The sequence below is a fragment of the Nitratireductor thuwali genome (assembly GCF_036621415.1).
GTDB lineage: Bacteria > Pseudomonadota > Alphaproteobacteria > Rhizobiales > Rhizobiaceae > Chelativorans > Chelativorans thuwali.
The window spans coordinates 57,672-114,555 of the sequence record NZ_CP030943.1; the positions used below are offsets into that span (position 1 = coordinate 57,672).

At 62.2% G+C, this 56,884-nt stretch carries 52 protein-coding genes and 10 pseudogenes (2 of these 62 only partly in view); 28 read left to right on the forward strand and 34 right to left on the reverse strand.

Annotation, left to right across the window (positions count from 1 at the left end; translation table 11 throughout):
• Positions 1-1,018 carry the 5' portion of a thiolase family protein gene (locus NTH_RS22295; RefSeq protein WP_173194963.1) on the reverse strand. The gene continues 221 nt to the left of window position 1, outside the view, so the window shows 1,018 of its 1,239 coding nt (coding positions 1-1,018); the start codon lies at positions 1,016-1,018; its stop codon lies off the left edge, out of view.
• Positions 1,019-1,035: 17 nt separating this feature from the next.
• The gene (locus NTH_RS22300) at positions 1,036-1,824 is read right to left on the reverse strand and encodes an enoyl-CoA hydratase/isomerase family protein (RefSeq protein ID WP_338532368.1); all 789 of its coding nucleotides are present in this window, start codon (positions 1,822-1,824) and stop codon (positions 1,036-1,038) included.
• Between the two features lie 113 nt (positions 1,825-1,937).
• On the opposite strand from NTH_RS22300, the gene NTH_RS22305 reads away from it, so the two are divergent.
• Positions 1,938-3,041: a CaiB/BaiF CoA transferase family protein gene (locus NTH_RS22305; protein WP_338532369.1), complete on the forward strand. Its 1,104-nt coding sequence runs from the start codon at positions 1,938-1,940 to the stop codon at positions 3,039-3,041.
• 18 nt (positions 3,042-3,059) lie between these two features.
• Here NTH_RS22305 and NTH_RS22310 read toward each other — a convergent pair whose 3' ends face one another.
• From NTH_RS22310 to NTH_RS22350, 9 genes are all read right to left on the reverse strand, one after another.
• Positions 3,060-3,848, reverse strand: a complete 789-nt coding sequence (locus NTH_RS22310) for an SDR family NAD(P)-dependent oxidoreductase (protein ID WP_338532370.1) — start codon at positions 3,846-3,848, stop codon at positions 3,060-3,062.
• Positions 3,849-3,863: 15 nt separating this feature from the next.
• A complete protein-coding gene (locus NTH_RS22315) occupies positions 3,864-4,655 on the reverse strand; it encodes an ABC transporter ATP-binding protein (protein WP_338532371.1) in 792 nt (263 codons plus the stop codon).
• A gap of 62 nt (positions 4,656-4,717) precedes the next feature.
• Positions 4,718-5,956, reverse strand: coding sequence for an ABC transporter substrate-binding protein (locus tag NTH_RS22320; protein WP_338532372.1), 1,239 nt, complete (start codon positions 5,954-5,956; stop codon positions 4,718-4,720).
• A gap of 31 nt (positions 5,957-5,987) precedes the next feature.
• Complete coding sequence (locus tag NTH_RS22325; protein ID WP_338532373.1) at positions 5,988-7,040, reverse strand: branched-chain amino acid ABC transporter permease; 1,053 nt, start codon at positions 7,038-7,040, stop codon at positions 5,988-5,990.
• A 3-nt stretch (positions 7,041-7,043) separates the two neighbouring features.
• Positions 7,044-7,928 carry a branched-chain amino acid ABC transporter permease gene (locus tag NTH_RS22330; protein WP_338532374.1) on the reverse strand — a complete coding sequence of 295 codons (885 nt, stop codon included), beginning with the start codon at positions 7,926-7,928 and terminating at the stop codon, positions 7,044-7,046.
• Positions 7,929-7,944: 16 nt separating this feature from the next.
• Positions 7,945-9,942 carry an AMP-dependent synthetase/ligase gene (locus tag NTH_RS22335; RefSeq protein WP_338532375.1) on the reverse strand — a complete coding sequence of 666 codons (1,998 nt, stop codon included), beginning with the start codon at positions 9,940-9,942 and terminating at the stop codon, positions 7,945-7,947.
• Between the two features lie 4 nt (positions 9,943-9,946).
• Positions 9,947-10,729 carry an ABC transporter ATP-binding protein gene (locus tag NTH_RS22340; protein WP_338532407.1) on the reverse strand — a complete coding sequence of 261 codons (783 nt, stop codon included), beginning with the start codon at positions 10,727-10,729 and terminating at the stop codon, positions 9,947-9,949.
• 381 nt (positions 10,730-11,110) lie between these two features.
• Complete coding sequence (locus tag NTH_RS22345; protein WP_338532376.1) at positions 11,111-11,344, reverse strand: AMP-binding enzyme; 234 nt, start codon at positions 11,342-11,344, stop codon at positions 11,111-11,113.
• 165 nt (positions 11,345-11,509) lie between these two features.
• Positions 11,510-13,543, reverse strand: a complete 2,034-nt coding sequence (locus NTH_RS22350; RefSeq protein WP_338532377.1) for an NADPH-dependent 2,4-dienoyl-CoA reductase — start codon at positions 13,541-13,543, stop codon at positions 11,510-11,512.
• 93 nt (positions 13,544-13,636) lie between these two features.
• Between NTH_RS22350 and NTH_RS22355 the strand changes: the two genes are divergently transcribed.
• The 15 genes and pseudogenes from NTH_RS22355 to NTH_RS22425 all read left to right on the forward strand — a co-directional run.
• Positions 13,637-14,818, forward strand: coding sequence for an acyl-CoA dehydrogenase family protein (locus NTH_RS22355; protein WP_257810601.1), 1,182 nt, complete (start codon positions 13,637-13,639; stop codon positions 14,816-14,818).
• Positions 14,815-15,594, forward strand: coding sequence for an enoyl-CoA hydratase/isomerase family protein (locus NTH_RS22360; RefSeq protein ID WP_338532378.1), 780 nt, complete (start codon positions 14,815-14,817; stop codon positions 15,592-15,594). Before NTH_RS22355 ends, NTH_RS22360 begins: the two co-directional genes overlap by 4 nt.
• A 14-nt stretch (positions 15,595-15,608) precedes the next feature.
• Complete coding sequence (locus NTH_RS22365; protein ID WP_338532379.1) at positions 15,609-16,769, forward strand: acyl-CoA dehydrogenase family protein; 1,161 nt, start codon at positions 15,609-15,611, stop codon at positions 16,767-16,769.
• A gap of 24 nt (positions 16,770-16,793) precedes the next feature.
• Positions 16,794-18,185, forward strand: coding sequence for a phenylacetate--CoA ligase family protein (locus NTH_RS22370; RefSeq protein WP_338532380.1), 1,392 nt, complete (start codon positions 16,794-16,796; stop codon positions 18,183-18,185).
• Entirely contained in the window at positions 18,182-19,789 is a 1,608-nt protein-coding gene (locus NTH_RS22375) for an acyl-CoA carboxylase subunit beta (protein ID WP_338532381.1), read from the forward strand. Before NTH_RS22370 ends, NTH_RS22375 begins: the two co-directional genes overlap by 4 nt.
• A gap of 10 nt (positions 19,790-19,799) precedes the next feature.
• A complete protein-coding gene (locus tag NTH_RS22380; RefSeq protein WP_338532382.1) occupies positions 19,800-21,815 on the forward strand; it encodes a biotin carboxylase N-terminal domain-containing protein in 2,016 nt (671 codons plus the stop codon).
• Positions 21,812-22,771: a hydroxymethylglutaryl-CoA lyase gene (locus NTH_RS22385; protein WP_338532383.1), complete on the forward strand. Its 960-nt coding sequence runs from the start codon at positions 21,812-21,814 to the stop codon at positions 22,769-22,771. The genes NTH_RS22380 and NTH_RS22385 overlap by 4 nt, the downstream gene beginning before the upstream one ends.
• A 10-nt stretch (positions 22,772-22,781) precedes the next feature.
• A complete protein-coding gene (locus NTH_RS22390; protein ID WP_338532384.1) occupies positions 22,782-23,696 on the forward strand; it encodes an SDR family NAD(P)-dependent oxidoreductase in 915 nt (304 codons plus the stop codon).
• Complete coding sequence (locus NTH_RS22395) at positions 23,696-24,499, forward strand: citryl-CoA lyase (RefSeq protein ID WP_338532385.1); 804 nt, start codon at positions 23,696-23,698, stop codon at positions 24,497-24,499. Before NTH_RS22390 ends, NTH_RS22395 begins: the two co-directional genes overlap by 1 nt.
• 3 nt (positions 24,500-24,502) lie before the next feature.
• The gene (locus NTH_RS22400) at positions 24,503-25,666 is read left to right on the forward strand and encodes an acyl-CoA dehydrogenase family protein (protein ID WP_338532386.1); all 1,164 of its coding nucleotides are present in this window, start codon (positions 24,503-24,505) and stop codon (positions 25,664-25,666) included.
• A 346-nt stretch (positions 25,667-26,012) separates the two neighbouring features.
• On the forward strand, positions 26,013-26,549 hold the full coding sequence (locus NTH_RS22405; protein WP_338532387.1) for a hypothetical protein: 537 nt from the start codon (positions 26,013-26,015) through the stop codon (positions 26,547-26,549).
• 38 nt (positions 26,550-26,587) lie between these two features.
• Positions 26,588-27,973 (forward strand): MmgE/PrpD family protein, encoded by a 1,386-nt coding sequence (locus tag NTH_RS22410; RefSeq protein WP_338532388.1) that lies wholly within the window; start codon positions 26,588-26,590, stop codon positions 27,971-27,973.
• Positions 27,974-28,172: 199 nt separating this feature from the next.
• Positions 28,173-29,008: pseudogene (istB, locus tag NTH_RS22415) on the forward strand (IS21-like element helper ATPase IstB).
• A gap of 79 nt (positions 29,009-29,087) precedes the next feature.
• Positions 29,088-29,290: pseudogene (locus tag NTH_RS22420) on the forward strand (IS110 family transposase); the annotation flags it as partial.
• 279 nt (positions 29,291-29,569) lie between these two features.
• Positions 29,570-29,908: pseudogene (locus NTH_RS22425) on the forward strand (hypothetical protein); the annotation flags it as partial.
• 26 nt (positions 29,909-29,934) lie between these two features.
• On the opposite strand, the gene NTH_RS23180 reads toward NTH_RS22425, so the two are convergent.
• From NTH_RS23180 to NTH_RS22495, 16 genes and pseudogenes are all read right to left on the reverse strand, one after another.
• Complete coding sequence (locus NTH_RS23180) at positions 29,935-30,315, reverse strand: Zn-ribbon domain-containing OB-fold protein (RefSeq protein WP_422392464.1); 381 nt, start codon at positions 30,313-30,315, stop codon at positions 29,935-29,937.
• Positions 30,312-31,406: a thiolase family protein gene (locus NTH_RS22430; protein WP_338532389.1), complete on the reverse strand. Its 1,095-nt coding sequence runs from the start codon at positions 31,404-31,406 to the stop codon at positions 30,312-30,314. Before NTH_RS22430 ends, NTH_RS23180 begins: the two co-directional genes overlap by 4 nt.
• Before the next feature lie 86 nt (positions 31,407-31,492).
• Positions 31,493-33,076 (reverse strand): class I adenylate-forming enzyme family protein, encoded by a 1,584-nt coding sequence (locus tag NTH_RS22435; protein ID WP_338532390.1) that lies wholly within the window; start codon positions 33,074-33,076, stop codon positions 31,493-31,495.
• 14 nt (positions 33,077-33,090) lie between these two features.
• The gene (locus NTH_RS22440; RefSeq protein ID WP_338532391.1) at positions 33,091-33,612 is read right to left on the reverse strand and encodes an aromatic-ring-hydroxylating dioxygenase subunit beta; all 522 of its coding nucleotides are present in this window, start codon (positions 33,610-33,612) and stop codon (positions 33,091-33,093) included.
• The gene (locus NTH_RS22445) at positions 33,609-34,859 is read right to left on the reverse strand and encodes an aromatic ring-hydroxylating oxygenase subunit alpha (protein WP_338532392.1); all 1,251 of its coding nucleotides are present in this window, start codon (positions 34,857-34,859) and stop codon (positions 33,609-33,611) included. Before NTH_RS22445 ends, NTH_RS22440 begins: the two co-directional genes overlap by 4 nt.
• Positions 34,860-34,923: 64 nt before the next feature.
• Positions 34,924-35,613 (reverse strand): annotated as a pseudogene (locus NTH_RS22450) (alpha/beta fold hydrolase); the annotation flags it as partial.
• Between the two features lie 172 nt (positions 35,614-35,785).
• Entirely contained in the window at positions 35,786-36,757 is a 972-nt protein-coding gene (locus NTH_RS22455; RefSeq protein ID WP_338532394.1) for a PDR/VanB family oxidoreductase, read from the reverse strand.
• Complete coding sequence (locus tag NTH_RS22460; protein ID WP_338532395.1) at positions 36,754-37,221, reverse strand: MarR family winged helix-turn-helix transcriptional regulator; 468 nt, start codon at positions 37,219-37,221, stop codon at positions 36,754-36,756. Before NTH_RS22460 ends, NTH_RS22455 begins: the two co-directional genes overlap by 4 nt.
• A 267-nt stretch (positions 37,222-37,488) precedes the next feature.
• Complete coding sequence (locus tag NTH_RS22465) at positions 37,489-38,661, reverse strand: C4-dicarboxylate TRAP transporter substrate-binding protein (protein WP_338532396.1); 1,173 nt, start codon at positions 38,659-38,661, stop codon at positions 37,489-37,491.
• Complete coding sequence (locus NTH_RS22470) at positions 38,658-39,965, reverse strand: TRAP transporter large permease (protein WP_338532397.1); 1,308 nt, start codon at positions 39,963-39,965, stop codon at positions 38,658-38,660. The genes NTH_RS22465 and NTH_RS22470 overlap by 4 nt, the downstream gene beginning before the upstream one ends.
• Positions 39,958-40,494, reverse strand: coding sequence for a TRAP transporter small permease (locus NTH_RS22475; protein WP_338532398.1), 537 nt, complete (start codon positions 40,492-40,494; stop codon positions 39,958-39,960). Before NTH_RS22475 ends, NTH_RS22470 begins: the two co-directional genes overlap by 8 nt.
• A 34-nt stretch (positions 40,495-40,528) precedes the next feature.
• Positions 40,529-41,127, reverse strand: a pseudogene (locus tag NTH_RS23185) (VOC family protein).
• 150 nt (positions 41,128-41,277) lie between these two features.
• Positions 41,278-41,508: pseudogene (locus NTH_RS23190) on the reverse strand (VOC family protein); the annotation flags it as partial.
• Positions 41,509-42,081: 573 nt separating this feature from the next.
• The gene (locus NTH_RS22485) at positions 42,082-42,354 is read right to left on the reverse strand and encodes a hypothetical protein (RefSeq protein ID WP_338532412.1); all 273 of its coding nucleotides are present in this window, start codon (positions 42,352-42,354) and stop codon (positions 42,082-42,084) included.
• 73 nt (positions 42,355-42,427) lie between these two features.
• Positions 42,428-42,628 (reverse strand): annotated as a pseudogene (locus NTH_RS22490) (hypothetical protein); the annotation flags it as partial.
• A 6-nt stretch (positions 42,629-42,634) separates the two neighbouring features.
• A complete protein-coding gene (locus tag NTH_RS22495) occupies positions 42,635-43,216 on the reverse strand; it encodes a hypothetical protein (RefSeq protein WP_338532399.1) in 582 nt (193 codons plus the stop codon).
• A 327-nt stretch (positions 43,217-43,543) separates the two neighbouring features.
• Here NTH_RS22495 and NTH_RS22500 point away from each other — a divergent pair.
• Both NTH_RS22500 and NTH_RS22505 read left to right on the forward strand, forming a co-directional pair.
• Positions 43,544-43,819, forward strand: a pseudogene (locus NTH_RS22500) (IS21 family transposase); the annotation flags it as partial.
• Positions 43,820-43,947: 128 nt separating this feature from the next.
• On the forward strand, positions 43,948-44,163 hold the full coding sequence (locus NTH_RS22505) for a hypothetical protein (RefSeq protein WP_338532400.1): 216 nt from the start codon (positions 43,948-43,950) through the stop codon (positions 44,161-44,163).
• 78 nt (positions 44,164-44,241) lie between these two features.
• On the opposite strand, the gene NTH_RS22510 is transcribed toward NTH_RS22505, so the two are convergent.
• Complete coding sequence (locus tag NTH_RS22510) at positions 44,242-44,367, reverse strand: hypothetical protein (protein WP_422392465.1); 126 nt, start codon at positions 44,365-44,367, stop codon at positions 44,242-44,244.
• A gap of 199 nt (positions 44,368-44,566) precedes the next feature.
• Positions 44,567-45,088 carry a homoprotocatechuate degradation operon regulator HpaR gene (gene hpaR, locus NTH_RS22515; RefSeq protein ID WP_338532401.1) on the reverse strand — a complete coding sequence of 174 codons (522 nt, stop codon included), beginning with the start codon at positions 45,086-45,088 and terminating at the stop codon, positions 44,567-44,569.
• A 137-nt stretch (positions 45,089-45,225) separates the two neighbouring features.
• On the opposite strand from hpaR, the pseudogene NTH_RS22520 reads away from it, so the two are divergent.
• The 6 genes and pseudogenes from NTH_RS22520 (at position 45,226) to NTH_RS22545 (ending at position 50,449) form a co-directional block, all read left to right on the forward strand.
• A pseudogene (locus NTH_RS22520) lies at positions 45,226-45,575 on the forward strand (5-carboxymethyl-2-hydroxymuconate isomerase).
• On the forward strand, positions 45,572-47,080 hold the full coding sequence (gene hpaE / locus NTH_RS22525; protein WP_338532402.1) for a 5-carboxymethyl-2-hydroxymuconate semialdehyde dehydrogenase: 1,509 nt from the start codon (positions 45,572-45,574) through the stop codon (positions 47,078-47,080). The pseudogene NTH_RS22520 and the gene hpaE overlap by 4 nt, the downstream one beginning before the upstream one ends.
• Before the next feature lie 20 nt (positions 47,081-47,100).
• A complete protein-coding gene (gene hpaD / locus NTH_RS22530; protein WP_338532403.1) occupies positions 47,101-48,081 on the forward strand; it encodes a 3,4-dihydroxyphenylacetate 2,3-dioxygenase in 981 nt (326 codons plus the stop codon).
• Positions 48,078-48,890, forward strand: a complete 813-nt coding sequence (locus NTH_RS22535; RefSeq protein WP_338532404.1) for a fumarylacetoacetate hydrolase family protein — start codon at positions 48,078-48,080, stop codon at positions 48,888-48,890. Before hpaD ends, NTH_RS22535 begins: the two co-directional genes overlap by 4 nt.
• A complete protein-coding gene (gene hpaH / locus NTH_RS22540) occupies positions 48,880-49,680 on the forward strand; it encodes a 2-oxo-hept-4-ene-1,7-dioate hydratase (RefSeq protein ID WP_338532240.1) in 801 nt (266 codons plus the stop codon). Before NTH_RS22535 ends, hpaH begins: the two co-directional genes overlap by 11 nt.
• Positions 49,681-49,689: 9 nt before the next feature.
• A pseudogene (locus tag NTH_RS22545) lies at positions 49,690-50,449 on the forward strand (aldolase/citrate lyase family protein).
• A gap of 274 nt (positions 50,450-50,723) precedes the next feature.
• Here NTH_RS22545 and scpB read toward each other — a convergent pair.
• Together scpB and NTH_RS22555 are read right to left on the reverse strand one after the other, a co-directional pair.
• Positions 50,724-51,431 carry an SMC-Scp complex subunit ScpB gene (scpB, locus tag NTH_RS22550; RefSeq protein WP_338532241.1) on the reverse strand — a complete coding sequence of 236 codons (708 nt, stop codon included), beginning with the start codon at positions 51,429-51,431 and terminating at the stop codon, positions 50,724-50,726.
• A gap of 3 nt (positions 51,432-51,434) precedes the next feature.
• Complete coding sequence (locus tag NTH_RS22555) at positions 51,435-52,454, reverse strand: DUF1403 family protein (RefSeq protein ID WP_422392461.1); 1,020 nt, start codon at positions 52,452-52,454, stop codon at positions 51,435-51,437.
• Positions 52,455-52,578: 124 nt separating this feature from the next.
• On the opposite strand from NTH_RS22555, the gene NTH_RS22560 reads away from it, so the two are divergent.
• From NTH_RS22560 to NTH_RS22570, 3 genes are read left to right on the forward strand one after another with little or no spacing between them, the layout of a single operon-like run.
• Entirely contained in the window at positions 52,579-52,881 is a 303-nt protein-coding gene (locus NTH_RS22560; RefSeq protein WP_338532243.1) for a type II toxin-antitoxin system VapB family antitoxin, read from the forward strand.
• A 13-nt stretch (positions 52,882-52,894) separates the two neighbouring features.
• Positions 52,895-53,281 (forward strand): type II toxin-antitoxin system VapC family toxin, encoded by a 387-nt coding sequence (locus NTH_RS22565; protein ID WP_338532244.1) that lies wholly within the window; start codon positions 52,895-52,897, stop codon positions 53,279-53,281.
• A 1-nt stretch (position 53,282) separates the two neighbouring features.
• Positions 53,283-54,422 carry a site-specific integrase gene (locus tag NTH_RS22570; RefSeq protein ID WP_338532245.1) on the forward strand — a complete coding sequence of 380 codons (1,140 nt, stop codon included), beginning with the start codon at positions 53,283-53,285 and terminating at the stop codon, positions 54,420-54,422.
• Between the two features lie 33 nt (positions 54,423-54,455).
• On the opposite strand, the gene NTH_RS22575 is transcribed toward NTH_RS22570, so the two are convergent.
• The 3 genes from NTH_RS22575 to NTH_RS22585 are packed head-to-tail and all read right to left on the reverse strand — an operon-like array spanning position 54,456 to position 56,672.
• Positions 54,456-55,025, reverse strand: coding sequence for an RES family NAD+ phosphorylase (locus NTH_RS22575; RefSeq protein WP_338532246.1), 570 nt, complete (start codon positions 55,023-55,025; stop codon positions 54,456-54,458).
• A 9-nt stretch (positions 55,026-55,034) separates the two neighbouring features.
• Positions 55,035-55,373 (reverse strand): hypothetical protein, encoded by a 339-nt coding sequence (locus NTH_RS22580; RefSeq protein ID WP_338532247.1) that lies wholly within the window; start codon positions 55,371-55,373, stop codon positions 55,035-55,037.
• Between the two features lie 6 nt (positions 55,374-55,379).
• The gene (locus NTH_RS22585) at positions 55,380-56,672 is read right to left on the reverse strand and encodes a hypothetical protein (protein WP_338532248.1); all 1,293 of its coding nucleotides are present in this window, start codon (positions 56,670-56,672) and stop codon (positions 55,380-55,382) included.
• 201 nt (positions 56,673-56,873) lie between these two features.
• Between NTH_RS22585 and NTH_RS22590 the strand changes: the two genes are divergently transcribed.
• Positions 56,874-56,884, forward strand: the 5' end (the start) of a protein-coding gene (locus NTH_RS22590) for a recombinase family protein (RefSeq protein ID WP_338532249.1). The gene runs 913 nt beyond the window's last position; 11 of the gene's 924 nt are visible here — the first part of the coding sequence; the start codon lies at positions 56,874-56,876; the stop codon falls past the right edge of the window.

Below are 56,884 nucleotides of genomic sequence, written 5' to 3' on the forward strand. Positions count from 1 at the left end.
TCTTCGTCTCGCCGCGCAGGCTGGCCGGGCCGCCCTCTCCGAATTCGACAAACCCGAGGTTCTCGATCTGGATAACTTCGCCCACGGCGGTTGCGTCATGCACCTCGGCAACGGACATGTCCTCCGGGCCAAGTCCGGCCTGTTCATAGGCCTGAAGCGCGGCAAGGCGGGTCAGGTGGTTCTTGAAGTCCTCGGGCGGACGGTCGGTGCCGGACCGCAGGATCGCCGCCTTGACCTTGATCGCACGCGCTGGATCGAGACCCAGCCGCTTGAGTCCCTCGCCGGTGCACAGCAGGGCTGCCGCCGCGCCATCGGAGATCGGGGCGCACATCGGCAGGGTCAGCGGGTAGGAAATGGGCGGCGCGGCCAGAACCTGTTCAATGCTCATGGAATCACGGTACTGGGCCAGCGGGTTATGCGCGGAATGCGCATGGTTCTTTGCGGCGACGGCGGCGAATTGTTCCTGCGTTGTGCCGAAGGTCTTCATGTGCAGCCGCGCGAAGCCGGCATAGACATCCATGAACACGCTGTAAGGCTTGGGCGATTTCGAGCCTTCGGGTTCCTCGACCCCAGCGCCCAGATCGGCCAGGCGCTGCGCGACCTCTTCGCCGTTGCTAACATCCCAGCCGCTGTCGAAGGCCGAGAACATCAGCGCCCGGTCGTCGGAATACATCTTCTCGGCGCCGACCGCGAGGCAGCAATCGCCATTGGCCGCCTTGAGGAAGTCGATCGCCAGCTTGAACGCGGTCGAGGCGCTGGCACAGGCATTCTCGACGTTGACGACCGGGATACCCTGGATACCCATCTCGCGTAGCGCGATCTCGCCGCGGATCATGTGCTGGCGTTCCATGTGGCCTTGGACGGCGTTGGAGAAGAAGGCGCCCTCGATCCGGTTGGCCGCGAGCCCGGCATCTTCGAGCGCCGCATTGACGGCTTCGCACGTCATGTCCTTGACCGACTTGTCGCGGAACTTTCCGAACGGCGTCATCCCGACGCCAACCACGTAAATATCCTGCATCGTACTTCCCTCCGGGCTCAGTAGCCCCTGAATTGCGGTTTGCGTTTCTCGGCAAAGGCCGCGAGCCCTTCCCGGATGTCCCACGAGCGCATGTGCGCACGCAGGTTCAGCATTTCCTCGGCCAGGGCGGCGGGCTCGTCCACGTTCATCGCCCGGTTCGCCACGGCCTTCATCCGCCGCAGCACGGCGGGGCTCTTCTCGGCAAGTTTGTCAGTGAAGGCCTGCACCGTGTCGCGTAGCTCGTCATCGGGCACGACCTTGTTCACAAGCCCCCAGTCCATCATCTCGCGGGCCGAGACGTGTTCGCCCGAGAACAAGAGGTACTTGGCGCGGTTGAGCCCGATCCGGCGCGGCAGAATGGCGGCGCCGCCGGCTCCGGGGAAGACGCCGAAGTTGGAATGGGCGTCGCCGAGCTTCGCGCTTTCGGCTGCGAACACCAGATCGCAGGCCATCACCATTTCCAGGCCGCCCGCCAGGGTCAGGCCGTTAACCGCGGCGATCACCGGCTTGGGGCCGCTGCGGATGAGTCCGAAAGCGTGATCCACGCGATCGAGCAGATCCGGCTCGCCCGGCTTCAACTCGGCCTCGCTCACCTCCTTGAGATCGGCTCCGGCGCAGAAGACGCGGCCCGAACCGGTGAGCGCCACCGCGCGCACCTCGTCATCGGTCATCGCCTGGACAAGCGCCCCGGCCATCTCGTCGAGCATCTGCATCGACATCGCGTTCATCTGCTCGCTGCGCCGAAAGGTGATCCACTGGGTTTGCCCAACGCGTTTGACCGACACGGTCTTTCGATCTTCAGTCAACATAACCTCCTGAAGACATTGCAAAAAATGGTGATTTTTGGGGTTGATCTCCGGCGCCGCGCGCGGTGGAATGAGGGGCCCGCACGCGGGCGGAACAAGGATGGGAGGCGGCGATGAGCAACGCACCGCTCGAAGGGCTGAGGATCCTGAGTCTGGCCGAGCAGTTTCCGGGGCCCTATGCCACGATGCTGCTGTCGGACATGGGCGCCGAGGTGATCATGGTGGAGCGGCCGGGCATGGGCGACCCGGCGCGGCAGTTCACGCCGCTGTTCAAGGCGCTGAACCGGGGCAAGAAGAGCGTGGCCCTGGACCTTAAGGTACCCCAAGAGCTGGGGCGGTTCCGCGGATTGGCCGCGGAGACAGACGTTATCGTTGAGGGGTTTCGCCCCGGCAAGCTCGCCGCTCTCGGGGCAGGGTTCGAGGAGATGCGCAAGGTCAATCCGCGCCTCGTCTACGTGTCGATCTCGGGATACGGGCAGGACGGGCCCTATCGCGACCGGGCCGGCCATGATCTGAGCTACGAGGGCGTGGGCGGGCTTCTGGCCGGGCAGGCCAACGCGGGCCTGCCAGGCGAAGTGCCGCGAGTTCCCCTGGCCGATATAGGCGCGGCACTGTTCGCGGCCATCGCGGTCCTCTCGGCCACGATCTCGGCCCGGCGGACGGGGCGGGGGCGCTACGTGGACGTTTCGATGTCGGATGCCGTGGTTTCGATGCTCACCGCCTTCCTGGTACCCGAGGCCAACGGCACTCCCCTGGGCAACTTCATCGCCGAGCCGGCCTATGGCGTCTTCACCTGCGGCGACGGCAAGCTCATAACGCTTTCGATCGCGCATGAGGATTGGTTCTGGCGCCCCTTCTGCGAGGTGATCGGCAGGCCGAAGCTCGCCGGCCTGAAGGGCCGCGACCGCGCAGCACGAAAAGACGCGCTGCGCGAGGATATCGCCGCAGTGATCGTCACCCGGGCGCGCGACGCGTGGGGCCTCCTGTTCGACAAGGCCGGCGTGCCCTGGGGCCCGGTCAACAGCCTGACCGAGACCCTCGCCGATCCGCATGTTCGCGCCCGCGGACTGCTGCGGACCCTGGCGCTGCCGGACGGGGGGAGCGAGACACATCTGGTTCAGCCTCTGAAGTTCGACGGGTTCGGGAGCAGCCCAAGTAGCCCGGCTCCCGAGCTTGGGGCCGATACCGACGGCGTTCTGGGGCGGGGCCGCGGATAGTGGCCCGCCTTCCCTGGGTCAGACCGCAAACGAGTATCCCCCGTTGACCGGATAGGTCTGGCCGGTGATCCAGCTCGCCGCGTCCGAGCAGAGGAAGAGGATCAGGCCCGCCGGATCCTCCGGTTCACCGAGGCGACGGATCAGGTATTGCGAAAGGACCTTTTTCTCAGCGGCCTCGTCGGGGATCAGATCGGTCACCGCGGGGGTCCGTGTGCCGCCGAGGGCAACGCAGTTGGCGGTGATCCCGAAGCGGCCGCCGGCTTTGGCGATGGCGCGCATGAAGCCCGCAGCGCCGGCCTTGGCACCGGAATAGACAGCCAGGTGCGGCTCGCCGACGCGGCCGGCGTCCGAGATCACGGTGACAATCCGACCGTAACCGCCCTTGATCATGCCGGGCATGGCGTGGCGGGTGCAGTTGAGCACGCCGTCTAAGTTGGTGGCCAACCAGCGTCGCCACTCGTCGGGACCGGATTCCCAGAAAGGAACCAAATCGTCGAGGCGCGAGGTCGGGCCTGCATTGCCGGCGTTGTTCACCAGGATGTCGACCCCGCCCAGCGCCTCACGCACCCTGGCGAACGCGCCGCCGACGGCCTCGAAATCGGAGACGTCGAAGGCCAGGGGCAGCGCCTTCGCACCGAGCGCCGCTACCTCGGATGCCACCGCTTCGGCGCGGTCGGCGTGGAAATCGTTGATCACAACGGCGCTGGCGCCGTACTGCGCCAGATAGAGGGCGACCTGGCGCCCCACGCCTTGTCCACCGCCGGTCACCAGCGCTGTCCGTCCCTTGAGGTCGAGAATGTGTTTCATGCCTCCCCCTGTTCATCATCCGAGCCAGCGCTTGCGCCGGCGGTAGTGCTTGACGTCGCGATAGCTCTTGCGTTCGCCTGAGGCGGTCACGCCGAGGTAGAATTCCTTCACGTCCTCGTTCTGGGCCAGCTTGTCGGCGCGCCCGTCGAGAACCACCCGGCCGTTCTCCAGCACATAGGCGTAGTCGGCCAGTCCCAGCCCCGCGGCGCTGTTCTGCTCAACCAAAAAGAAGGTCGTGCCCTCCTCCTTCAGCCGGCTCAGCACCTCGTAGACGTCGTGGATCATCAGCGGAGCGAGGCCGAGCGAAGGCTCATCGATGGCGATGATCTTAGGCCGGGCCATCATCGCGCGGCCGATCAGAAGGAGCTGCTGTTCGCCGCCCGACATGAAGCCCGCCGTGCGGGACTTCAGGTTAGCGAGGCGCGGCATCAGCGTGTAGACGTGATCGAGCCGTCGCTTCAGCTCGGCCCGGTCAGGCACCATGTGTCCCCCGACAATCAGGTTCTGCTCCGCTGTCATGTGGCGCAGCACGCGGCGGCCTTCCATCACGTGGATGAGGCCGCGCCGCACAACCTCCGAAGCTTCCAGGTTATGGATCGGAGTGCCCTCGAGGGTGATCGCTCCGGCCGACACCTTTCCGTCTTCGGATTTCAGCGTGCCCGAGATTGCCTTGAGGATCGTGCTCTTGCCGGCGCCGTTGCCGCCAAGGAGCGCGACGCACTGCCCTTCCCGAAGGCTGAGGGAAACGCCCTTCAGCGCAAGGATGACATCGGAATAGGTAACCTCTACATTGTGAAGTTCCAGCATCGGCCGCCTGCCCCGTTCTTAGGATAAGGCCGGGCACCACGAGCGGCGGTGCCAGGCAGGTCTCACCACTTCTCGACGTTGGGGATGGCGGCCCCGGTGGCCTCGACCACGATTTTGCCGTCGCGCACGCTGCCGACGTTGACCTGAAGTCCCTTCAGGGGGAAGGGCGCCTCAGGCGTGAAGGACAGCGTGGGAAGGAAACCGTGGGTTTCTTCTGTAGTGATCGGTTCTGCGAAAAGCGCCTCGCGCACCTTCTCGCCGGTCAGGCCCTCGGGACCGTTGGCTTCTATCGCATGTTCGATCACCGTAACGGCAAAAAGCCCTTGGGAGATGCCCATGGCAGTCACTACGTTCCACGGTGCCTTCAGGCCGTAACTGTCGGACAGGGTCTGGTAGAACTGGCGGGGCGGCGTATCCTCGTCGGCCGCGATGGCCATGCCGTAGGCTTCGTAGTCGCCTTCAAGCTGTTCGAGGCCGCCCAGGGCTTTGCCCGAGGCGGGAAGGCCATTGTGCGAACTCATCATGATCGGCACATCGGCGCCATTGGCCTGCAGGCCGCGCTTCGCGGCAACCACGATCGAGGTGTTGGTCTGGATGATCAGGGCGTCGGCGCCCGAGCGTGCCACGCGGCGCATCTGCGCCGTCAGATCGGTCGGCTGCACTTCCGTGTAGATCACCTCAACCAGTTCGATCTCGTCGGGGTGCTCTTCGGCGTATTTCTCCAGGCCCTTGGCCATGTCCACATAGGCCGGCGAGGCCTCCGAGGCCATAATCGCTGCCTTGATAGGGCCATCACCGCCCCGCTTCTGGCGCAGCCAGTACAGGAAGCCCGCGCTCTCGTGTGAGTAGGTGGGACGGGGATTGAAAATCCAGGAGTCCGGTTTCCACGCATAGCCGTACGCGGCGGTGGCCATGAACATCGGGATCTTGTCCTCGGGCAGGCGCTCGGACAGTGCTGCGACGTCGGGGCCGCCGAGGCCGATTACCGCGATGGGCTCGAGTTCGGACTTTATGCCGGGCCACAGGCTTGCCACCTGGGCGGCGTCATAGCGGGTCTCGTAGTTCTTGTAGTTCAGCGTCACACCCAGTTGCGCGCCGCGGGTGGCGTTCCACCAGTCGATCACCTTCTCGCGCCCCGCCGCGAGGATCGGCATGATGTCGGCATAAGGCCCCGAGAAGTCCGACAGGAGAGCCACGTTGTAGCGAGTTTCCTCCTGCGCCTTCAGCGGCAGTGCCGAGGCCAGCGCCATTGCGCCCGCCGCAAGAAGAGCGCGGCGCATCGATTTCAAGGACATTGTCATTTTCTTCCTCCCAGTTGAGGGCCGGCCCTGGTCAATAGGGGAACGGCCAGATGCGGTAAGACGATTTCAGGATGGTCCAGCGATGCATCAGTCCCTTGGGCTCGAGGATCATGAAGAGGGCGATGACTCCTCCCAGGATCACGTTCATTCCCGCGAAGACGATGTCGCCCCCGAGGAAGGTGACGCTCTCTGCAATATTCGGCCCAACGGTTGCGATGATCTCCTGAATCACGCGGATCACGAAGACGCCGATGAGCGCACCGACGATAGAGCCCATGCCGCCAACGATGATCATCGCTATGAAGAACACCGAGTTGAACAGGGTGAACTGATCCACGCCGACGAAGCGAATCAGGTAGGCCCAGAGCCCGCCGCCCACCCCGGCGTAGAATGCGCCGATCAGGAAGGCGTTGGCCTTGGTGGCGGCGACATTGATGCCCATGATGCCGGCGGCCACGTCGTCGTCGCGGACCGCCACGAAGGCACGCCCGAAGCGCGAGCGGACGATTCCGAAGGCGCCGGCCACCATGATCGCGGCAACGAACAGCATAAGGTAGTACTGCGCGCCTTCGCTCACGATCCGCAATCCGAAAAGCGTGGCCGGCGGCACGGTCACCCCGTTCGATCCCCCCAGCCAGGACGAGGGCAAATTGAGTACCGCGAAATGGAAGATGAATTGCGCCGCGATGGTGGTGAGCGCCAAGTAGAAGCCCTTGATCCGCGCCGCCGTCAGCCCGAAGAGGAATCCGAAGACAGCCGCTGCGAAACCGGCGATGGGGATTGTCAGAAGGAAGCTTAGCCCGGTCTTCTCGGCCAGGATCGCAGCCGTATAGGCGCCAACCCCCATGAAGGCCGCCTGGCCGAGGTTGATCTGACCGGCATAGCCGGTGCAGATCTGAAGCCCAACGGCGACCACCGCGCTGATGTACATGATGTTGAGGATGGCGACGATCCGCGGCCCCACCAGATAGGGCGCCGCCAGCAGCACCGCGATGAATAGGATGAGCGAGAGCGCTTGCCAGCGGGTGCGGACCAGCCGCCGGTCGGCGCGGTAGCTGGTGGCGAAGATGCCGGAAGGATCCATCGCTCAGACCCTCTCGATGGTGCGCCAGCCGAACAGTCCGGTTGGCCGGACCAGCAGGATGCCCAGCATAATGAGGTAGGGCACGACAGTACCGAGCGCACCGCCGACCAGCGGATCGAGATAGTTGGTGGCCAAGCTTTGTGCCACGCCCACGATCACGCCGGCAAGGATTAGTCCGCCGATGGATTCGAGCCCGGCAAACAGCGCAACAGGAAGCGCGGCGAAGCCAATTTCAGAGGCGAGAAAGGTAAGCGACTTGCCGCTCAGGAAGATCATCGCACCCACCGTGGAGAGAACCGCGCCCAGGACCCAGGCGAAGGCGATCGAGCCCTTGACCGAGATCCCCATAGACGATGCCACCACATGATCCTCGGCCACCGCCGTCATGCGCAGCCCGGCGCGGGTCCGATTGAAAAACCAGGAGAGCCCGACCGCCGCGACAATGGTGATGAGACCGCCGATCAGGAGGTTCATCGGAATCAGCATCTCTCCCAGGAACAACGGCTTCAGAGGGAAGATAACCGGGAAGGGCCGCACCGCGGGTCCGAAAAGCAGTAGCACAATCCCACGCAGCAATATCAGCAGCCCCACGGTGACCATGACCATGGAGAATACACTTTCTCCGATCAGTTTGGTCAGGAAGATCCGCTCGATCAGGTAGCCTGCCAGCGCCGAAAGCAGCAGTGAGAGAGTGATCGCCAGCCAGAGGTCGAGACCCAGCTCGAAAGTCGTGTACCACACGATGAAACCGCCCAGGATCACCAGTTCGCCCTGGGCGAAGTTGAACACTTTGCTGGCGCGATAGATCACCACGAACCCCATCGCGACCAAAGCATAGAGCAGCCCGATCAGGGCGCCAGTGATGATGTCGTTGATAACGTAGATCATCGTTTCGTGAACTCCTTCACGCGGCGTGTTGCTTCCGGGCGGTGTGCGGAGCGTCCTCAACATCGGTGACGGCGACGTGGACTCTTAGAACGCCCCGGCGGCCGTCTTGATAGGTGACAGCGATTTCCAGATCGACACTGTCATCCCCGCCGTAGATCGCCTCCACTAGATCGGCGTAGCGCTCCTCCAGAAAGGCTCGGCGCAGCTTGCGGCTGCGGGTCAATTCGCCCTCGTCGGGGTCGAGCTCCTTGGGGAAGTTCGCGAAACGCCGGACCCGCGATCCTTCCGGCAGAAGCATGTTGATGCGCTCCACCTCCGCCCTGATCAGTTCGAGGATCTCGGGTTTCTGCGACAGGTCGGTATAGGTTGAGAAGCTGAGCTGGTTCTCCTCAACCCAGCGGCTCAGCACCTCCAAATCGATATTGATCAACGCCGCCACAAAGGGGCGCGTCTGGTCTCCAAGGATCATCAGATCCTTGATGAAGGGGCTGTAGCGCAGACGAGTCTCGATGAACTGCGGCGGATAGCTGTGACCGTTGCAGAGATGCCGCATGTCCTTTACCCGATCGAGGAACACGAGCTCTCCATCATCGGTCATCGAGACGGCGTCGCCGGTCGCATACCAGCCGTCCCTGGTCTGGGCCTCAGCGGTCTTGTCGGGCTTGCGGAAATAGCCGCCGAACCCCGAGCCACCCCGCACATGAAGCTCGCCGTCCTCGGCGATGCGAAATTCGAGCGGATCGCCATAGACAGGATTGACCTGCATCCAGCGCCCGCTGGTCTCCAACTGGTAGCTTTCGCCCATGTGCGCTGTGAGAAGTCCGACTTCCGTTGCCCCGTACACGTTGCGCAGCTTCACGCCCATGGCGTGGAACATGCGGAAGACGTCGGGCGCCATGAGCGCCCCCCCGGACATGGCGTTCCTGGCCTTTCCCAGGCCCAGGTTGTCGCGCAGGTGCGAAAGCACGAGGGCCTCGGCCAGCGGCAGCTGCAGGCGCGCTGCAAGCGAAGGCCGACGCCCTTCAAGCCGCTCGACATAGACGTCGCGGCCCACCCTCATGGCCCAGTTATAGAACGCCCGCCGAATTGGCCCCGCGCTAAGCATCCGCGCCTGTACAATCGAGGCAAGGTTCTCCCACTGACGCGGGCTGAAGACCAGCGCATCGACGGCCAGCTCACGGATGTTATCGAGTATCTCCTCCGGCCCCTCGGGGAAGTTCACCACCATCGGCGCGAGTAGCCCGATCGACAGCCCGAAGATCTGCTCGGTTACCCAAGCCGGGGAAATATAGGTGAGGTACTCGGTGCCCGGCGCGATTTCGACTGCGCCCAACACCCGGGCGGAGTTGTCGAAAAGATAGCGCTGCGAGATCATAACGCCTTTCGGCTTGCTGGTCGTGCCCGAGGTATAGGACAGAACCGCGATGTCGCCGGGTCTACCGCGCGCGACACGAGCTTCGAATAACTTCGGGTCCTGGTCGTGACGGCGGGCTCCGGCATCGCTCACCGTGCGATACGAGCGCAAGAGCGGGTGCGCATAGGTCCACAGCCCGGCATCGTCCCAGTAGACGATGGCGATGATGCCCTCGAGGTCCCCGGCGATCTCGAGGCACTTGTCCACCTGCTCCTGGTCCTGCACAAGGAAGATCCGCGTCTCCGAATCCCGCGCCAGATAGTGAATCTCGGCGGAGGATTGATCGGGGTAGACCGAGATCACCTTCCCGCCCAACGATTGGGCGGCGTACTCGGCCCAGAAATGTTCGGGTTCGTTCTCGCCGATTACCATCATTGAGTCGCCCGAGCCGAATCCCAGATCGTCAAGGCCAAGCGCCAAGGCGCGGACCCGCTGGAGCACGTCGGCCCAGGTGAACTCGCGCCAGATGCCGAGGCGCTTGTGCCGCTGGGCCAAGGCAGCCGGCGTGGCCTTGGCTCGCGCCAGCAACACCTGCGGCAGCGTTTGGCTTTGCGTCACCGCAGGATCGCTGAAGACCTTCGCTGCTCTTGTGCGCTCCACTGTTCTACCCCAGATAGGCTTTGATCACGGCCGGATCCCTCTGTATTTCAGCCGGCGTCCCTTCAGCGATCACCCGGCCGAAGTCCAGCACTACGATCCGGTCGGCCAGGTCCATCACGACGCCCATGTCGTGTTCCACAAGCACCACCGGGATCTTCCGGGCCTCGCGCACGTCGAGGATGAAGCGCGCGAGATCTTCTTTCTCCTCGGAGTTCATTCCGGCCATCGGCTCGTCCAAAAGCAGGATGGAGGGCTCTTGCGCCAAGGCGCGGCCCAGATCGACGCGCTTGCGCAACCCGTAGCCCAGCGTGCCCACCTGCCGGTTTCGGATCGCCTCGATCTCAAGAAAGTCCACGATTTCCTCAACAGCCTCGCGATGTTCGGTTTCCTCGCGCATCACCGGCCCGTAGTGGAAAAAGGCCTGGACTACATTCGAACGCATAAGGGTGTGGCGGCCAATCAGGATGTTCTCGACCACGGTCAGCCCCCCGAAGAGGTGCGTTCCCTGAAAGGTGCGTGCCAAGCCTCGGCGGGCGATCTGGTCCACGCGGAGGCCGGTCACGTCCTGCCCGATGAGTTCGACGCACCCCTGCTGGGGGCGGTAAAAACCGGCGGTGACGTTCAGAAACGATGTCTTTCCTGCACCATTGGGGCCGATGATCGCCAAAAGCTCGTCCTCGCGCACCTCGATCGAGACGTCATCCAGCGCTGTCACTCCGCCGAACCGAAGGGTGGCGCTGCGGACGGCAAGCGGCGGTGCCTGTCGCTCTTTTCGCGCGGCGGTCATGAGCACGCGATGCCGTCCCGCATTCCTGGCGGCGGGCGCAGGGAACGTGAGCCGTCACACCGGACACAGGTCCGTTCGCTACCGATCAACGATCTTCCTCCCGTCGACCCTGTCGTTTGTGCAGGGCTTCAGCAAACCCGATTGAACAATCTAACAGACGTTAGAATTCGAATCAACTGCCCTCTCTTTGCTGTCGTCCGACCTGTGGACTTGCCTTCTTTGCGCTTGGATAGGTGAACGGCTGGGGCAAAGACGGCATTCGGAGGATACGCATATGCGCTGAAGCGCAGGACCGATTAGCTGGCTGCCACGATAACCGGTACGCTGATGGCGCGGTTCGGACGGACGGGTGTCAGAGGATAGGCGCAGTCGAGGCAGGCCTCAGTTGGCCCCGCGCTCGATCCAGGTCTCCAGGACGTGGCGCTGGATCTTGCCGCTGGTCGAGCGCGGGAAGTCTTCGAAAGCGATGAAGCGGATCTCGCGCGGCCGCTTATAGCCGGCCAGTTGATCGCGGCAAAGCCGCATCAGCTCGTCGGCATCGGGGCCGTCGACGTGCCGTGCCACGAAGGCCACCGGGCGTTCGCGCCAGAAGCACCGCAGCGAGACGGTCCACACGGCCCAGAAGGGTGCCGTAGCTGTGTCTTATCTCTCCGTTCTCGAGCGCAAGCGCATCTTGTTGCTCGCGCGCTCTCGTGCGAAACATCGAATAGACATCTGCCCGCCCGGCGCGGGCCACCTCCGGCAGCATGATGCTCCTCCCTGGCAATCGTTCCTGGTTGTTCACAAAGACTGGGCGAGGCGCACTCCTTCATCGATCGCACGCAGCGCATCGAGTTCAGCCGCCTCGGCCGCACCGCCGATCATCGTGGCGGAAATGCCGCGGGCCGCAAGCGCCTCGACCAGCGTCCGTACGGGTTCCTGTCCCGTACAGAGAACGATCGTATCGGCGGCGATAACTTTTGTCTCGCCGTTCGAAAGGACGTGGAGCCCCCCATCGTCGATACGCTGGTAGACCACGCCCGCTAAGGTCTCGACTCCGTGTTTGCGTAACGCGTTGCGCAGGATCCAGCCGGTCGAAATGCCAAGCCCCTGTCCCACCTTGCTCGTCTTGCGCTGCAGCATCACCACTTTGCGCTTTGCAGGCACCGCGGCCAGTGGATCGCCCGCCAGCGCGCCGGCGTTCCTGAATTGTCCGTCCACACCCCACGTGTCGAAAAAGGCCGCGTTCTCGTTGGCCTCAGCCGGATGGGTGACAAGGAATTCGGCCACGTCATGGCCGATCCCGCCGGCGCCCATGATGGCCACGGTCTGTCCCGCCTCCCGTGCGCCGCAGAGGATCTCGGCATAGGTGGCGACCTTGGGATGATCTATGCCCGGAATGTCCGGAATGCGAGGGGTCACTCCTGAGGCGATCACCACATGGTCGAACCCGGCAAGATCGTCGGCAGTGGCGCGACAGCCCAGCCGCAGGGTGACGCCGTGCCTGTCCATCTGAGCGGTGTAATAACGCAGCGTTTCGTCGAACTCGTGCTTGCCCGGGGCCGCACGTGCCAGGTTGAGCTGCCCGCCCAGCCGGTTCTCTGCCTCGAAAAGAGTGACCGCGTGCCCAAGCCGCGCGGCCTCGGCCGCCGTGGCCATACCCGCCGCCCCGCCGCCGACGATCGCCACCTTCTTCGGGGTCTCGCTCGGCGTGTCACGGAATTCCATCTCGCGGCCGGCGCGCGGATTGACAAGGCAGCTTGCCGGACGGTCCGAGAAGATGAAATCCAGACATGCCTGATTGCAGGCGATGCAGGTGTTGATCTCATGGGCCCGACCCTCGCGCACCTTCTTCACGAAATGAGGGTCGGCGAGGAAGGGCCGCGCCATCGAGACCATGTCGGCATCTCCCGAGGCCAGGATGTCCTCGGCGACCTCGGGGGTATTGATTCGGTTCGAGGCCACCACCGGGATCGACACCGCCGCCTTCACGTTGGCCGCCGCCTTCCGCCAGGCGCCACGCGGCACTGGGTAGGCGATCGTTGGCACGCGCGCCTCGTGCCAGCCGATTCCGGTGTTCAGAATGTCGGCGCCGGCGGCCTCGATCTTGCGGGCGAGCGCGGCGATCTCTTCGGCGGGCGCGCCGCCCTCGACAAGATCGGCCGCCGAAATACGGTAGATGACCAGCAAATCCGGTCCGCAGCGGTCGCGCACCGCGCGCACGATTTCGACCGCGAAGCGGTGCCGGTTGTCGGCGCTGCCACCCCACTTGTCCTCGCGTTTGTTGGTGTGGGTCACGGTGAATTCATTAATGAGATAGCCTTCGGAGCCCATTATTTCGACGCCATCGAAACCGGCAGATTGCGCGTTGAGCGCTGCCTGGGCGAAATCTTCAATGGTGTGCAGAATATCCTGTTCGCTCATCTCCCGCGGGGAATAGGGGTTTATCGGCGCCCGAATCGGCGAAGGTGCCACGCAACCTTCAAACTTGGCATAACGCCCCGCGTGGCAGATCTGCGCGCAAATCAGGCTGCCTTCCTGATGGACTGCATCGCAAATCGGCTTGAGGCTCAGCGCCTGCTGCGGATCGTCGAGCCGCGGACCTTCCGGATCGAACATGCCTTCGGCGTTGGGCGAAAAACCGCCAGTCACGATGACTGCCGCTTCGCCGTGCGCGCGTTCACGATAGAACGCGACCTGTCTTTCGATACCGTTGGCTTCGGTTTCAAGCCGCGTGTGCATCGAGCCCATAATGACCCGGTTTCGCAGATCGTGGACGCCTGCCCGGATCGGGGACAGCAATTTCTCGAAGGTTCTTCCGCGCCTGTCGGACATATCCACGTTACCTCCCATTGCATCTTGCCAAGCATTCTAACGTTTGTTAGGTTTTTTGGGAAGTGAGATTCACAGGCTCGGGAGGGCTATCACGTGCAGTTTCAACCGACAGATGACCAGCAGGCCTTTAGAGAGACAGCACAGCGTTTCGCACGTGAAAAGCTGGCCGAGAGTTATCAGAAGCGGGCAACCGAGCACGTGATGGATCGCGGGCTAATCAAGGAGATGGGGGCGCTTGGGCTGATCGGCGCCGATCTGCCCGAGGAGTTCGGTGGGTTGGGCGAGAGCTCCGTCACGGCCGGATTGATCGTCGAGGAAATCGCGCGGGCCGATTTCAATGTCAGCTACATCCAGCTTCTGGGGTCGCTGATGGGCGGCATGGTCGCGAAACACGCCTTGCCCGACATCGCCAAGGAATGGGTGCCCCGCGTCACGGCGGGTGAGGCGGTGATAGGGTTGGGATTGACCGAGCCGCGCGGCGGATCGGACGCGGCGAACCTGCAACTCAGGGCCGCCAAATCCGGCAACGGCTGGCGGCTGAACGGCGAGAAAACGTCGATGAGCTTTGCCGCGCAGGCCGACGCGGCGGTGGTCTTTGCCCGTACCGGCGATCCCGAGGGCGGATCGCGGGGCGTCAGCGCGTTCCTTGTGGACCTGAATGAAAAGGGCATCAACCGCACGCATTTCGACGACATTGGCACCAAGCCCGTGGGGCGCGGTTCGGTCTTCTTTGACGACGTCTTCGTCCCCTCCCAATGCCTGATGGCCGAGCAGGACCGTGCCTTCGGCACGATCATGGCTGGCTTCGACTATTCCCGAGCGCTGATCGGGTTGGAATGTCTGGGCGCGGCGCAGGCCTCGGTGGACGAGACCTGGACTTATGTGCAGGAACGCGAAGCCTTCGGTGCGCCGCTGGCGCAGTATCAGGGGGTCAGCTTCCCGCTGGCCGAGGCCGAAACGCAGCTCACCATGATGCGACAGCTTTGCTACTACACGCTCGATCTGCGCGACCGTGGCCTGCCGCACACCAAGGAGGCGGCGATGTGCAAGTGGTACGTGCCGAAAACCGCGTGCGAGATCATCCATCAGTGCCTGATCCTGCATGGCCACTACGGCTATACCACCGACCTGCCTCATCATCAGCGCTACAACGATGTTCTGGGCCTGCAGATCGGCGACGGTACCGCGCAAATCCAGAAGCTCGTCATCGCGCGCGAGAAGGTCGGCCGCATGGCGCTGCAATACGACAGGAAGGCCAAGGGAGGCGCGAAATGAGCGTTCCCGTCAATGTCAGCGCCGAGGGCAGCGTCGGCATTATCGAGCTCGCCCGCCCCGACAAGTTCAACTGCCTGTCGCTGGAGATCCACGAGTGTATCTCCAGGGCCCGCGAAAGCTTTGAGGCCGACCGCGACATCCGCTCGATCCTGATCTGCGCACAGGGAAAGCACTTCTGCACCGGCGCCGACCTGACCGAGGTGAAAGGCAAGATGAGCGATGCGCAGGCGCTGGACCACTTCATCGCCTTTGGGATGGAAGGGCTTCGCAGGCTGGAACAGGGCCGTCTCCCCGTGGTCGTCGCGGTGCAGGGCCTTTGCCTGGCCGGCGGGCTCGAGCTGATGCTGTCCTGCGATGTCTGTTTCGCCGCGGAAAGCGCTCAGTTCGGCGACCAGCACGCGCAATTCGGGCTGATCCCCGGCTGGGGCGGCAGCCAGCGGCTGACCCGGCTGATGGGCCTGCGCCGGGCGCTCGATCTGATGTTCTCGGCCCGCTGGCTGAAGGCGGACGAGGCGAAGCAGGCCGGACTGGTGAATTACGTCGTGCCGGACCAAGAGCTGCGCCAGGCGGCGTTGAACTACTGCGTGACGATCGCCACCCGCTCACGGCCCGGCATCGCCGAGATGAAGCGCCTGGCGCGCGAAGGCGCCGACATGGGCCTCGACCAGCAGATGCGGCTGGAGCGCGACGCTGCCGTGCGCGCGCTACGAAGCGAGGACGTGGCCGAAGGGCTGGACGCATTCGAAAACCGGCGCGCGCCGGCCTTCAAAGCCTGACAAGAGGTGCGGGAATGGACTTCACGCTCAACGATGAGCAGCGCCAGATCTACGACTACGGCGCCCAGCTCGCGCAGAAATTCGACAACGCCTACTGGCTGGATCACGCCCGCCGGCACGCCTTTCCCAAAGAGATGTTCCAGCAGATCGCCGAGGACGGCTTTCTCGGCATCATGGTACCCGAGGAATATGGCGGCGCAGGTCTCGGCATGACCGAGATGGCGCTCTTCATGGAGGGCACGGCGAACCACGGCATCCCGCTCCTGATGATGGTGGTCGGCCCCACCATGTCGCTGTCGCATATCGCCAGCCACGGGACCGAGTTCCACCGCAGGGAACTCCTGCCGGCCGCGTGCCGGGGCGAGATCCAGTTCTGCTTCGCGATCACCGAACCGGGCGCCGGGTCCAACACGATCAAGGCCACGACGCTTGCCAGGCGCAAGGGCAACCGTTTTGCGCTAACGGGGGAAAAGACCTTCATCACCGGCGCCGACGTCTCCGACTACTGCCTCGTGGTGGCGCGCACCAAGCCTCACACCGAGGTCTCCCGCAAGACCGACGGCTTCACGCTGTTCGCCGTGGACCTGAAGAAGAAGGGCGTAGAAATGCAGCGGGTGAAGGTCTCGATCCCACTGCCGGAAGAACAATGGACGTTGTTCTTCGACGAGGTGGATCTCGGTCCCGAGGATATCGTGGGCGAGGTGGACGACGGCTTTTCGATCCTGTTCGATTCGCTCAATCCCGAACGCATCATCCTGGCGGCGCTTTGCTGCGGCATTGGCCGGTTCGCCTTACGGAAGGCAGTGGCCTATGCTTGCGAGCGCAACGTCTTTGGTCAGCCGATCGGCGCGCACCAGGGCGTGCAGCATCCGCTGGCCAAGGCCCACACGGCCGTGGAAATGGCGAGCCTGATGACCCGCCGTGCGGCCTGGGAATTCGACAACAAGTTTCCCGCCGGTGCCTCGTCGAACATGGCGAAATATGCCGCCGCCGAGGCCGGGATCGAAGCCGTGGACGCTGCCCTTCAGGCCCATGGCGGGTCGGGTTTCACGGAAGATACCGGGCTGTACGAGCTTTATCCGTTGGTGCGCCTGCTACGCACCGCGCCGGTGAACCGTGAACTGTGCCTCAGCTTTATTGGCGAGAAGGTTATGGGTCTGCCGCGGTCGTATTGATCGCGAAAGCCCAGGGAGGAAAGCATGCAACACGGAATGCGCTTCCGGCGGGCCGATGCCGGCGCGAAGGCCAACGACCGGTTCTGGCACGAGATCGAGGGCATGCCGCTCGACGAGGTGCGCCGCATCCAGGAGGAGCGGCTGGTCGAGCAGATGGCCTATCTCAAGGCCAACTCGCCCTTCTACCAAGACAAGTTCGCTGCGGCCGGCATCGATTTCGATGAGATCCGCACCATTGAGGATCTGCAGAGGCTGCCCTTCACCTACAAGACTGAGATACGAGAAAGCCTGTCGGCCGAGCCGCCTTTCGGCTGCCACCGCGCCGCGCCCATGGAAGACATCATCCAGATGCAGGCGTCCTCGGGGACGACCGGCAGCCCCTCCTACGTGGCGCTGACAGAATCCGATGCCGAGATGTGGCATGAGATGACGGCGCGCTGCTTCTTCGCCAACGGCGTGCGGCCCGGCGACATGGTGCTGCACGCCTTCTCGCTCGCCAAGGGCTTTGTGGGCGGCATCCCGGTGATGCAAGGCCTGCAATATATGGGCGCCATCGACGTGCCGGTGGGAGCCGACGGCGGCGCCGACCGGCTCCTGCGCGCCTGCGCCGACACGCGCCCGCGCTGCGTCGTCGGGGCGCCGAATTTCGTGATCCACCTGGCCGAAAAGGCCGAAGAGGTGCTGGGCGTTCCAGCGAGCAGACTGGGCGTGGAACGAGTCGTCGTCGGCGGGGAGCCGGGCGGCGGCATTCCGGCGATCCGCGCCAAGATCGAAAAACTGTGGGGCGCCAAGTGCACCGAGATGCTGGGCGGTACCGACCTGGGCGTGACCTACTGGGCCGAGTGTGACCAGCAGTCGGGCATGCACATGGTCAACATGGACTACGTTTTGACCGAACTGCTCGACCCCGAGACCGGCAAGATCATCCCTTGGGCGGAGGGCGCCAGTGGTGAGATGATCTACACCGCCCTCGGCCGCCGGGCGAGCCCGCTGGTGCGCTTCCGCTCTGGCGATTTCATCGAGGTCTTGGGCACGACCTGCGCCTGCGGCCGGACGGGTCCCAAGATCCGCTGCACAGGGCGCACCGACGACATGCTGATCGTGCGCGGGGCCAACGTGTTTCCCTCGGCGATCAACAGCATCGTCAACGAGATGGTGCCGCAAACGAACGGCGTGATGCGTGTTGTGGCCGATTTCGAGGGCCACACCACGCAGGAACCACTGAAGATCATCGTCGAACGCGGTCCCGACCGCGACCGAGACGGTGACGCGAACCTGAAGAAGAAGATCGAGCAGCGCCTGCGCGACGCCCTGGTGTTCCGGGCCGATGTCCGGATCGTCGATGCCGACACCTTCGAAAAGCCGGGCGCGGCCAAAGTGGCCTTCGTGTTGAGAAAGTACCCCGATCTGCCATGACGAAGCTGAAATCCCTGGTCGACTCCGGGTCGGAAGACTTCCGGGCCAATGACACGCATTACCGCGCCAAATTGGCCGAGCTGCACGCGCTGCGGCTCAGCCAACGCGTCGGCGGGCCGGAAAGCGCACGGGCGCGCCACGTGAAGAAGGGCAAGTTCCTGCCGCGCGAGCGCGTCGAGCGGCTGATCGACCCGGGCACGCCGTTCCTCGAGCTCGGCGAACTCGCCGGGCTCGACAAGTACGACGGCGTGCCGCCCGGCGCGGGCATCATCACTGGCATCGGCGTGATTGAGGGCCGCCACTGCATGATCATCGCCAACGACGCCACGGTGAAGGGCGGCACCTATTTCGGCATGACCTGCCGTAAGCACGTGCGCGCCCAGCGGATCGCCTGGGCCAATCGCCTGCCGGTCGTCACACTGGTCGATTCCGGCGGCGCGTTTTTGCCTGACCAGGAGAACATCTTTCCCGACGAGGGCCAGTTCGGCTCGATATTTCACAACCAGGTCGGGATGTCGGGCGACGGCGTGCCGCAGATCGCCGTGGTCATGGGCCCCTGCACCGCCGGCGGCGCCTATATCCCGGCGCTTTGCGACGAGGTGGTCATCGTGCGCGGCCAGGGCTTCATGTATCTCGGCGGGCCGGAACTCACCTTCGCCGCCACTGGGGAGAAGGTCGACAACGAGACCCTCGGCGGCGGCAAGATGCACTGCTCGGTCTCGGGCGTGACCGACCATCTCGCCGAGGACGACGCCCACGCGCTCGCCATTACGCGAGAGATCGTCAAGCACCTGGGCGAGAAGCTCTCCCCGCGCAAGACGCCGGCGTCGCCGCGCGACCCGGCCTACGCGGTAGAAGAGATCTACGGCATCGTCAGCCGGGACCCCAAAGTACCCACCGAAAACCGCGAGATCGTGGCGCGGCTGGTCGACGGCAGCGAGTTTCATGAGTTCAAGCCGCTCTACGGCGACACTTTGATGACAGGCTGGGGCCGCATTCACGGGCATGAGGTGGGGATTCTCGCCAATACCGGCGTGTTGTTCGTCGAAGCGGCGCTGAAGGCCACGCATTTCATCAATCTCTGCGTGCAGCGCGACATCCCGCTGCTGTTCCTGGCCGATGTCAACGGCTTCATGGTGGGCCGCGAGGTCGAGCAGATGGGAATCGCCAAAGCGGGCGCCAAGATGATCACCGCCATGTCCTCGGCGCGGGTGCCGAAGTTCACCATCATCACCGGCGGTTCGTACGGAGCCGGATACCTGGCCATGCTGGGCCGCCCCTTTCAGCCTGACGCAATGTTTGCCTGGCCAACCGGCCGCGCGGCCATCATGGGGCCGGAACAGGCCGCGAGCGTCCTGGCCCAGGTGCGCGCCCAGATTAACGAGCGCGAGGGCAAGACTTGGACGAAGGAGGAGGAAGAGGCCTTCAAGGCGCCCATCCGCAAGGAATACGAGGATTTCCAGGACGCCTACAACTTCGCCTCGAACCTCTGGGTCGACAGCGTGATTGAGCCCTGCGAGACCCGTGACGTCATGGCGCTGCTGCTCGACATCGCCTCACGGCGACCAAAGGTCGAAACCCATTTCGGCGTGTTCAGGATGTGAGGCGGCCACAGTGAAGATCAAGACGCTTCTCATTGCCAATCGCGGCGAAATCGCCTGCCGGATCGCCCGCACGGCGCGGACACGGGGCATCCGGCCTGTCGCCGTACATTCCGAAGCCGACGTCAACGCGCTCCACGTGCGCGAGATCGGCCACTCGATCTGCATCGGCGGCGGCCCGGCCTCCGAAAGCTATCTGCGTATCGACGCCGTGCTGGCAGCGGCGAAGGCTGCCGGGGCTGACGCTGTCCATCCCGGCTACGGCTTCCTCGCCGAGAACCCCGAATTCGCCCGCGCGGTCGAGGCCGCCGGTCTGATCTTCATAGGACCAACGCCGGAAACCCTGGAACGATTCGGCGACAAGGCCAGTGCTAAGGAAGCGGCCATCGCGGCCGGCCTGCCGGTGATTTCGGGCGCTGCGGGTGCCCTGTCCGATATCGATCAAATCGCCGCCGAAGTGCGCCGGATGGGGCTGCCCGTGCTGCTCAAGGCCGTGGGCGGCGGCGGCGGACGTGGACAGCGGTTGGTGGCGGACGAAAAGAGCCTGATGGCCGACATCGAGGGGGCGCTGCGCGAAGCGAAGTCCACCTTCGGCTCGGAAGGTCTCCTGCTGGAACGGTTCCTGCCCGAGGCCCGCCATGTGGAGGTGCAGATCGCTGGCGATGGCAAGGGCCACGTCGTGCATCTTTTCGAGCGCGACTGCACACTGCAGCGCCGGCATCAGAAGGTGATCGAGGAGGCGCCCGCCTGGGGCCTGCCCCGCGCGCTTCTCGACGAGATCGCCCAGAACGCCGTGCGGCTGGGCGAGACGCTCGACTACCGCGGGCTCGGCACGGTGGAGTTCCTGGTGGCGGGAAAGGATTACTTCTTCCTGGAGGTGAACCCCCGTATCCAGGTGGAACATCCTGTAACCGAGGCGATCACCGGGCTCGACCTGGTGGCGCTGCAACTGCATATTGCCGAGGGTGCGGGTCTTGGCTTGAAGCAAGGCGATCTGACGATTGGCGGTCACGCCATCGAGGCACGGCTCTATGCCGAGGACCCGGCGATGCAGTTCGCTCCTTCCACCGGCACGCTGACCACGCTGAGCCTGCCCGACGGTCTGCGCATCGACAGCGGCGTCGAGGCAGGCGATACCGTGACCCCCTACTACGATCCGATGATCGCCAAGCTGATCATCCACGCGCCCGACCGCGAGACGGCTCTGGCCCGGCTTGCGCAAGCGCTGGATCATGTCGCGGTGGAAGGCGTCGAGACCAATCGCGCCTTCCTCGCCGCGCTCGCCCGCGACGCCGAATTCGAAAAAATGAACGTCCATACCCGCTGGATCGACGAGCGGCTGGACGATCTGACTGCGGCGGCGAAAGTGCCGGGCATCCGGCTCTGGAACGCCATGGCAGCCGTACTCTTCGTCACCCGCGGGCGATCAGACGGCGCCGCCGAACCGTGGTCGAACCGCGACCTCTTCACCAACTGGCGGCTCGGCCTTGACGGCGACGCGATAGAGGCGGGCCAGCGCGTGATGCTGACCGACTCAGGGGGAAGTATCGAGGAGCTCTGCGTCGGCCCGGTCCGCTCCGGCGACACCTACACGGTCTACGGCGGAGATGGTGCCGCCCTCACTTTCTCCTGCCGTGAGATCGCGCCGGGCCGGTGGCGCGTGGCGCAGGGCGAGACGGTACACATGGCAACGGCGCGCCTTCATGCCGGAGTTATCGAGATCGACGCCGCGCCGGGGCGGCTTGTCTTCCGTCCGGCACCACCTTTGGCCTTGGCTGGTGGCGATAGCACTGGCGATCGGACCGTGGTCTCGCCGCTAACCGGAATGATCGTCGACGTCAAAGTCGTCGACGGGGAGGCGATAGCGGAAGGCGATGTCGTAGCGGTCCTGGAGTCAATGAAGCTTGAAATCTCCATCAAGGCATCTGCTTCCGGCATAGCCGCAAATATCGCGATCTCCAGAGGCATGATGGTGGATCGCGGTCAGATGATCGTCCAGATCATACCACCCGAAAAGGAACAGGCATGAGCGATTTTCCCAAGTTCGTAGAGTTTCGTGAAGAAGGCCCGCGCGAGGGCTTTCAGATCGAGAGCAAGACCTACCCGATCGAACAGCGGATCGAACTGATCGACATGCTCAGCGATACCGGGCTGAAGCGCATCCAGGTGGGTAGCTTCGTCAGCCCCAGATACGTGCCGCAGATGGCCGACACGGGCGAGCTGTTTCAGCGCATCAAGCGCAAGCCCGGTGTGAAATACACCTCGCTCTGGCTGAACGAGAAGGGGTTCCGCAAGGCGTTGACCGCGCATGAAGTCGATATCGACCCGCGTCTTTTGTTCTATCCGTCTGAGGCTTTCGCACAGGCAAACAACAACTGCTCCTCAGCGGAGATGCGCGAGCGGCAGCGCGAGTGGGTGCGGCTCTACAAGGAAGCGGGCTACACCGTTGATGCGGCCTATGTGATGACCGCTTTCGGCTGCAATCTCGAAGGTCCCATCCCGCAGGAGCGGGTGCTGGAGAACTTCCGTTTCGTCCTACGCCTTTGCGAGGAAGAGCAGATCCCCGTACCGATTCTCGTGATCGCCGACACGATGGGCTGGGGCAACCCAGAGGCGGTCAAGCGCATGGTCGGCGCCCTGCGCGAGCTTGCGCCCGGGGCGCGCATCGGAATGCATCTGCACGACACGCGCGGGCTGGGCATCGCCAACATCCATGCGGCGTTGTCGATGGGGGTGGACATGTTCGAAAGCTCGGTCGCCGGCCTTGGCGGCTGCCCCTTCGCCGGCCACGGCAACGCCCGCGCCGCAGGCAATGTCTGCACCGAAGACGCGGTTTTTCTGTGCCACGAGCTGGGCATTGAGACGGGCATCGACCTGGACAAACTGATCGCCGCCGCAGTCAAGGCCGAAGAGATCATCGGCGCGCCCCTGATGGGCCGGGTGATGCATTCCGGCGGACTCGACAAGTTTCGTAAGGCGAAATGAGGGGATTGATATGGGAAAAACGCTGGACGGAAAGGTCGTGCTGGTCACTGGCGCGGGCGGCGGGATCGGCCGCGAAATCGCGCTGATGGCGGCAGCCGAGGGAGCGGCGATCGTGGTCAACGATTTGGGCGCGACGCTGAAGGGTACTGGCCACACTCTCACTGCTGCGCAAACGGTGGTGGACGAGATCAAGGCCGCCGGTGGCGACGCCATCGCCGATGGCGGCAGCGTAACCGACCCGGACGCGGCCCGGGCCATGGTCGAGGCCGCCGTGAAGGAATTCGGCCGCATCGACGCAGTCGTGAACAATGCCGGCATCCTGCGCGACGGCTTCTTTCATAAGATGAGATACGAGGATTTCGATGCGGTTGTGAAAGTACACCTCTACGGCGCCTTCAATACCTCCCGCGCCGCGACTGATTATTTCCGCGAGCAGCAAAGCGGCGCGCTGGTGCATATGACCTCGACCTCGGGCCTGATCGGCAATTATGCGCAGGCGAACTACTCTGCCGCCAAGCTGGGGATCGCTGCGTTCTCGAACTCGCTCGCGCTCGACCTCAAGCGTTGGAACGTGAGGTCGAATTGCATCGCGCCCTTCGCCTGGAGCAGGATGATTTCGTCGATCAAGACCGAAACGCCTGAACAGGAGGCGCGGGTCGAAAAGATCAAGAAGATGACGCCTGCCAAGGTCGCGCCGATGGCTTGCTATCTGATGAGCGATCAGGCCGCAGAGATCTCGGGCCAGATCTTTGCCGTCCGCATGAACGAGATCTTCCTGATGAGCCAGCCGCGGCCCGTGCGTTCGGTGCATTCCGGCGACGGCTGGACCGCCGAAAGTATCGCCGAGCATGCCATTCCCGCGCTCAAGTCGCATTTCACGCCGCTCGAAGTGTCGGCGGAGGTCTTTTCCTGGGATCCGATTTGATGAGCAAGCGCAAACAAAAAATTGCCTCGAACATCGCCTGGAGCACACCCGACAAGATCTGCGTGCGCGGACTCGACCTGCCCAACGAGATCCTGGGCCACATGAACCTCGGCGATCTGGCGTTTCTGCAATTGACGGGCCGCAAGGCCACGCCCGAAGAAAGCCGCGTGTTCAACGCCATCGTCATCACGCTGGTCGAACATGGTATCACGCCGTCCGCCCTGACCGCGCGCATGACCTATATGGGCGCGCCGGAATCGCTTCAGGCCGCAGTCGCGGCGGGGCTCTGCGGGTTGGGCACGGTGTTCGTCGGCTCGATGGAAGGCGCCTCAAAGATGCTGTACGAAGCGCTGCCGCAGGACAAGCTGGGCATCGGCGCAGATCTGGATGCTGTCGCCGCTGAAACGGTTGAAGAATTCCGCGCCCGCAGGGCGATCGTTCCCGGGCTGGGCCATCCGGTGCACAAGCCGGTCGATCCCCGCGCGCCGCGGCTTTTCCAGATCGCGGCCGAGAACGGCAAGTCCGGCGAGTATGTCGCGCTGATCCAGAAAATTCAGGCCGTGGCCGAAGATAAGTCACGCAAGATGCTGCCGATCAACGCCACCGGCGCAATCGGCGCTATCTGCTGCGAGTTCGGCTTCCCATGGAAGATCGTGCGTGGCTTCGGGGTGATGGCACGCGCGATCGGGCTGGTGGGCCATATCCTCGAGGAGAGCGAAGATCCGATTTCCTACGAAATATGGCAGCGCGCTGAAGAGGAGATCCTGGAAACCAGCGGCCCTGACGTGCACAGGGCGAGGTGACGGATGCAGACCTCCGCCCCCGGAACCCATGACGATCTGCGCGCGGCGCTGCGCGCGCTCTGCGCGCAATTCCCACCCGAATATCACCGCCAGCATGGTGCGGATGAGACCTACCCCGAAAAGTTCGTTGAGGCGCTGACCCGCTCGGGCTGGCTTGCCGCGATGATCCCCGAGGACTATGGCGGCTCGGGACTGGGGCTGACCGAGGCCTCAATCATCATGGAGGAGATCAACCGCGCGGGCGGCAACGCCGGCCATTGCCACGGTCAGATGTACAACATGGGCACGCTCCTGCGGCACGGATCGGAGGAGCAGAAGCGGAAATACCTGCCCGGCATTGCCAGCGGCGAACTGCGTCTGCAATCAATGGCCGTAACCGAACCCACCACCGGCACCGATACCACGAAGCTCAAGACCACCGCGGTCAAGAAGGGCGACAGATACGTGGTGAACGGTCAGAAGGTCTGGATCAGCCGAATCCGGCATTCCGACCTGATGATCTTGCTGGCGCGCACGACGCCGATCAACGAGGTCAGGCGCAAGGCGCAGGGCCTGTCGATCTTCATGGTCGATCTGAAGAAGGCCATAGGCAATGGCATGAGAGTGAGCCCGATCGCCAACATGCCGGGGCACGAAACCTACGAGGTTTTCTTCGATGAGCTCAAGATCCCAGAAGAGAACCTGATCGGTGAGGAAGGGCGCGGCTTTTATCATATCCTGGATGGCTTGAATGCCGAGCGCACCCTGATCGCTGCGGAATGTATCGGCGACGGCTACTGGTTCATTGATAAAGCCCGCGCCTACGCCGGAGAGCGGATCGTATTCGACCGGCCCATCGGCCAGAACCAGGGAGTGCAGTTCCCGATCGCCAGAGCTTACGTCAACCTCGAGGCAGCCAATCTGATGCGCTTCGAGGCATGCCGCCGCTTCGATTCCGGCAGCGATTGCGGGGCGCAGGCCAATATGGCCAAGCTGCTTGCCGCCGATGCGTCCTGGGAGGCGGCTAACGCATGCATCCAGACCCATGGCGGGTTCGGATTTGCCCGGGAGTACGATGTTGAACGCAAGTTTCGCGAAACCCGTCTGTACCAGGTGGCACCGATCTCGACCAACCTGATCCTGTCCTATGTTGCGGAGCACATCCTCGGCATGCCGAGGTCGTTTTGAGGCGCCTCGTGCTGACGCGACAATCCGGAACGGGAGGAGCGCGGATGACAATCCAAGTCGACATCGATCATCTGCGAGGCTGGATCGGCACTGAGGAGAGCGCTTCGGAACCATTAGCGACGTACTGCTGGCACGGTACCGCGCGACCTTGGGCCGGTGGCTCGCGCCCGCCGAGGCAGGGCACGCACCACTGGGCCTCCACTGGTGCCTCACACTGCCTACGGCCGATCTCGAGACGCTTGGAGCGGACGGACACCCGGCCCGGGGCGAGTTTATGCCTCCTGTGCCTTTGCCTTCGCGCATGTGGGCCGGTGGCGAGTTGCGGCATCTGAGGCCGCTGCCTACGGTGGGAACCGTCAAGCGCCGGTCAGTCATCGCCGATGTGACCCAGAAACAAGGGCGCAGTGGCCCGCTGGTGTTGGTTGCGGTCAAGCACAACTACCTCGCTGACGGCGAAATCGCGATTGTCGAGACCCAGAACATCGTCTATCGGGCAAGCACGGTGCCCAGGCCCGCACCTGCTGTTCCGCCCGAGGCGGCAAAGCGCGTGCAGGAGGTCCTGACGCCCGATCCCGTTTTACTGTTCCGCTATTCAGCGATCACATTCAACGGCCATCGTATCCACTACGACCATCCGTATGCCTGCGAGATCGAGGGCTATCCAGACCTGGTGGTTCATGGGCCGCTGCAGGCTACATTACTTGTCAATCTGGCCGCGAAGGCATGTGGCGGCATACCGGCGGTTTTCAGCTATCGGGGCTTGGCGCCATGCTATAGCGGCAAGATGTTGATGCTGTGCCAACAGGGGACGCCGACCAAAGGCACGGTGTGGTGCGAGACAGCCGACGGACTAAGAACAATGCAAGGCACTTATCAGACCTGATCGCTTCAACGGAACGATCGAACTCACGGGAGAAGATGTTGAGCGGAACGGAGACGAGCCGGAAGCGTTCTGGCGAACATGGCACTGCCAAACTGGCTGAATTCGCGTCAGCGCTGTCCATACGGGATATTCCCGAACATGTCGTCGAACGGTGCGTAGATCTCTTTGTCGATTGGGCCGGATCGGCGCTTTCAGGCGCACGCCATCGCGCGATCCTTGCGGTTGACGATTTCGCCAAGGAAATGGGCCCCAACCATGGCCGGTCAGAAGTGCTCATCTCGGGCCGCACGACCTCACCGCTATTCGCCGCGATGGTGAACGCTGCCGCTTCGCACGTCTCTGAGCAGGACGATGTGCACAATGGTTCAGTGTTCCATCCGGGGGCGGTGGTGTTTCCCGCCGTACTGGCGGTCGCCCAAAATATCGGCGCGAGTGGCCGCGAATTCCTGACGGCATGCGTCGCCGGCTATGAGACAGGCATTCGCGCCGGCGAATATCTGGGCCTTCCGCACTACAAGGTCTTTCACACAACTGGAACTGCGGGCACTCTCGCTGCGGCTGCTGCGGCGGGCCGGCTGCTCGGGTTGAGTTCGGAGCAGATGCTCAACGCTTTCGGCTTGGCCGGAACCCAGGCTGCTGGAGTATGGGAGTTTCTCCGAGACGCCGCCGATTCCAAGCAGCTCCACACCGGGAAGGCCGCAGCCAACGGGCTGACCGCAGCAAGTCTCGCAGCAAGGGGGTTTACCGGCGCACGTCGCATCCTGGAGGGCGAACAAGGCATGGGCGCAGGAATGTCACAGAACTGCGACACGACAAAAATCACCGCCGGCCTCGGCGTGAGATGGGCGCTCGCCGAGACCTCATTCAAGTTTCATGCCTCATGCCGCCACACGCACCCTGCCGCCGACGCGTTGCTCAAAATTGTGCAGGAGCACGACTTGCGCGCCGAAGATATCGAGCATGTCACCGCTCATGTTCACCAGGCGGCAATCGACGTGCTGGGGTCGGTCGTGCGGCCTGCCACAGTGCATCAGGCGAAATTTTCGATGCCTGCTACGCTCGGGCTCATTGCCGTGCATCGGCGCGCCGGGTTGGATGAATTCGATACGGCCCTGGAGGATGAAGCGGTACGAGAGTTCATGCGACGGGTCGATATGGTCTTCGACCCGGAAGTGGAGCAGAACTACCCGGCAACCTGGATGGGGAAAGTATCGGTGACGACAAAAGGCGGAACGGTTTTGACAGACCGTATCGAAGAACCGAAAGGAGATCCTGGTAATACCTTGACGCGCGGCGAAATTGAAAAGAAAGTGCGCAGTCTGGCAGAGTATGGTGGCGCCCTCGATCGCGATGGGTGGACGCGCGTCTCCCGCAGACTTTGGTCGATTGCTTCACTCGAGGAGATCGGATCGCTGCTTCGCTGATTGACTGTGTTTCGGCGTGGAATAAGGACCCCGTTTCAGGGGTGATCGGCATCCAAAAGGGACCCCTGTGACGGCAGGTGTCTCACACTGCCTCCGGTTTGATCGGAGGCATTTGTTTTGGATGTTGGTCGTGGAGACGATTGCGAAGATGCGCCGGCTGTCGCTGGTTCAGGGGACGTCTGGCGGAAGGGAGCCGGCCATGACGGAGGTTCTGGACCGCATCCGAGGCGCGTTGGTCGGGCTGAAGATGCCGCGTGCACTCGAGGCGCTCGATCACACGATGCAGCAGCTCGAGAAGGGAGAGATCACCGGCATCGAGGCTATCGATGCCCTGCTCGCCGAGGAATACGCGACCCGGGAAACCCGCCGGATTGACGTAGCGCTGCTGACGGCAAAGCTTCTGCCGGCCAAAACACTGGAAAGCTTCGACTTCAGCTTCCAGCCATCGCTTGACCGCGAGAGGATAGCGGCGCTCGCACAGCTCGACTTCATCCGCCGCGCCGAGGTTGTTCACTTCCTGGGGCCACCTGGAACTGGAAAAAGCCACCTCGCGACCGCGCTGGCGTCGCGGCGGTCAAAGCCGGCCGGCAGGTCTACCGAGCCACCTTGGCGGATCTGATCGGCGGGCTTGCGAAGGCCGAACGACAAGGCCAGCTCGCGGAGAAAATCCGCTTCCACTCTCGCGCCTCGCTGCTGATCGTCGACGAGATCGGCTACCTGCCCATCACCCAGGGCGGCGCCAACCTGTTCTTCCAACTCGTCAATGCGCGATACGAGAAGGGCGCTATGATCCTTACATCCAACCGCGGCTTTGCCGAGTGGGGAGAGGTCTTCGGCGATCCCGTCGTCGCCACCGCGCTTCTGGACCGCCTCCTGCACCATGCCGTCGTCATCCAGATCGAGGGGGCAAGCTACCGGATTCGCAGCCACGCGGACCTGATCCCCGAACATGTCCGCGCGAACGCACCAATCACGCCACCACCGCCTCCGAAACGTCGCGAACGGCCGCCCAGGAACGGAGCTGCCAATCCATAAAACCGGCTGATTACCGGACCCGGTCGAGTGGGGAATTTTACTTCGGCACTTCTGGGGAAAATTGAGGCGGGTTTGACACTATATCCGCCGCCTTCTTGTAGTTGGTGCCCACGCGGTGCTGCGCTTCAGCCGCAAAGCGAGGGCGGCTCCAACAATGTGGCGACCGGATTGCTGGCCAAGAAGCCCTACACGGTCGTTGCCGTTGCCTTGGCCAACAAGATGGCACGAATAGTCTGGGCGCTGATGACGACCGGAAAGGAATTTGAAGCCCACGCTGGCTGACAGCGGCGGACTCGCATCCGAGATGGTGAGGTGCTGATGGTGTGATGACGAACGGTCGATCCGGGATCGGATTAATCCGTGGTGAGACATGTGCAAAAGCACGTCAAGCTGAGAGGAACCCGATCTGCGGACTTCATCAGGGCCAGCGGCATGAAGAGGCCGCACTCAAAGGCCGGATACATGCCTGCACCCGACCAGCCAGTCATCAACTTCAGAAAGCCCTTGCCACGCGGAGGCCGTCCATACATGTCTCACCAACCGGGTCCACCTCTCAGCCGCTACATCAGCAACAACGCCGATCTCATCCCGATTTACGCCGAACGGCACCGCTATGGTGAGGTGATTTGGACCGCGTTCGTCGAGTCTACCGTCAACCAGGTGATCGCCAAGCGTCTCGCCAAGAAACAGCAGATGCAATGGACGCCGCGCGGCGTTCATCTGCTCATGCAACTGCGAACCCGCGTCCTCGACGGCACGCTCGACAGCGACTTCAAGCGCTGGCGCGAGGAACGGCGACCAGCAAACCAAGCCTACCCAGCTTTCGGTCCGCCGGCTACTAACGCCCCACACAACTTGGTACTCCCGCCGATCGGCCCCTTGACCCAATTCCGACCATAGCTCCTGTAGCAGGCGAAGATTCAGTGTCAGGAACTGGGTATGAAGACCAACCGCCCGTCGTCATCGAAATTTGCCTGTAGTACCAACTCGGTTCGCAATTCACAACCGGCCTCCTGAAGAACCGTGGAAACTAGCCGCGGTCCTTCTTCCAGTTCGACCATGGCAACCACGTAAGGGGCCGGATGGGCCGGTGAATAGCTGATGCGATACTCCGTGAACGTATGCAGGCGCGCTCGCCCGCTCGCCTCGATCCATTCGAGGGCCGAAGCCGGATGCCGCTGGCAGAGCCTTTGCGTGTACGGCAGAATCTCGTGACAGTCCCGGCACCTCGCTAGGTGTAGTTCACGTTTCCCCTGGAAGGTCTGAAACGTCTCGACAAAGGAGGAATGGCGGCGACCGACTTTCATAGCACCTCGTGCGGGCTGGCCAGCATCGCCGCGTGATAGTCCAGTCGCCCCCCGGTCCCCGTAACGAGGATCAGGTTGTTGCGAGACGATTGAGCGTCGCCTCCCTGTCCGCGCGCCTGGATCACTGCCTCGGATACCGGTGTCATGCCTTGCAGATAAAAACCCGAAAGATGTCCGCCGCCTGTGTTCATCGGCAGACTGCCGCCGGGGGAGGTATGTCCCTCGGCAATGAAATGCGTCGCCGCTCCCGGTTCGCACAGCCCGTATTCTTCCAGAGCGATAACACCGACATAGGAAAACGCGTCATAGGCCTGCACCATCTCGATCCGTTCCGGGCCGATGCCGGAGGCGCGCCAGAGATTGCGCGCCGAAAGTCCGCCGGACTGCAGTTCGGGCTCGCGACCGGCAAGGTTTCCGCCGCCGGTATGACCCTGGGCAAATGCGTGAAGATAGACGGGCATCGTACGAAGTTCCTTCGCCCGTTCGCATGAGGTGATGATGACGGCGATCGCCCCGTTTACCGGATAGGCACAATCCAGCACCCGGAACGGTTTGGCCACGAACTTCGATTCGATAAAGTCTGACATTTCGATGGCATCGCGAAGCATGGCCCGAGGGGTGAGCTGGGCCCATCTTCGGCATGCGATCGCATAGTGTCCCAACGCGTGGTCCGCCAAGTTGTAGTGTTGAACATAGCGTTGAGCCGCCATAGCATAGGGTCCGGCGGCGCCATACATGCCGTAGCCGTCCTCCCAGTGGTCTAGGCCCGACAAGGGCATGACTCGGTTGTAGGACGCGCTTCCTTTCTCCTTGCCGGGGCGGAGGGGGACGTCCGCAAAGACGCAAGCCACAATGCTCGCCATCCCATAACGGATATGCAGGCTTGCATGCTGGATCGAGGCCACTACAGAGGCTCCTTCGACCTGCAGATTACCCAACAGGTTCAATTCGGTCAGCCCGAGATCCTCGCGCAACCTAAGCGGTACCGTGTTGAGCGGCGCGGAGGGGCTGGACGCCAGCATCAACCCATCGATATCAGCTAGATCCAGTTCGCAGTCCTGTGCGGCGGCAACCACGGCGTCGATGGCCAAGTCTCGGGGTGTCCCGATATCCGTCCTCGCCATTTCGCTGTAACCCAGCCCGGCAATGGCCGCAAACGGGCTAGGGCGAAAGCCCCTCATGACTCCACAGTTCTGCCCTGCCACCACGGCAGGGCCCTAGTCTGTTCGCGCACAAACTGGCGAATTGCCCGTTTGTCCACTTTCTCCGTGGACGTGCGGGGAAAGCTGTCGAGTCGCAGTACGTGCTTGGGCAGTTCCATCCGGCTGAGATGAATCTCGCCGAACGCCCTCAGGTCTTCCACGGTCGGCAGGGGCCGGCCGTTATGCGGTGCGACGACGGCAACCACAGCCTCTCCCCAATCCGGATGAGGAGCGCCCACTACGCAGATCTCGGCCACGTCGGGGTGCTGCTCGAGGACGGATTCCACGCTCGACGGATAGACGTTGACGGCGCCGGTGATGATCATGAAATTCTTGCGGTCGATAAGATACAGATATCCTGCCTCGTCGAAACGACCGATATCGTGAGTTCTCAGCCAGCCGTCGACAAGAACCTGCTTCGTCAGTTCGGGCAGGTTGCGATAGCCCAGCATCGTCGTTTCGCCGCGAACCCAAACTTCACCTATTTCACCGTTGGGCACTGGTTCAGTATCGCCATCGCGGATTGAGATTTCATACATTCCGCCCGGACGCCCGACGGATCGGAGCAAGTCCGGATTGTTTGCCAGAGCGTAGTCATGATCCTTCGGCGTCAGGTGGCTCAGCCAGCCGCCTTCGGTCAGCCCGTAGGTCTGCAGGAAACGGACATTAAGCGCATCCATGGCGCGTTTCAGAAGACTGACCGTGATCGGTGCCGAGCCATAGGCCAGGAGACGCAGTGATGACAACACCTCCTCGCGACCCTCGCAAGCGTCCAGAACCCGGCGGATCATTGTCGGGACCATGAGGGCGGCTGTGACCTTATGGCGGCTAACCTCGTCGATGAAACTGTCAACTTTGAAGGATCCGTCCATCATGACGGTGGTCATGCCGTTGACTAGCCCGATCATGCCGAGGACACAGGCCATCCACGACGAAGCAATCGCCGGATACCAGACATCGTCAGTCGTCAGGCCTCGCGAGACGGCTCCCTGATAAATCATCAGAGCGACACTTCGGTGACTGTGGATGACGCCTTTGGGGGCGCCCGAACTGCCGGATGTGTAGCTGATCACCAGGGGTTCCTCGGGAAGCAGATCCTGCGGCTCCAGCGGCACCGATCCGGCAATCAGCCGGTCATAATCCTCTTCAAGTCCGTGGCCTTCACCAAAGCCGATCAGCGTGCAGTCGTCGAGAAGCCCGCCAATCTCCAGCGCGTCCCGCAGAACGTCGACAAAACCCGCCTGAACAAGCACGACCTTTGCATCGCAATCCTCCAGAATATGGGCGATTTCCGCAGCGGCGTACCGCCAGTTGATCGACACTCGTACAAACCCCGCCTTCATGCAGGCGAAGTAGTGTTCGAAAACCTCCACTGAATCCTTTCCGAGGATGACGACGCTGTCACCTTTGGTGATACCGTGGGAGAACAAACCCGCGGCGAGACGACCGGAGCGGTCGTTCATCTCGGCCCAGGCGCGGGACACCGAACCGCAGTGATATGCCGTCTTGCCAGCGTAGTTCCGACTGATCCGCGCCAGCATTGTAGCGGGGAGTATCATTTCTTCTCCAGCTCTTAGATCAGGAAGGCGAGCGTCGGCAGGGGATCGCTGGCATTGGTCAGTTCCACCCGCTTGTAGAACATACCAAAAGAATCACCACGGCGCCGCAGCCTGTACTCGTAACGGCCGGCCCAGATCGTCATTTCCCGCGTTGCCTGGATGCGATACTCGAACAGCGCAAAATTGCATTCGATGCTGAATTCGTTCTCGCTCAATGCCTTGAACTCGAAATTCGACAACTGACGGCGCATGGGCGAGGCCGGCTGCTGAGCCAACCGCAAGCCAGTTTTCAATTGCGCAATTCTGTTCTTCAGACGGATCCGGTTGTCGGCAATGACCGACACTGTCGTGTCGGGATTCGGAGCTTCGGTGTCACCGGCCGGGACCCAATAGAACATGTCTGATTCCAATAAGCCGTCCCATTCATCGTAACGGGCTTCATCAGCGTATCTCGCCTCAAGACTGAGAAAGTCCACCAGACTTTGCCGATCGACCGAACTCACTTCCGTAGGGCTGTTACCTTCATTCCCGTTCATGCCTGCATCACCTCACGATAGTGTGACCAGAAACCCCGGTTGGTGGTTTCATCGCTGATATGTCCCCAAATGGTCCCGTCCTCGCGCTTTTCCTCGCGCTTGCGCCCGCGGCTGAGGTCCATCCAGCCGCCGCGCCCGCCGGTAGCGACCTGCTGACGCTCGGATATGATCGCGTCATCAGCCAAGAGGAAGGATGCCGGTCCCATCGCCGCCTGAGACTGGCGCAGGATGCGGGCGTTCAGTTTGTCGGAAACGCCGTCCAGCAACATCGGGGTATGCCACAGCACGCATTCGTCAACGCTGACCGGCTCAAAGATGGCGATATTCATTTCGCCTAGGAAAAGATTGGGAAACACCGTCGAATGCGGCGGTCCGTCGACAAGTTTTCTCATGGCTTCTTCCTCGCCATACGCCTCCTTCATGGATTCCACGTAGTCGGGAACCTTTTCCTTCGTGGTGCCCAGCCATTGAAGCGGTTCTTCGTATGAAGGCGCATGTTCGAGCGCGACATGCCCGTTACCCCAGTCAACGGTCTTGGACTTGCGTTCGTCCTCGCTCTCGGAAAGCATCTTGTATTGAGAATCCGGGGCAAAAACCCGCAGGAACGAAGCGTGGGTGAATGGTGCGTGATATCCGTCGGTGGAGTTTTCCGGAAGCATCTTCCAGTTGCAGCGGAAACGCTGCTTCAGCCACCCTGCCGAGAGCTTAATCTTGCCGGTCGGCGAAAGCGAAACGGACCGGTCGATCAGATCCTTGGCCTTGCCGAGATGGTCGTCCAAGGGGCCGGCATCGGGGTTGAAGGTAATGAACACGAAACCGCGATGTCCGGCCTGCATCGCCGGTTTCTGCAACCCCAGACAGGAAGAATCCTTGTGCGAACCGCCGGGAAGCGGCACACCGACGAGATCCCCCTCATGGCTGAAGGTCCAGCCGTGATACTCACACGAGAAGCTGCGGCTCGATCCGCTGTGCTGATGGCACAGCATGTTGCCGCGATGCGCGCACCTGTTGGAAACCACACTGATGTTTCCCTCGCGCGTGCGCACCATGATCACTGGCTCGCGGCCGATCATGCGCGTAATATAGTTGTTCGGTTTCGGAACCTCCGATTCATGTCCGACGAACACCCAGCCGTCGTAGAACAATTTCTTCATCTCGGCATCGAACAGTTCCCGATCGGTATAAATTGTCGAGTGCACAGAATCGTCGCCGAAGCGGTTGCGGATATTCTTCCTTTCACCGTCCATAGCTCTTGTTCCTTTGCTGTCTAGTGTTAGAGGTCGTTCCTGATGACCTTGTGAATGCGGATCGTCACGCCTGTCCATTTTGGTAAAAATCCGCGACCAACTGATTGAATCGGGCTTCCTTGTCACGATGACTCCAGTGGCCGCATTGACCGAAAATGTGCAGCTCCGAGCCCGGAATGAGCGACGAGATGTGCAAGCTCGTCTCTTTGGGAACCACCCTATCCTCGCGTCCGTGGATCAGAAGCACGTCGTTTTCGATGCCGGCGATCTGCTCGTCCGGCGTGACCAGCACATTCATCTTCTCTTCGCGCGACCCGGGAAAGAGCTTCTCGAAAATCTTGTCATACCCAGGCCGATGGAAAGTGTCGAAGCGCAAACTGATCATATCATCGGTAATCAAGGAGGGATTCAGCGTGAAATTTTTCAGAAGAACCTTCAGGTCTTCCTTTCGGCCCCGATAGCCGAAACCGGCATTGAAATCCGGCGGCACCTCGAATTTCGTGCCTGCTGACCCCATCAAGACCACCCGGTCGATGCGTTCGCGATGTCTTACCGCGACCGCCAGTGCCAAAGCCCCGCCGAAGGAATTCCCCAAGAGGTGCACCTTTTTAAGTTGTTTCGCATCCATGAACGAGATTACGTGACGCACCCAGTAGTCCAGATTAAATTCCGCATCGTTGGGACCATCCGTAAACCCGAAGCCCACAACGTCGATCGCGAGTGCATGGAAATGCCGCCCAAGCGCGGGAAGCGTGCGTTCCCAGTTCGCATAGGCCGACACGCCTATTCCGGACCCGTGAAGCAGCAGCACCGGAGTGCCTTGGCCCGCCTCGTGATAGTTCGTCGATATTCCGTCAGCGTGAATGCACTTTCCGATGGCCGGATTGTCCCCGTTTGTCATTGTTCTCTCCTTGTCGTCACGACAGCTACAGATCGAGCCGAAGCTTGGGTGTCTTGGCGCGAGAGCAACATACCATCATGGTCTTGCCCTCCTTCCGTTCCTCTTCGGTCAACAGAGAATCCCGGTGGTCCGGAACGCCTTCGAGAACGGCCGTCTCGCAGGTCCCGCACTGGCCGTTGCGGCACGAGTAGAGGATGGCGACGCCGGCCTCTTCCAGGACAGTCATGATCGACTTGTCCGGCGGAACGACGAGGGTGGTGCCGGTCCTCGCAAGTTCGATCTCGAAGCTCTCGTCGTTTGCGCCGGATTCGGCAACTGGATCAAACGACTCGAGGCGAACCCTGTCCGCCGGCAGCGATGCCGTGGCCTTGCGAAACGCGTCCAACATGGGCGCTGGACCGCAACAGTAAAAATCGCTCTCACGTTCGGACCGAATGACGTCTTCCAGATCGGGCGGACCGCCTTCCTCGGAGTCAACATGGATGTCGACATGTGGTCCGAACTGCTCGAGCAGATCTCCGAAGGCGAGTTGGCGCCGATCGCGAATGCAGCAGTACAGCCGCCAGGGCGAATTGGACCGGGCGAGCACCCGAGCCATCGCGAGGAGGGGGGTCACGCCGATCCCGCCGGCGATGAGGCAGACAGGCCGGCCTCTGTCGATCAGTGGAAAATTGTTTCGCGGCCCGCCAATTCGCAACTCGTCGCCCTCGCTCAATTCGTCGAAGATATAGGCAGACCCTCCCCGGCCGCGGGACTCCCGCAGAACAGCGATTGTATAGCGGTCCGGCTCGCCGGGATTGATAATCGAATACTGGCGGACTAGACCGTTCGGCAGCACCAGATCGATGTGAGCGCCGGCCTCGGCTGCCGGCCAGCCATCATCATCGAGGGGCGCAAGCTCGAGCGACCGGATATCGGTTGCCAGTTCTTCCACTACCACCACGCGCGCATTGCGCAACGTTCCCATATTGGCGCTTCTGGTCCGTTCCTGCGTCATGACGATCGCGCTGCGTTCCGAGTGCCATAGTGCTCGCATGCCTTCCCGCGCGCCGCTTTGGTCAGCTTGTCGATGCAGTCCAGGAAGGTATTCCTTTCGACATTCGTCAGCACAGACAGCCAGTCCTCGTTCCAGGCACGGATGTTCTCGTAGAGGTTCTGAAACAGTGCGTGCCCGTTTTCCGTAAGCGACAGTTCCGCGGAGCGGCCATCTGTCTTATGCGGTTCCCTGCACACCAGGCCGCGTTCGACGAGACTTGAGACAGTTCTGCTGGCCAGCCCTTTTTCAAGGAACATCTCACGGTTGATCCGCTCGAGCTTCGAGGGCCCGAGCACGCCCAGCACCATCAGTATCCGCCCTTCGGTCAAACGCAGTCCGGCAAGCTGGCTGAAATTGGTCTCGGCCAGTCTCGTCGCGAGATGCGACAGAACGAAGATCCGGACTGTGGGAACTGCGTGAAGCATTTCCGTTGAACGGGCGGGTGTCTCACCGGGCCGGTTGGCTTCGCTTTGGGCTGATCGCTCTGTTCGAATAATCGTTGAATCTCCCAGCTGAGTTCTCACTGTCATATTATGCACGTTTGTTGCTATTAGCAACTATTTTTTGAGATCCCGCCCTCTCACCTCGCGGCGACTGACACGGAAAGCCTGTTAGCTTCGAATGGATGTCAGGCCAGATCCCCGCAATCCCGGGTATGCTCGTGATCCGGCCTGATGAGCGTAGTGGGCGCGTTACAGCTTGGAATAAACTTCCCTGCGCAAGGCCTCCTCGAAGGCCTCGCGGCTCCGGCCCTCGCTGGAGAGGATGCCCTGCCACTTCTCGTAGTTCTTGCCGAACGTCTCGAGCAGTTCATCCAGGTTCGTCACGCCGACTTTCGCGGCCCGTTCCTGCAAGATCTCCTTGCCACCGGGGATGTTGGTTATGGCAGCGCGCAGCTCGTCGTCGGGTTGCAGGATCTCGACACCGTTCTCGGTTGCCCATCTGCGCTCGGCCAGGTCGGCGTTGATCTGTCCGAACATCATCCCGGCTACCATTTCCGGCGCGGCGTCCATGATCAGCTTGCGGTTCTCCTCGCCAAGCCTGTCCCACGTATCCTTGTTGACCACGAAAAGCCCGAAGCCACGTGAAATACCGATGCTTATATCGGCGACATGCGAAACGCTTCCCCGCATGCCATAGGCCTTGTGCCAGGCCATCGGTGCGGTAGTGCAGTCAATCTGGTTGCGCTCCAAAGCTTCGGCCTGTTCCGATGATGTCAGACTGATCGCATTGGCGCCCAACACCCGCATATAGGATGCCATGATACCCGCCGCACGGACGCGCAGCCCCGAAAGGTCTTCCACCGATGCGACCGGGCGGTTGCATTGCAGAATATACTCGGTCGAGGCATAGCTCGTGAGCGGATAGGCATTGGATGCGGCATATTCCTCAAGGCATTGCTTACAGTCCAGCAACAGCGTTTCGTTCAGCGCGCCGGCAACCGCAAGCGGATCGTCGCCCAGATTCAGCATGTCACCCAAGATGTGGACAGTCGGGATTTCCGAACCGAAATATTGCGGAATGATGAGGCCCGCATCAGCAGCGCCATCGGCAATTCCCTTGAGGGTCTCACGGGCGCTGAGCAGTTGCCCGGACGGAAAAATGCGGCCCTTGAGCTCGCCGTTCGATCTCTCCTCCAACGTGTCGAAGAACGGCTTCATCGAATCCTGCACCCCTGTATGCTGAGCGCTCACCAGGGTGGAATAGCGGATCGTCTCCGCGCTGACGGCCGAAGCCCCGGCGGTGAGAGATCCGGCTACGACCAGACCGGCAGTCATCGCCTTCATGAATTTGGCATGCATTGTTGTTCCTCCTTGCTGTGTTATAGTTCTGCGGGTCTCTCCTGGCCCGACTGCCCCGGTCATGAGAGGCGTTCGGGGATGATTAGCGAAATCTCTGGTATCCCGATCAGCAGGATCATGATGATCAGCTCGCAGGCCAGAAAGATGCCGATACCCTTGAAGATATCGGTAAGGCTGATCTCGTCTCCGACAACGCTCTTGACGACGAAGGCATTCAGTCCGATCGGGGGAGTCAGCAATCCGATCTCGACGAATTTTACGATGATGACGCCGATATAGATGAGGTTGTATCCAAGCTCGTCGAATATCGGGATGACGACCGGAATCGACAGAAGCATGACACCGATCGGATCGAGGAACATTCCTAGGATGACGAACATGACCGATACGGCCATGAACAGGAAAACAGGATGAAAACTCGCATCCTGGATCGCCTCGACCAGAAAGGGGTTCAGCCCCGAGACCGCTAGGAACCGCGTGAAGATCACCGCCCCGATGGCGATCATGAAGATCTGCGCAGTGCTATTAAGCGTGTTGACCGTTGCCTCGACAAGGCCTTTCAGCGTAAAGCCGCGCATCGCAAGCCCATAGACCAGAGACAACAACGCACCCATGGCGGCAGCTTCGGTCGGGGTGATGAAGCCGAAATACATCCCACCCAGCAGCAGCACGAACAGGATCGGCAGGGGCCAGACGCCCTTCAGGCTGTTCAGCCGCTCGCTGAGGCTGGGGAGGATGTCTATCCGCGGCGCCGAAACCGGCCTAACATTGGCAACGATAAGGATCGCCAGCATGTAGACGATCATGGTCAGGAGCCCCGGCAACAAGCCTGCCAGCAGCATATCGCTGATGGATACTTCCGCAAGCAGACCGTAGAGGATCATCAGCACGCTCGGCGGAATGAGCGAGCCCAGCGTTCCGGCACTGGCCACACATCCGGCCGCAAGCCTCTTGCTGTATCCGGCGGCCAGCATTTCGGGAATGGCCATCCGGCCCATGGCCGCCGCGGTGGCCATGCTCGAGCCCGACACCGTCGCAAAGGCGGCGGACGAGACGTTGACCGCCATTGCCAAACCTCCCGGCAGACCGCTCAGCCAAAGCCTCGCGGCCCGGAAAATCTTGGCAATCAGATTCGATTTTTCCAAAAGAGCGCCCATGAACAGAAAAAGAGGGATCGCCGAAAGGCTCCAGCTCGCGGCGAAGCCATACACCGACGTCTGCACCAGCCCGGTGGTGGCCGGCCAGCCGAGCAGAAGGTAGAGACCCACCATCCCGCTCACGCCAAGAGCGATGCTGATCGGAACCCGCAGGGCGATCAGCACTATCGTCCCGACGAAACCCAGGATGCCAACGATCGGATCATCCACCTGCCCGCGCTCCCTTCCCAGCCGAGGGCTCCTTCGTCGTCCGGACAAGGAGGATGACCTGACAGATCGCCATCAGGCCCAGTGCCAGCGGCAGCGCCCAGACCGGCGGCCAGATCGGCAGATATGTCGTGGCGGTTTCCATCACCTTGCCGACCTGCATCTGCTCAAGGGCGTCCTCGAAGGTAAGATAGGCAAGTATCGAGAGATACACGGCGGACAGGACGAACACGACACTCCGCAGCAGGTGCCTGGCCAGCCCCTTCACCACCTGGTCGACAAGCTCAACGCACATGTATCCATGAACCTCTCCGACATAGGGCAGTGGCAGAAAGGTAAGGAAGATCATGTACCAGGTCGAAACGATGGCAAGCGTATGCAGCGTCGTGGATGGCGAGACGAGGCGCACAACCGCCTCAACGCAGATGTGGAGCATCATCACGACAAGAACCGCACCGGCAAGGCCCAAGAGAATCCGGTGGACCAGTCGCAAGGGTGCGGGCATATCTGCCGATCTATGTTTCGGCGCCATTGAGTTCCTCCCAGGCTGTGATCAGGCGGAAAGTCTAGTGCGTCATCGGCGGCGCCGACTTCAGGGTCGGCTCCCTCGTGGGCGTGTCCTTGAAAACCGTCCCAAGTTCATAAAAAGACGGCGGGGCAACGGCCCCCCACAGGGTCTGACGTTGCGGATCCATTAGATCCCATTTGATCGGTTCAAGATCCGGATCGACAGTGAGGTAATCCGAGCAATAGAACTCGATGCGATGCCCGTCCGGATCGCGTACATAAAGGAAGAACGCGTTCGACAGCCCGTGCCGCCCCGGTCCGCGCTCGATGTTACCCACGCATCCCGTTGTCGCCAACTTATCGAGCAGGTCGATGATTGCCAACGGCGTCGGCACCCAGAATGCGACATGGTGGAGCCGTGGGCCGAGGCCATTGGTAAGGGCGATGTCGTGGACCCCCCCTTGCGGTGCATCCAGGCCGCCCAGACATTCTTCGTCGCCTCGTCCTCGGTGTACTCGGTGACACGGAAGCCGAGCTCGCCGAAGAACGAGATCGAGGTGGCGACATCCGAAGAGAAGCAGTTGACGTGATCGATTCTCAGGGGTCTGACGCCCTTGTACAGATCATACTTCTGGTGGATCGGCGGAAGCCTGTCCATCCTGGCATGAAATTCAAGCGGGATCCCCAAGGGGCACGTTGTGTGCAGGGTCCGCCCCTGGAAGGGGCGCTCGATCCACGACACGTCACGGCCCTGCTTGCTGAAATGAACTTCCGCGCGATCCAAGTCTTCCTCGTCATAGACCCTGAAACCCAGCGCATCGGCCGAAGGCGCATCGCCCTTGCGCAGGATAAGGCAGTGATGCGTGCGTTCTTCCAGCCCGCGGAAATAGATCGTGTCGTCGTCCTCGTCGGTAATCTGCAGGCCGATCGTCTCGGCATAAAAGGCGCGCGATCGCGAAAGATCGGTCACGGTCAGGTCGGCGTGACTCAGGCGCACGATATTGAATGGCGGATACAGATTTGCAGAGGGTAAGGGCATTCAGCCTCCAAGGCATAGAGATGTCTATTTCGAACTTGATCGCGTCACACGCCCAGTCACAAAACGCCAATGCAAGACAATTAATACGTTAACTATCTCAGCTTGCTGCCCCTGTCAACCTGAAGTCACGCGTCCCGCATGTCGCTTGGCACTTGTATGGGGCGATGATTGTCAAGCTTGATCTGCGGCGATTTCCCATCTCCGTGTTCGGCCACTGGCGACCATCTCCTCGTCCCGACCTGACTTTGAATTGGCCGCCGCGCACAGGGACGGTCAAGAGTGGCCACAGGCCATTGCGAAGCGACCTGGTCTTGACGGTCACGAGAACTGCGGCAGGCTCCGATGGTCAGACGAGCTTTCCAGCAGCTTGGGATAGACGACGAAAATTCCGAGGGGAGCTCGCGATCAGTTGGGCGTGGAAGTCGCGCGGCGGACTTGTATTCGGTCGATCCCAGTGGATGGGAACCATGAAGCAATCATGCGCATCGACGGCGAGCTCCGGGGCGGCGGGCCCATTCTTAATTGCGGGGCCAAGCCCCATGTGCCAAGCCGGGACGCCACCGCCTCGGATCGTCATCGGCAAACCCTAAGGAGGGCTGCCAAGCTGATGTCCCAGTCGTCGTCCTCTTTGCTGCTGGCCGTCATGATGTTCGGACGCGAGACGACTCCATGCGGCATCTCACCGGTGGTGACGAGACGCCACAGCGCGATGAGCAGCTTGCGCGCCAACGCCAAGATCATCGTCTTGCGCGTGGTGCCGCGGCCGTCGCTCGTGCGCGCCTGGAACCATCGGGCGAGACCGCTGTCCTTCTGAAACCGGAGAAGCCGCCAGGCCAACTGGATCATGCCGCGCCGCACGCGGACATTGCCGGCGTACCAGCCCCTTCTCGCGGCGGCGTTTGCCGCTCTCGTCCGGCGCGCCCGTCAGGCCGCCATAGCGCGCCACGGCGCGGCGATCGCGCAGCTGGCGCGACAGCATCTCGTTGACCAGCATGTCCGCGATCTCGACGCTGATGCCGATGACCCTTGCTAGCAAGCGAACCATCGCGTGCGGGCGGTCCGCCGCAGCCGGCGCAGGCGTTGCTGCTCGATCGCGCGGATCTGCTCGCGCACGAGGCATAGCCGCTCAAGCTAGCGGCGCAGCTCCGCGCGCGTGTTGTCCGGCCACGGCGTCCCTTCCGCCATGCGGTGGCCTCGAGCCTGTCTGCGGCCTTGCGCAGGGTCGGCTTGAAGGCGCGAATGCCGAAGCAGGCGAGGATCGCCTTGATCCGGTTGACGATCCGTGTCTTCTCCGTGACCAGGCTCTCCCGCTCGCGGTTCGGCCGCCAAAAAGCTCGGTATCGAGGCGATCGGTCTTGGCGCGCCGGTGCTCGCGCGAGACCGCAACACAGGCGGGATGCATGACATAGGCCTCGACACCACGCGTCCTGAGCCAGCGCGGCAGCCAGAAGCCATCGCGGCCGGCCTCATAGGCGACGACGATGCGCTTGATCGAGCGTCCGGCCCGGTTGGCTTCGTCGCGCCAGCACTGCAACAGCTTCAGCAGCGTTTCCGCGTCGGCCCCGAGCTTCTTTAGAGGCTGGCGATGGATGCCGGGTACAAGCGCAGCCAACAGCCACTTCGCGTGGCTCATCTCGATGACGACGACGATCATGTTATCCTGCTCGAGAGTGGCGAGCGACCTGCTCGCGTCAAAAGATTGCGACATGGGGACCTCCTTCACCGGTCGTTTCCAACAGCGCCAAAGGTGCCACGCCCTCGCCGCTCGCCCCATAGAAGCTATGCGACAGGCTCCTCCTGGTGCGGGTAACATGAGGTGATCCTTAAACCCCGAACCGTGAGGGAGGTGCGGCGCGGCAATCAAGGTGAGAGTGCGGCGTCAATCAGGATGAGAACGCCGCTGGGCGGGAACGCAGGGAGGGCGTAGCCCGACCGGAGTTTCCGTTCAGTGGCGGCGGGCTGTTCAAGGGCCTTTCACTGGTGTTCGCGGCCGGTCGGGTATGCGGTGGTTTGTTCCATTCGGAGGAATCGCCTCGTGCCTGACCGCCACGTAACCGATCACCGGATGAGGCTCTACATGAAGCTCCGACAGACCCATTCGACGGCCGTCGCTGCGGCGAATGCGTCGATTAGCATGGCGACCGCCTACCGCATCGAGATCGATCCGCGGCTGCCCTCGCAAAAGCAGACATCGCGCTGCCGCCGGCGGCCCGACCCGCTTGCCGGCATTTTCGACCATGAAGTCGTGCCGCTTCTGAAGGCGGCTCCCGGCATTCGACCCGTGACCATCTTCGAGGAGATGATGCGCCGCAAGGCCTGGCGGATGACGACGCGGCCGTCTTCAGCACCGGTGTGAACCTGAAAGATCGACTTGGCCAAATCTAGGCCGATCCATCACTTTGTGTGGTTCATCCGCTGTTACCGACGCTAGAGCGGTCCATGACGAAAGCCTATCCGGCATTGGCGGAAGCAGGGGAGCGGGACACAGCGCTGGCGGCTTCCCTGTATCTCTTCGCCTACTACTATAGGTGGAGCGGCCCCCTTCGGGCCAAGGCTCTCGACGAGACTTTTCCTTCAGGTAAGCAGTGCGCCCATATGTCCGGCCTTTCGGTGCGACGCATTTGGCCGCTGGCCTCGATGAAGTCCGCGTCGTGAGCAGCCAAACAAGCGGTACGCACGCAATGGTGCGTTGGTGTTATCGGCTCGTCTCGCGTCGGGCTCTCGTCCCCTCTGTCAGGCTGCCGGCACCATTCCTGTCGCCCACTCGGGCCTTCTGTATTCTCCGCCCTTGGTCAGGAGCGCGTAGACGATCCGCGCCATCTTGTTGGCCAGCGTCACCGCCACGACCTTGTTCAGCATTTTTCTGACTCTGCAGCAAATTTCGGATGATGATCACGAGGTCGCACTAAAAGCCCTCGTTCATCAGGTGGTTTAGGAACCGGCGGGACCATCAGCGCGGAACATCGTCTCCACGCACATGAGCTGAGAGTCTAAAAGGGCGATCGCGAAATGCTACTAGCGCGAAAAATGAAGAACACCTTAGAGCCGCTCGATATTTTTAATCCGGGGGTGATTCTCGACCGGCCGGCGGAGGCAGATTCCGTCCGGTCTCCTCCGGGAGATTATTAAATTTCTCCAGCAAATCAAGGAGCAACTCGAACCGCTCTTCGCCGAACCGGGCGCGGACATCGCCATAGATGCGTCGGCTTTCCGGCGCAACTTCAGCGATCAGTCGAACGCCTTTGTCTGTCATGGAAAGCATCGTTCTGCGCCCGTCATTGACGTCCCGGCGCCTGGCGATGAGTCCGCGCTCTTCGAGATGGCGTAGAATCCTGGTGAGGCTGGGTGCCATGATGCAGCTGCGTTGCGCCACATCGGTCGCATCCACCTCCTGCTCTTCATTGATGGCGCGCAAAACGCGCCACTGTTGCTCGGTGATGTTATGGCCGGCGAGCAGCGGCCTCATGCGGGACATCAACTTCTCGCGGCTTCGCAGTAACGCGATCGTTAGCGAGCGCCGGGTGAGGCGCGGCATCATTTCTGCACGTGAATTCAGGTCTTTAGCGTTTATCAAAGTCATTCTGTCGCCCAATGGTGCGTCACCCCTCTATATGCCTGCCACAAAACCGCTTGTGTTGCGAGACGCGCTCATATATTTAACATGTTAATGTAATCCGTGCTTACTAGCAAGGCCAATGCCGCGAGACCCGCGTCGTCATCCAGGGACTTTGCGAGAGAATCCGCGAATCAGCTCTGAAGACCGGCGTCTTCGAGCCCGGTGGCATCCGCGTAGGGGCTCATCCGGCGAGGCATTTCGCGATCGCCGACGCACAAAAAAACGCCTTCCTGCACCTGCAACTCCGCGTCGGCGCCGGGCGCTCGGTGGAGATGCTCAAGGGGCGGGCGAGGTGATCTTTGCAACGCTTCGTGACTGCTTGGAGCCGGAACTGGCGGAGCCGTACTTCGGCCTCTCCTTCGAAATCGTGGAGATTCATCCTGAACTCAGTTGGAAGGCGAACAGCATCCACCCGCGCATACGCGGCCATGTGGAGGGAGATCATTGGTGACCACACTCGACGAAAACCTCGAAAAGGCGAAGGCATATCTCGCGCGCTTCCATAGGGAAGGGGTGAAGAACCGCATTGGCGGCGAGTGGCTTGCTGCTGATGACGGCACTTCGTTCGAGACAATTTCTCCGATCGACCTAAGGCCGCTCGCCAATGTCGCGCACGGCAAGACATCGGACGTCGACAAGGCGGCCAAAACGGCGAAGGCAGCCTTTGCGGAGTGGAAGGAAATGCCGGGCGCGGAGCGCCGCAAGCTGCTCCACAGAATCGCCGATGCAATCGCCGCGCGCGCGGAAGAGATCGCCTTCGTGGAATGTATGGACACGGGGCAGGCGCTTAAGTTCATGTCGAAGGCGGCACTGCGTGGGGCTGAGAACTTTCGCTTCTTCGCGGACAAGGCGCCGGAAGCACGCGACGGGCGCTCGCTGTACGGTCCGCGTCAGGTCAATGTGACGAGCCGAGTCCCCATCGGGCCCGTCGGCGTCATCACACCGTGGAACACTCCTTTCATGCTGTCGACCTGGAAGATCGCACCGGCACTCGCGGCTGGCTGCACGATCGTCCACAAGCCAGCCGAATTCTCGCCTTTGACGGCAAGCCTGCTCATCGAAGTCGCCGAGGAAGCGGGCCTCCCGAAGGGAGTCTGGAATCTGGTCAACGGCTTCGGCGAGGATGCTGGTAAGGCGTTGACGGAACACCCCGACATCAAAGCGATCGGCTTTGTCGGAGAAAGCCGCACCGGTTCGATGATCATGAAGCAAGGCGCCGACACACTGAAGCGCGTCCATTTTGAACTCGGGGGCAAGAATCCGGTCGTCGTGTTCGCCGACGCCGATCTCGAAAGGGCTGCAGATGCGGCCGTCTTCATGATCTATTCTCTCAATGGCGAGCGCTGCACCTCGTCGTCGCGTCTTCTAGTCGAAGCCTCAATCTATGACTCTTTCACAAATAAATTGGCCGAACGCGCAACGCGCATCAAAATAGGCCATCCGCTCGATCCCGAGACGATCATTGGACCTTTGATCCATCCTAGCCATGAAAAGAAGGTGCTGTCCTATTTCGACCTAGCGAAGGAGGAGGGGGCGACGATCGCGGTCGGCGGCAGGAAAGCCGATCGCGAAGGCTGCTATGTCGAGCCCACGCTCTTCACCAATGCGAAGAACACGATGCGGATCGCCCAGGAGGAAATCTTCGGGCCGGTGCTCACGGCGGTTCCCTTCTCCGACGAGAAGGAGGCGCTGGCTTTAGCTAATGACGTCAGCTACGGCCTGGCCGGCTATCTGTGGACTTCGGACGTCACCCGCGCCTTTCGATTCTCTGAGGCCCTGGAGGCGGGCATGATCTGGGTGAACTCGGAAAACGTGCGCCACCTACCAACTCCTTTCGGCGGCGTGAAGAGCTCCGGCATCGGGCGCGACGGCGGGGACTGGTCGTTCGACTTTTACATGGAAACCAAGAATGTGGCCTTCGCGACCGAGGCGCACAAGGTCACCAGGCTCGGCTGAAGGCGGAGGGACGTACAGTGATGCCGTTACCATCACCCAATCTCTACCCAGACTTCAACATCGTTCGCCTCTCCCACGTGGAATCCGTAGTCACGGATCTCACTCGCTCCAAAGCGTTCTATGCGGAGGCGCTCGGTCTGCAGGTCACATATGAGGATGGCAACAGAATCTGCTTGCGCGCGCTTGAGGAGCGCAATCACCACTGCGTCATCCTGAAGAAGGGCGAGGAGCCGGTCGCGCGGGACCTCGGCTTCAAGGTCTATTCGGATTCCGACATCGACAAAGCCGAGACCTTCTTCAAGGCAAAGGGGCTGCCTGTCGCCTGGGTGGAGCGTCCGCATCAAGGCCAGACGCTGAAGACGCAGGATCCGTTCGGCGTGCCACTCGAATTCTACCACCAGATGGAGACGCTGCGGCCGATCCACCAGCAATACAGGCTCTACAAAGGCGTTCGGCCGCTCCGCATCGACCATTTCAACTGCTTCTCGACGGATGTCGACAGCTCGGTCGCCTTTTACAACGAACTCGGCTTCCGCGTGACGGAATACACCGAGGACGAGGAGACGAACAAACTATGGGCGGCATGGGTGTACCGCAAAGGCGGCGTTCACGACATGGCCTTCACGAATGGCCGCGGCCCCAGGCTCCACCACGTCACATTCTGGGTGCCGACGCCGCTCGCTATCATCGACCTGCTCGACCTGATGTCGATATCCGGTTACCTAGCTAACATCGAGCGTGGCCCCGGACGCCACGGCATCTCGAACGCGTTCTTTCTCTATATCCGCGACCCCGACGGTCATCGCATCGAGATTTATTGCTCGGACTACCTGACAGTCGATTCGGATCTCGAGCCGATCAAATGGGACCTCAAGGACCCGCAGCGGCAGACGCTATGGGGCGCGCCCGCGCCCAAGAGTTGGTTCGAGGAAGGCACGCTGTTCGAAGGCGCGGCGGTCGAAGAGCCGAAGTTGAAAGCTCAGCCGATCGTCGCGCCATGAACAACCTTCCCCGTCTCGCCTCCTTCCACGCCGAAGGAATGTCCCGCTACGGCCTTGCGCGCGACAACGGCGTTATCGACCTGTCGATCCGCTGTCCCGAATGGCCGTCGCTGCGCGAGGTCATAGCGGCCGGGGCGCTGTCGAAGATTGCCTCTGAGGCCGCCGGTTTGCCGATCGATTTTAGCCTCGACGAAATCACCTATGAGATCCCGATTCCGGCACCCGAAAAGGTGATCTGTGTCGGTGTCAACTTCCCCGACCGAAACGCCGAATACAAGGACGGGCAGGAAGCACCGGCGAACCCGTCGCTGTTCGCTCGGTTCCCGCGCTCCTTCGTCGGCCATGATGCGCCGATCATACGTCCCCCGGAATCGCCGCAGCTCGACTACGAGGGCGAGATCGTCATCGTCATCGGCAAGGCCGGACGCCGCATTCCGCAGGCCGATGCGCTGTCGCATATCGCGGCGCTGTCGCTTTGCAACGAGGGCACCATCCGCGATTGGGTGCGGCATGCAAAGTTCAACGTCACGCAGGGCAAGAATTTCGACGCTACCGGCTCGATCGGGCCCTGGCTGGTTCCATTCGAGGACGAGGCGCAGCTTGCCGACATCCGCCTGACCACGCGAGTCAACGGCGAAACGCGGCAGGAAGACCGCACAAGCCGCATGATCTTCTCCTTCGCGCGGATCATCAATTACATCTCCACTTTCACCACGTTGGCGCCCGGCGACGTGGTCGAAGTCGAAGCGGAAGGCATCGGTACGCTGCGTAATACGGTCGCTGACGAGAAAATGCGCCATGACACGTGAGGAAATTGATCAGGCGGCGGCAGCGCTCGATGAAGCCGAACACACGCGACGGCAGATCGGCCTGCTGTCGATCGCCCATCCAGGCATGACGATGGACGACGCCTATGCCGTGCAGGCGGCGTGGGTGGAAAAGAAGAAGCGAAACGGACGCCGCGTCATCGGCCGCAAGATCGGGCTCACCTCCAAGGCGATGCAGCAGGCGCTCAACATTGACATTCCCGATTCCGGCATCCTGTTCGACGACATGCTGTTCGAGAACGGCAGAACCGTGCCGGAAGGCCGCTTCATCCAGCCTCGCATCGAGGCGGAGATCGCCTTCGTGATGAGCGGCGACCTGAAAGGACCGGACGTCACGGTCGCCGACGTGCTGACGGCGACGGATCACGTGGCTCCGTCTCTCGAAATCCTCGACACCCGTATTCTGCGCGTCGATCCTGAAACGAAGAAGACGCGCAACGTCTGCGACACCATCGCTGACAACGCGGCCAATGCCGGCGTAGTGCTCGGCAGACACAAGCTGCTGCCCACCGAAATCGACATGCGCTGGATGGGCGCAATCGTGTTCCGCAACGGCGAAGTCGAGGAAACTGGCCTCGGCGCCGGCGTGCTCAACAATCCCGCGGGCGGCATCGCCTGGCTCGCCAATCGGCTGGCGCAGTATGACGACTGGGTCAGGGCCGGCGAGATCGTGCTGTCCGGCTCCTTCGTGCGGCCCGTCGGGGCGCGGCCGGGCGACAAGATCATCGCCGATTTCGGCCCTTACGGCCTGGTCGACTGCCGCTTCGAATAGGAAAACGAGATGCCCGCACCACACAACCGCTTCAAGCGAGCTCTGTTGAGCAGACAGCGCCAGCTTGGCCTCTGGGTCGCACTGGGCAATCCGATTTCCGCCGAACTTTGCGCGGGAGCCGGGTTCGACTGGCTGCTGCTCGACGGCGAGCATGGACCGAACGACCTTCGCAGTATTCTCCATCAGTTACAGGCAATGAGCGCCTATCTCAGCAGTCCTGTGGTGCGTATTCCGGTGGCCGATGCTACCCACATCAAACAGATGCTCGATATCGGAGCGCAGACACTTCTCGTCCCACACGCCCGACCAGGCGACGTCGATGTCGGGGGCGATGCGCTATCCCCCTCGCGGCACGCGCGGGATCGGCGCGGCGCTCGCCAGGGCGTCGGGCTTCAATTCGATCCCCGACTACCTTCAAACGGCCGACGCGGAAGTCTGTCTGCTCGCCCAGGCGGAGACGAGGCGATCAATCGACAAGCTCGAAGCGATCGCCGCGACCGAAGGCGTCGACGGAGTATTCATCGGACCTTCCGACCTTTCAGCTGACATGGGGTTCACCGGACGGGCCGAGGCAGCCGAGGTCATAGAGGTGGTCGAGGACGCGATCGGACGCCGCGTCGCGCTGGGCATGCCCACCGGGATTCTTGCCGCCAATCCGACCATTGCCCAGTGCTATCTCGAAAAGGGCGCTACCTTCGTTGCGATTGGGACGGACGTAGGGGCCCTTAGATCGGGCCTCGCCAACATCCGCAACGCCGTTGAGAGCTGACGGTATGGGCCACGGGCCTCACCAATCCACACGGCGTGGAGGCTGACACCCTCCGCTACTTTGAAGGAACGCCTATTTGCGAATGTCCAGAAACGGAACTGTTCACCGCTGGGGAGTGGCGCCGAACGCGAAACGGCGGTTCTCCCCCTGCCTCTGGTGGATCGCCGCGACATCAACTCGGTGCCTTTGTCGGAGAAGATCATCAAAGGCCGCCCATGCGGCCTCGACGAAGGTATCGAGTTGCCGCGCCGTCGACCGGCGGCCAAGCGCCGTGCTATTCATCACCATTCATGCCGACATCCGCTTCTGCGTCGCCGGAGAGGGCCGGCATGATGTCGCCCGCCAGAAGCCTCTCCTTGCTGAGGAGGCCTGCATCCTCGAGCGCCTCAATGTCGGGAAGATCGCGGAGCGTGTCGAAGCCGAAGTGCAACAGGAACTCTTTGGTCGTCACATAGGTGTAGGGCGCGCCAGGCTGGGGCGCGCGCGGGCCGGAGGCGATGAAGCCGAAGCCGCGGAGATTGCCGATCAGGTCGCGGCTAATTTCGCGGCCGAAGAAGGCGGATAGCTCAGCCCGGGTGATTGGCTGGAAGTACGCCACACACATCAGCACCAGCACCTCGGACTGTGTGAGGTCGGCCGCACGCTCGCTGGCGCCGATGGCCGTGCGGATGGCATCGGCATAGGCCGGCCGGGTCAGGTGCTTCCAGCCACCGGCGACCGCGACCAGGTCGTAGGGCCGGCCGGCGAGTTCCGCGCGGATGTCGTCGATGAGAAGATCGATGCTGCAGCTCTTGCCGACAATCCGCGCCAGCGTCTCGCGGCTGACGGGTTCGCTGGCGGCAAAAATGGTTGCTTCGACCCGATGCATCCATTCGCGCCAGCGTGCTTCCAGCGGCAGGTGACCCAGCTCCCGATCAAACAGACGGTCGCCCGATCGCTGGTCATCTGATCGGCCTCGCCTCTTGCGCGCTGCTTCAGCCATTTCCTAAAGCCCGTAGATGCGGAAGGTGGGGCGGCCCGACAGTTCACGCAACGCGCCGAGTTCGACCAGCCGGTCAAACAGCCGGCGCAGCCCGCGGTCACTCATGCCGGCGATCTTTTCCGATGCGACAATCGCATCGTCGGACAGCAGCTTGTCAACGACAGCGTCCGCCGCCTTGGCCCGAAGTTTTGGGGCGACGCCGAGCAGCCGGTCGGCGCGACGCTCAAGGTCAACAAACAGATCGACCGCGCGCAGCGCCGCGCGCGCCTGCGCAGCAAGCAAACCCTTCGCGCGCTCGGCTTCCGTCTCGACGCCTGTTGCCGCAATGACACTCGCAACACGGCGCGGGCGACCGGGGGGCATGGCCAAGGCTACCTCGGCGCCCAGCAACGGCACCGCATGTGCCCATCCCAGCCGTTGCGCCAGCAGGGCGTCGGCGAGCCAGGCTCCAAGGGCGCGCCCAAAACCATGTCGCTCGGCAGCGATGAACGCGCCGGTCAGCATGCCGACCGTTCCGGCGCCGGCACGGAGTCGCCGGAGATCCTCCACCCGGTCGCTGACCACCTCATCATCCGGGGCGTGGTCGAACTCTTCCAACACCGCCGCGAGGTTTTTCTCCATCAGCAGATCCTTCGTGGACCGCGTGGCCAGCCGGCGCCAAGCGAGAAGCAAACGACCGGCCGGCCCAACATCGTCGCCAGGCCTTGTCAGCAGGACGGCGTCACGAAGGGCCGCCTCATCCTCGGCACGCCCCATCTGCCTAGTCGTCGCCGCGGCGGCGGAAAGCGCTTGGCGCTGCCGCCAGGCACCGGCCCACCGCTCCTGGCGACGCACCAGCGCATCGAGGGCGCCGACGACGGCACCAGCGGCAAGCGCGATGTCCTCGATGTCCTTGCCGGCAAGACTTTGCGTATCGGCAACGGTGCGGCGCAGCCAGTCCGGCACCGGTGTCAGCGAGACGGCCGCGGTGGCGCGGAGGGCGGCACCCTGGCCGCTCAAAGAATCTCGGGAAGGAAGAATCATCCGCAGCACAATGAATCATCGCGGCGTTTTGGGCAATGTTTTTCGCAAGGAAGCGCCGCGCCTGTCGTGAGCTCTTAATGAACGATAATATTGCATTATCGTTCGTTAATTGACAGCGGGCGAAATGCTGGGTAGAAACCGCGAGAATGGTAGATACTCGAGCCTCTCGTGTCCCTCAACATCAAGAATCCGGCCAGCCGTCGCGCTGGCCAGCGAACTCGCACGCCGCCAGGGCATCCGCAAGACGGCGGCCATTCATCAGACGATGAGCGAGCACCTGCATCGAATGGGCTTCGGCGACACGGCCCAGGAGCGCTTGCGCGCGGACTTGCGCGCCATCCGGGAAAGGGTAGCGCGACTGCCGGAACTGGATCGTCGCAGCGACGAGGAGATTGTTGGCTACGACGAACACGGCATTCCCAGCTGATGGTGCCAAACCGATGGTGATAGACACCTCCGCCATCGTCGCGATCCTGCGCAACGGGCCCGAGGCAGCGCGGCTTGAAAGTGTGCTTGTCGCCGATCCCGTCTGTCTGGTCCCCGCGACCTGCGTGCTCGAGGCGCGCGTGGTGCTGGTCAGCCGGCGCGGTGAGCACGCATTGGCCGAGATCGATTTGTGGCTCAGCAAGATCGAGGCCGATGTCGTTCCTGTCGATTCCGACCTGGTGGATCTGGCGACACAGGCCTGGCTGATCTACGGCAAGGGCCGCCATCCGGCGGCCCTGAATTTTGCCGATTGCTTGTCCTACGCCTTGGCGAAGCGCGCGGACGAGCCGCTGCTGTTCATCGTCAAGGATTTTGTCCAAACAGACATCGAGGCGGCATGAGATGGCTGACGGCGGTCAGGGATCATCGGCTGCTGGCGAAGACGACGATCTTCCCGACATCGTCATGGAGATGGGCCGCGCTCCGGACGAGCCCGACAAGGCCCCCTCCCCTCCCCTGCCGGCCACGGCTAACGAGATCGAACGGCTCCCCGGCCACCTGGAAGGTCTCGCCGACAAAGCACGCGATTATGTCGAAGCGGCGAGCTCGGCCAACACGCGCCGCGCCTACGCCTCCGACTGGCGGCATTTTGCCTCCTGGTGCCGGCGCCAGGGTTTTTCGACGTTGCCGCCCGATCCGCAGGTGGTCGGCCTCTACATCACCGCGCTCGCATCCAGCAATGCCGCAGGCACGGCAACGGGAGAGAAGAAGTCGGTGTCGACGATCGAGCGCCGGCTTTCGGCGCTGTCCTGGAATTTTGCCCAGCGCGGCCAATCGCTCGACCGCAAGGACCGCCATATCGCCACCGTCATGGCCGGCATCCGCAACAGGCACGCCTCTCCTCCCCGGCAGAAGGAAGCGATCCTGCCCGAGGACCTGATCGCAATGCTGGAAACTTTGGATCGGGGCAGCCTGCGCGGCCTTCGCGATCGCGCCATGCTGCTGATCGGTTTTGCCGGCGGCCTGCGCCGCTCCGAAATCGTTGGACTGGATTGCGGCCGCGACCATACGGAAGACGGCCGCGGCTGGATCGAAATCCTGGACAGGGGCATGCTGGTGACGTTGCGCGGCAAGACCGGCTGGCGCGAGGTCGAGATCGGCCGCGGCTCGTCCGACACGACCTGCCCGGTCGTCGCGATCGAGACCTGGCTCAGGATCGGCCGCATCGCCCATGGGCCGCTGTTCCGGCGCGTCACCGGCCAGGGCAAGATGCCGGGCAGCGAACGCCTCAACGATCAGGAAGTCGCCCGGCTCGTCAAGCGCGCCGCCCTTGCCGCCGGCGTGCGCGGCGATCTTTCGGAAGGCGAACGCGGACAAAAATTTGCCGGCCATTCGCTGCGCGCCGGCCTCGCCTCCTCGGCCGAAATCGACGAGCGCTACGTGCAAAAGCAGCTCGGCCACGCCTCGGCGGAAATGACCCGCAAATACCAGCGCCGCCGCGACCGGTTCCGGGTCAATCTCACCAAGGCGTCCGGGCTGTAGGTGATAAAGACCCCTTCCCTACCCCGCTTCGAGTTAGGAAGTTTGCTCCCGTCGCCGTCGTATGGTTTCTCTTCTCCTTTTCCAGTCGTCCCAATCGACCGGTTCCGAGCTGACGACGCTGAGATCGGCCGGAGCGAAGCGTTCGGTAAAAAGAATGAGATTCTCGCACGGCCAGCGCGCGCTCGGCGCCAAAATGCCATCGAACCCGAGGAAAGCGGCTGCATCCCCGATTTCTTGCGTACGCTCATATGACAGAGATGCGTATGTCTCCGGTGTGACGCCAAGCGTCTTGAGCTGGGCTAGGTTGGCTATTCGCAGGGTTCGCTGGGTGCGAACCGAGATTTGGTGAAGAACCGATCGAATCTTGGACGGGAAGACAGGTTGACGGCTCAGATGAAAATGGATCTCCTCGAGCGAGCCTTCGCGTTCCAGCGAGGTGTAGAGCACGTCGAATGAGCCTGGATCCCAACGCGCTCCAGCCGGGTAGCCTAACAGCGGCTCGCGCTCCTCCCGGACAATACGCCAGACATCTCCTTCGAACGACACCCCCTGATGGGTGTCGAGAAGATCGAGCAGTTCTAGATCTCGTGCCCTCCGCGCCACTCACCTGCCTCAGACGTAAGCCCCAGCATCAAGGCTTTCGATGACGGCCAGAACCTCCTGCGTCCGGTCGGCATTGATGAGATCGATCGCCCGCTCGTTGTTGAGAAGCGGATGGCGCGAATGAAGCCAAAGCCGTGTTTCATCGGCGGTGTAAAAGTCGGATAGCCGGTCCACGACGTATCGCAGATCGGCGATGACCGTCTGCGTTCGCAGGTTCGGAGAGCCGTTGCCATGCGACCACCGTGACACGGTCGCGGTGGACACATCGACAATGTTGGCGATGTCCTTGCCCTGCAGGCCTCCCCGAGACCGAAGATCGTCCAAAATTCGTGCTACAGCTGTGCTCATTTGTCTTTATCTGCGCTGCGAAGCCACGTTTGCCCGACTTCCGCGCCGCCGCGTTGGGGCGGATGCCCTTGGCTGGCCGGCAATCGTGCCACTCAGAGCATCCAGAACCGCATGCATCTTCTCCAGCCGGTCGCTGCTGCGTTGCAGCACCTCCGACAAGCCTTCGTCCGATACCTTGAGCTTCGCTGCCGACCGCGCAACCCGTTCCGCCGCAGCCAGCTCCTTTTCAAGAAAATGCTGCGGACGTCGCGCGTCAGGTACCGCCGACAGTTCTCGGATCTGGCGAGCGCGCTGGCGCAGATAGTGCGCCTTCGGATCCTTCAACGTGTCGCTCAGTCCATTCGGACAGCATGACCGATCGTGGCAGCTCAGTAGGGGTATGGCTCCCTGCGCAGCCATCAGCGCGTCGACCTGCTTCACGCTGAGAAGGCGATCCAGGCCGCCGATCAGAACCCGCTTCTCGCGTCCTCCGCCGCCAGTCTGAGGCGGCTTCGCCCAGTCGCTTGCATCGAAGCGCTCCTTCTCGGCAACACCATGACAAATTCCGCCAGCGCCACCGAAAGCGGCAATGGCGACGCCGACAAGACCACCGACTCCATCGGCCACGATAGGAACTTCCAGCCTGTGAAAGTCCATCATCGCGGCGATGTATCGCCGTAATCCCATCGGCGTGGCGTCAGCGCCGAAGCCCGAGACCCGGAACCACAGATTATCGAACGGCGCGTTCTTCAGCGCGGCAATGAACGCCCGTCTTTGAGCGGGATCGCGGAGGGATGCATTCTTGATCATTAACGGGTAGTCGATGCCGATGTGCTTGCCGCCTTCAACATCGAGCGCCCGTCGCAATCCAGCTGTGGCCTCGCAGTCGAGAGCAAACAGCGGATCAGTCGAGCTCTCAAGCACATGCACGGGCGCCTGCACGGCATGAAAGCCCTGCTTCACTGCAAAGCGGGCAATTTGCCCAATGACGTCTCGGTTGGCGTTCGGTCGCAGATCGTCCGGCGTCAGAACACTCTCTGGATTTGCCCAAGGAGCTGACCTAGCCGCTCCACCAAATCGGCCGATTGAAGAAAGCTCGGCGACATTGGTGTCGAGGATCAACTCTCCACCAGCTTCGGTGAGGGCTGTCAGCAGATCATGCTGGCGCAGTGCAGCTGAGGCTTCCACTACGACGCGATCGACCGTCATTTTTCCCGAGCCCAACAGGGTCTCGAGCTGTCGGTGACCGCTGGTTCCGACGCGCAAAAAGTGGCCGACCGGTTTCGGCTGACCATGCAGGTAGACGACGTTTTCACTCATCTTGGTGCTCCTGACCGTTCAATTACGTTTTGATTTCATCATTGTCAATCTATGAAATCGATTTGTAATTGGCCGGCGGTTGGAGAGGTGATTGCTTCGTTCGTGCAGCCAAGCCGAACGGCGACTACGTTCACAACCGATCGGTTATCCGTATCTTCTATGTTTGTAAATTCGCTTCAACACTGCTCTCAGGCTCTCCAAATGGCCAAAAC

Coding starts and splice junctions, on each gene's coding strand:
- NTH_RS22305 (WP_338532369.1), top strand. CDS start 1,938: ATGAGCAACGCACCGCTCGAAGGGCTGAGGATCCTGAGTCTGGCCGAG.
- NTH_RS22310 (WP_338532370.1), bottom strand. CDS start 3,848: ATGAAACACATTCTCGACCTCAAGGGACGGACAGCGCTGGTGACCGGC.
- NTH_RS22315 (WP_338532371.1), bottom strand. CDS start 4,655: ATGCTGGAACTTCACAATGTAGAGGTTACCTATTCCGATGTCATCCTT.
- NTH_RS22320 (WP_338532372.1), bottom strand. CDS start 5,956: ATGACAATGTCCTTGAAATCGATGCGCCGCGCTCTTCTTGCGGCGGGC.
- NTH_RS22325 (WP_338532373.1), bottom strand. CDS start 7,040: ATGGATCCTTCCGGCATCTTCGCCACCAGCTACCGCGCCGACCGGCGG.
- NTH_RS22330 (WP_338532374.1), bottom strand. CDS start 7,928: ATGATCTACGTTATCAACGACATCATCACTGGCGCCCTGATCGGGCTG.
- NTH_RS22340 (WP_338532407.1), bottom strand. CDS start 10,729: ATGACCGCCGCGCGAAAAGAGCGACAGGCACCGCCGCTTGCCGTCCGC.
- NTH_RS22350 (WP_338532377.1), bottom strand. CDS start 13,543: ATGTCCGACAGGCGCGGAAGAACCTTCGAGAAATTGCTGTCCCCGATC.
- NTH_RS22360 (WP_338532378.1), top strand. CDS start 14,815: ATGAGCGTTCCCGTCAATGTCAGCGCCGAGGGCAGCGTCGGCATTATC.
- NTH_RS22365 (WP_338532379.1), top strand. CDS start 15,609: ATGGACTTCACGCTCAACGATGAGCAGCGCCAGATCTACGACTACGGC.
- NTH_RS22370 (WP_338532380.1), top strand. CDS start 16,794: ATGCAACACGGAATGCGCTTCCGGCGGGCCGATGCCGGCGCGAAGGCC.
- NTH_RS22375 (WP_338532381.1), top strand. CDS start 18,182: ATGACGAAGCTGAAATCCCTGGTCGACTCCGGGTCGGAAGACTTCCGG.
- NTH_RS22385 (WP_338532383.1), top strand. CDS start 21,812: ATGAGCGATTTTCCCAAGTTCGTAGAGTTTCGTGAAGAAGGCCCGCGC.
- NTH_RS22390 (WP_338532384.1), top strand. CDS start 22,782: ATGGGAAAAACGCTGGACGGAAAGGTCGTGCTGGTCACTGGCGCGGGC.
- NTH_RS22395 (WP_338532385.1), top strand. CDS start 23,696: ATGAGCAAGCGCAAACAAAAAATTGCCTCGAACATCGCCTGGAGCACA.
- NTH_RS22400 (WP_338532386.1), top strand. CDS start 24,503: ATGCAGACCTCCGCCCCCGGAACCCATGACGATCTGCGCGCGGCGCTG.
- NTH_RS23180 (WP_422392464.1), bottom strand. CDS start 30,315: ATGAAAGTCGGTCGCCGCCATTCCTCCTTTGTCGAGACGTTTCAGACC.
- NTH_RS22435 (WP_338532390.1), bottom strand. CDS start 33,076: ATGATACTCCCCGCTACAATGCTGGCGCGGATCAGTCGGAACTACGCT.
- NTH_RS22440 (WP_338532391.1), bottom strand. CDS start 33,612: ATGAACGGGAATGAAGGTAACAGCCCTACGGAAGTGAGTTCGGTCGAT.
- NTH_RS22445 (WP_338532392.1), bottom strand. CDS start 34,859: ATGGACGGTGAAAGGAAGAATATCCGCAACCGCTTCGGCGACGATTCT.
- NTH_RS22455 (WP_338532394.1), bottom strand. CDS start 36,757: ATGACGCAGGAACGGACCAGAAGCGCCAATATGGGAACGTTGCGCAAT.
- NTH_RS22460 (WP_338532395.1), bottom strand. CDS start 37,221: ATGCTTCACGCAGTTCCCACAGTCCGGATCTTCGTTCTGTCGCATCTC.
- NTH_RS22465 (WP_338532396.1), bottom strand. CDS start 38,661: ATGACCGGGGCAGTCGGGCCAGGAGAGACCCGCAGAACTATAACACAG.
- NTH_RS22475 (WP_338532398.1), bottom strand. CDS start 40,494: ATGGCGCCGAAACATAGATCGGCAGATATGCCCGCACCCTTGCGACTG.
- NTH_RS22485 (WP_338532412.1), bottom strand. CDS start 42,354: ATGATCCAGTTGGCCTGGCGGCTTCTCCGGTTTCAGAAGGACAGCGGT.
- NTH_RS22495 (WP_338532399.1), bottom strand. CDS start 43,216: ATGTCGCAATCTTTTGACGCGAGCAGGTCGCTCGCCACTCTCGAGCAG.
- NTH_RS22505 (WP_338532400.1), top strand. CDS start 43,948: ATGACGAAAGCCTATCCGGCATTGGCGGAAGCAGGGGAGCGGGACACA.
- NTH_RS22510 (WP_422392465.1), bottom strand. CDS start 44,367: ATGCTGAACAAGGTCGTGGCGGTGACGCTGGCCAACAAGATGGCGCGG.
- hpaR (WP_338532401.1), bottom strand. CDS start 45,088: ATGACTTTGATAAACGCTAAAGACCTGAATTCACGTGCAGAAATGATG.
- hpaD (WP_338532403.1), top strand. CDS start 47,101: ATGCCGTTACCATCACCCAATCTCTACCCAGACTTCAACATCGTTCGC.
- NTH_RS22535 (WP_338532404.1), top strand. CDS start 48,078: ATGAACAACCTTCCCCGTCTCGCCTCCTTCCACGCCGAAGGAATGTCC.
- hpaH (WP_338532240.1), top strand. CDS start 48,880: ATGACACGTGAGGAAATTGATCAGGCGGCGGCAGCGCTCGATGAAGCC.
- scpB (WP_338532241.1), bottom strand. CDS start 51,431: ATGGCTGAAGCAGCGCGCAAGAGGCGAGGCCGATCAGATGACCAGCGA.
- NTH_RS22555 (WP_422392461.1), bottom strand. CDS start 52,454: ATGATTCTTCCTTCCCGAGATTCTTTGAGCGGCCAGGGTGCCGCCCTC.
- NTH_RS22560 (WP_338532243.1), top strand. CDS start 52,579: ATGCTGGGTAGAAACCGCGAGAATGGTAGATACTCGAGCCTCTCGTGT.
- NTH_RS22565 (WP_338532244.1), top strand. CDS start 52,895: ATGGTGATAGACACCTCCGCCATCGTCGCGATCCTGCGCAACGGGCCC.
- NTH_RS22570 (WP_338532245.1), top strand. CDS start 53,283: ATGGCTGACGGCGGTCAGGGATCATCGGCTGCTGGCGAAGACGACGAT.
- NTH_RS22580 (WP_338532247.1), bottom strand. CDS start 55,373: ATGAGCACAGCTGTAGCACGAATTTTGGACGATCTTCGGTCTCGGGGA.
- NTH_RS22585 (WP_338532248.1), bottom strand. CDS start 56,672: ATGAGTGAAAACGTCGTCTACCTGCATGGTCAGCCGAAACCGGTCGGC.